This is a genomic window from Pseudomonas sp. Pseusp15 (assembly GCF_059492165.1).
Map to the genome: position 1 here is coordinate 4,991,631 of NZ_CP168523.1, position 54,932 is coordinate 5,046,562.

At 58.6% G+C, this 54,932-nt stretch carries 57 protein-coding genes, 2 tRNA genes and 2 pseudogenes (1 of these 61 only partly in view); 32 read left to right on the plus strand and 29 right to left on the minus strand.

Annotation, left to right across the window (positions count from 1 at the left end):
- Positions 1–2,430, minus strand: partial view of a glycogen/starch/alpha-glucan phosphorylase gene (locus tag ACEN8R_RS22475; RefSeq protein ID WP_018929194.1) — the 5' portion only. 21 nt of this gene lie to the left of the window's left edge; 2,430 of the gene's 2,451 nt are visible here — the first part of the coding sequence; the start codon lies at positions 2,428–2,430; its stop codon lies off the left edge, out of view.
- A gap of 259 nt (positions 2,431–2,689) precedes the next feature.
- On the opposite strand from ACEN8R_RS22475, the gene ACEN8R_RS22480 reads away from it, so the two are divergent.
- Positions 2,690–3,130, plus strand: coding sequence for a YkgJ family cysteine cluster protein (locus ACEN8R_RS22480; protein WP_026286653.1), 441 nt, complete (start codon positions 2,690–2,692; stop codon positions 3,128–3,130).
- Between the two features lie 227 nt (positions 3,131–3,357).
- On the opposite strand, the gene typA is transcribed toward ACEN8R_RS22480, so the two are convergent.
- Positions 3,358–5,178, minus strand: a complete 1,821-nt coding sequence (gene typA / locus ACEN8R_RS22485; protein WP_008028025.1) for a translational GTPase TypA — start codon at positions 5,176–5,178, stop codon at positions 3,358–3,360.
- Between the two features lie 139 nt (positions 5,179–5,317).
- The gene (gene thiI, locus ACEN8R_RS22490) at positions 5,318–6,772 is read right to left on the minus strand and encodes a tRNA uracil 4-sulfurtransferase ThiI (protein ID WP_026286654.1); all 1,455 of its coding nucleotides are present in this window, start codon (positions 6,770–6,772) and stop codon (positions 5,318–5,320) included.
- Positions 6,773–7,100: 328 nt separating this feature from the next.
- Here thiI and glnA point away from each other — a divergent pair, with 328 nt between their 5' ends.
- The 6 genes from glnA (at position 7,101) to ntrC (ending at position 13,173) form a co-directional block, all read left to right on the plus strand.
- A complete protein-coding gene (glnA, locus tag ACEN8R_RS22495; RefSeq protein ID WP_018929197.1) occupies positions 7,101–8,507 on the plus strand; it encodes a glutamate--ammonia ligase in 1,407 nt (468 codons plus the stop codon).
- 134 nt (positions 8,508–8,641) lie between these two features.
- Positions 8,642–9,190 carry a chorismate mutase gene (locus ACEN8R_RS22500; protein ID WP_495624369.1) on the plus strand — a complete coding sequence of 183 codons (549 nt, stop codon included), beginning with the start codon at positions 8,642–8,644 and terminating at the stop codon, positions 9,188–9,190.
- A 101-nt stretch (positions 9,191–9,291) separates the two neighbouring features.
- Positions 9,292–9,807: a DUF4124 domain-containing protein gene (locus tag ACEN8R_RS22505; protein ID WP_018929199.1), complete on the plus strand. Its 516-nt coding sequence runs from the start codon at positions 9,292–9,294 to the stop codon at positions 9,805–9,807.
- A complete protein-coding gene (locus ACEN8R_RS22510; protein ID WP_019020933.1) occupies positions 9,804–10,424 on the plus strand; it encodes a DUF4124 domain-containing protein in 621 nt (206 codons plus the stop codon). Before ACEN8R_RS22505 ends, ACEN8R_RS22510 begins: the two co-directional genes overlap by 4 nt.
- Before the next feature lie 230 nt (positions 10,425–10,654).
- Positions 10,655–11,740, plus strand: coding sequence for a nitrogen regulation protein NR(II) (gene glnL / locus ACEN8R_RS22515; protein ID WP_018929201.1), 1,086 nt, complete (start codon positions 10,655–10,657; stop codon positions 11,738–11,740).
- The gene (gene ntrC / locus ACEN8R_RS22520) at positions 11,737–13,173 is read left to right on the plus strand and encodes a nitrogen regulation protein NR(I) (RefSeq protein WP_018929202.1); all 1,437 of its coding nucleotides are present in this window, start codon (positions 11,737–11,739) and stop codon (positions 13,171–13,173) included. Before glnL ends, ntrC begins: the two co-directional genes overlap by 4 nt.
- A 628-nt stretch (positions 13,174–13,801) precedes the next feature.
- On the opposite strand, the gene ACEN8R_RS22525 is transcribed toward ntrC, so the two are convergent.
- Positions 13,802–14,242: a hypothetical protein gene (locus ACEN8R_RS22525; protein ID WP_018929203.1), complete on the minus strand. Its 441-nt coding sequence runs from the start codon at positions 14,240–14,242 to the stop codon at positions 13,802–13,804.
- On the opposite strand from ACEN8R_RS22525, the gene trmL reads away from it, so the two are divergent.
- On the plus strand, positions 14,241–14,696 hold the full coding sequence (trmL, locus tag ACEN8R_RS22530; protein WP_138866651.1) for a tRNA (uridine(34)/cytosine(34)/5-carboxymethylaminomethyluridine(34)-2'-O)-methyltransferase TrmL: 456 nt from the start codon (positions 14,241–14,243) through the stop codon (positions 14,694–14,696). The genes ACEN8R_RS22525 and trmL overlap by 2 nt on opposite strands.
- 86 nt (positions 14,697–14,782) lie before the next feature.
- Here the strand turns inward: trmL and secB are convergent, their stop codons facing one another.
- The 3 genes from secB to ACEN8R_RS22545 are packed head-to-tail and all read right to left on the minus strand — an operon-like array spanning position 14,783 to position 15,994.
- Positions 14,783–15,268, minus strand: a complete 486-nt coding sequence (secB, locus tag ACEN8R_RS22535; RefSeq protein WP_007939439.1) for a protein-export chaperone SecB — start codon at positions 15,266–15,268, stop codon at positions 14,783–14,785.
- A gap of 56 nt (positions 15,269–15,324) precedes the next feature.
- Positions 15,325–15,579 carry a glutaredoxin 3 gene (grxC, locus tag ACEN8R_RS22540; protein WP_018929204.1) on the minus strand — a complete coding sequence of 85 codons (255 nt, stop codon included), beginning with the start codon at positions 15,577–15,579 and terminating at the stop codon, positions 15,325–15,327.
- Position 15,580: 1 nt separating this feature from the next.
- Positions 15,581–15,994: a rhodanese-like domain-containing protein gene (locus ACEN8R_RS22545; RefSeq protein ID WP_064615884.1), complete on the minus strand. Its 414-nt coding sequence runs from the start codon at positions 15,992–15,994 to the stop codon at positions 15,581–15,583.
- Positions 15,995–16,147: 153 nt separating this feature from the next.
- On the opposite strand from ACEN8R_RS22545, the gene gpmI reads away from it, so the two are divergent.
- The 4 genes from gpmI (at position 16,148) to ACEN8R_RS22565 (ending at position 21,339) form a co-directional block, all read left to right on the plus strand.
- Positions 16,148–17,677 (plus strand): 2,3-bisphosphoglycerate-independent phosphoglycerate mutase, encoded by a 1,530-nt coding sequence (gene gpmI, locus ACEN8R_RS22550; RefSeq protein WP_258612974.1) that lies wholly within the window; start codon positions 16,148–16,150, stop codon positions 17,675–17,677.
- A 231-nt stretch (positions 17,678–17,908) separates the two neighbouring features.
- Positions 17,909–19,201, plus strand: a complete 1,293-nt coding sequence (locus ACEN8R_RS22555) for a murein hydrolase activator EnvC family protein (RefSeq protein WP_018929207.1) — start codon at positions 17,909–17,911, stop codon at positions 19,199–19,201.
- A gap of 34 nt (positions 19,202–19,235) precedes the next feature.
- Positions 19,236–20,555: a S41 family peptidase gene (locus ACEN8R_RS22560; protein ID WP_018929208.1), complete on the plus strand. Its 1,320-nt coding sequence runs from the start codon at positions 19,236–19,238 to the stop codon at positions 20,553–20,555.
- A gap of 1 nt (position 20,556) precedes the next feature.
- Positions 20,557–21,339, plus strand: coding sequence for a divergent polysaccharide deacetylase family protein (locus ACEN8R_RS22565; protein ID WP_018929209.1), 783 nt, complete (start codon positions 20,557–20,559; stop codon positions 21,337–21,339).
- Positions 21,340–21,393: 54 nt separating this feature from the next.
- Here ACEN8R_RS22565 and ACEN8R_RS22570 read toward each other — a convergent pair whose 3' ends face one another.
- Positions 21,394–22,149, minus strand: a complete 756-nt coding sequence (locus tag ACEN8R_RS22570; protein WP_018929210.1) for a substrate-binding periplasmic protein — start codon at positions 22,147–22,149, stop codon at positions 21,394–21,396.
- A 213-nt stretch (positions 22,150–22,362) separates the two neighbouring features.
- On the opposite strand from ACEN8R_RS22570, the gene ACEN8R_RS22575 reads away from it, so the two are divergent.
- Positions 22,363–23,892 (plus strand): trypsin-like serine peptidase, encoded by a 1,530-nt coding sequence (locus tag ACEN8R_RS22575; RefSeq protein WP_018929211.1) that lies wholly within the window; start codon positions 22,363–22,365, stop codon positions 23,890–23,892.
- Positions 23,893–23,928: 36 nt separating this feature from the next.
- On the opposite strand, the gene hisF is transcribed toward ACEN8R_RS22575, so the two are convergent.
- From hisF to ACEN8R_RS22605, 6 genes are all read right to left on the minus strand, one after another.
- Complete coding sequence (hisF, locus tag ACEN8R_RS22580; RefSeq protein ID WP_018929212.1) at positions 23,929–24,699, minus strand: imidazole glycerol phosphate synthase subunit HisF; 771 nt, start codon at positions 24,697–24,699, stop codon at positions 23,929–23,931.
- A gap of 9 nt (positions 24,700–24,708) precedes the next feature.
- Positions 24,709–25,446 carry a 1-(5-phosphoribosyl)-5-[(5-phosphoribosylamino)methylideneamino]imidazole-4-carboxamide isomerase gene (gene hisA / locus ACEN8R_RS22585; RefSeq protein WP_007939449.1) on the minus strand — a complete coding sequence of 246 codons (738 nt, stop codon included), beginning with the start codon at positions 25,444–25,446 and terminating at the stop codon, positions 24,709–24,711.
- Positions 25,447–25,488: 42 nt separating this feature from the next.
- On the minus strand, positions 25,489–25,746 hold the full coding sequence (locus ACEN8R_RS22590) for a DUF2164 domain-containing protein (RefSeq protein ID WP_018929213.1): 258 nt from the start codon (positions 25,744–25,746) through the stop codon (positions 25,489–25,491).
- Entirely contained in the window at positions 25,747–26,385 is a 639-nt protein-coding gene (hisH, locus tag ACEN8R_RS22595) for an imidazole glycerol phosphate synthase subunit HisH (protein ID WP_018929214.1), read from the minus strand.
- On the minus strand, positions 26,385–26,978 hold the full coding sequence (hisB, locus tag ACEN8R_RS22600; RefSeq protein WP_007939452.1) for an imidazoleglycerol-phosphate dehydratase HisB: 594 nt from the start codon (positions 26,976–26,978) through the stop codon (positions 26,385–26,387). The genes hisH and hisB overlap by 1 nt, the downstream gene beginning before the upstream one ends.
- 204 nt (positions 26,979–27,182) lie before the next feature.
- Entirely contained in the window at positions 27,183–28,844 is a 1,662-nt protein-coding gene (locus ACEN8R_RS22605) for an OFA family MFS transporter (protein WP_018929215.1), read from the minus strand.
- 264 nt (positions 28,845–29,108) lie between these two features.
- Here ACEN8R_RS22605 and ACEN8R_RS22610 point away from each other — a divergent pair, with 264 nt between their 5' ends.
- From ACEN8R_RS22610 to ACEN8R_RS22630, 5 genes are all read left to right on the plus strand, one after another.
- The gene (locus ACEN8R_RS22610; protein ID WP_018929216.1) at positions 29,109–29,513 is read left to right on the plus strand and encodes an acetyl-CoA sensor PanZ family protein; all 405 of its coding nucleotides are present in this window, start codon (positions 29,109–29,111) and stop codon (positions 29,511–29,513) included.
- A gap of 77 nt (positions 29,514–29,590) precedes the next feature.
- Positions 29,591–31,825, plus strand: coding sequence for an AsmA family protein (locus tag ACEN8R_RS22615; RefSeq protein WP_018929217.1), 2,235 nt, complete (start codon positions 29,591–29,593; stop codon positions 31,823–31,825).
- On the plus strand, positions 31,822–32,889 hold the full coding sequence (gene mutY, locus ACEN8R_RS22620) for an A/G-specific adenine glycosylase (protein WP_018929218.1): 1,068 nt from the start codon (positions 31,822–31,824) through the stop codon (positions 32,887–32,889). Before ACEN8R_RS22615 ends, mutY begins: the two co-directional genes overlap by 4 nt.
- A complete protein-coding gene (locus tag ACEN8R_RS22625) occupies positions 32,886–33,158 on the plus strand; it encodes an oxidative damage protection protein (RefSeq protein WP_018929219.1) in 273 nt (90 codons plus the stop codon). Before mutY ends, ACEN8R_RS22625 begins: the two co-directional genes overlap by 4 nt.
- Before the next feature lie 103 nt (positions 33,159–33,261).
- Positions 33,262–33,337 (plus strand) — tRNA-Phe (locus ACEN8R_RS22630).
- Positions 33,338–33,421: 84 nt separating this feature from the next.
- Here the strand turns inward: ACEN8R_RS22630 and ACEN8R_RS22635 are convergent.
- Positions 33,422–33,871 carry a hypothetical protein gene (locus ACEN8R_RS22635; protein WP_018929220.1) on the minus strand — a complete coding sequence of 150 codons (450 nt, stop codon included), beginning with the start codon at positions 33,869–33,871 and terminating at the stop codon, positions 33,422–33,424.
- Positions 33,872–34,131: 260 nt separating this feature from the next.
- On the opposite strand from ACEN8R_RS22635, the gene ACEN8R_RS22640 reads away from it, so the two are divergent.
- The 4 genes from ACEN8R_RS22640 (at position 34,132) to ACEN8R_RS22655 (ending at position 37,144) form a co-directional block, all read left to right on the plus strand.
- A complete protein-coding gene (locus ACEN8R_RS22640) occupies positions 34,132–35,187 on the plus strand; it encodes a PDDEXK nuclease domain-containing protein (RefSeq protein ID WP_018929221.1) in 1,056 nt (351 codons plus the stop codon).
- 69 nt (positions 35,188–35,256) lie between these two features.
- Positions 35,257–36,231, plus strand: coding sequence for an alpha/beta hydrolase family protein (locus ACEN8R_RS22645; protein WP_477746729.1), 975 nt, complete (start codon positions 35,257–35,259; stop codon positions 36,229–36,231).
- A gap of 37 nt (positions 36,232–36,268) precedes the next feature.
- The gene (locus tag ACEN8R_RS22650; protein ID WP_018929223.1) at positions 36,269–36,685 is read left to right on the plus strand and encodes a hypothetical protein; all 417 of its coding nucleotides are present in this window, start codon (positions 36,269–36,271) and stop codon (positions 36,683–36,685) included.
- Between the two features lie 6 nt (positions 36,686–36,691).
- Positions 36,692–37,144 carry a hypothetical protein gene (locus tag ACEN8R_RS22655; RefSeq protein ID WP_018929224.1) on the plus strand — a complete coding sequence of 151 codons (453 nt, stop codon included), beginning with the start codon at positions 36,692–36,694 and terminating at the stop codon, positions 37,142–37,144.
- A gap of 76 nt (positions 37,145–37,220) precedes the next feature.
- Here ACEN8R_RS22655 and gabP read toward each other — a convergent pair whose 3' ends face one another.
- A complete protein-coding gene (gene gabP / locus ACEN8R_RS22660; RefSeq protein WP_018929225.1) occupies positions 37,221–38,612 on the minus strand; it encodes a GABA permease in 1,392 nt (463 codons plus the stop codon).
- A 553-nt stretch (positions 38,613–39,165) separates the two neighbouring features.
- Here gabP and ACEN8R_RS22665 point away from each other — a divergent pair.
- From ACEN8R_RS22665 to ACEN8R_RS22695, 7 genes and pseudogenes are all read left to right on the plus strand, one after another.
- On the plus strand, positions 39,166–39,939 hold the full coding sequence (locus ACEN8R_RS22665) for an ABC transporter ATP-binding protein (RefSeq protein WP_018929226.1): 774 nt from the start codon (positions 39,166–39,168) through the stop codon (positions 39,937–39,939).
- 13 nt (positions 39,940–39,952) lie between these two features.
- Positions 39,953–40,699 (plus strand): ABC transporter substrate-binding protein, encoded by a 747-nt coding sequence (locus ACEN8R_RS22670; protein WP_018929227.1) that lies wholly within the window; start codon positions 39,953–39,955, stop codon positions 40,697–40,699.
- A 78-nt stretch (positions 40,700–40,777) separates the two neighbouring features.
- Positions 40,778–41,473 (plus strand): ABC transporter permease, encoded by a 696-nt coding sequence (locus ACEN8R_RS22675; RefSeq protein WP_495624370.1) that lies wholly within the window; start codon positions 40,778–40,780, stop codon positions 41,471–41,473.
- A complete protein-coding gene (locus ACEN8R_RS22680) occupies positions 41,470–42,159 on the plus strand; it encodes an ABC transporter permease (RefSeq protein ID WP_007897471.1) in 690 nt (229 codons plus the stop codon). The genes ACEN8R_RS22675 and ACEN8R_RS22680 overlap by 4 nt, the downstream gene beginning before the upstream one ends.
- The gene (locus ACEN8R_RS22685; RefSeq protein WP_495624371.1) at positions 42,140–43,369 is read left to right on the plus strand and encodes a methyltransferase; all 1,230 of its coding nucleotides are present in this window, start codon (positions 42,140–42,142) and stop codon (positions 43,367–43,369) included. The genes ACEN8R_RS22680 and ACEN8R_RS22685 overlap by 20 nt, the downstream gene beginning before the upstream one ends.
- Before the next feature lie 337 nt (positions 43,370–43,706).
- Positions 43,707–43,871: pseudogene (locus ACEN8R_RS22690) on the plus strand (FkbM family methyltransferase); the annotation flags it as partial.
- Positions 43,872–43,949: 78 nt separating this feature from the next.
- Positions 43,950–44,025: transfer RNA gene (locus tag ACEN8R_RS22695), tRNA-Thr, on the plus strand.
- A gap of 139 nt (positions 44,026–44,164) precedes the next feature.
- Here the strand turns inward: ACEN8R_RS22695 and ACEN8R_RS22700 are convergent.
- The 6 genes from ACEN8R_RS22700 to ACEN8R_RS22725 form a co-directional block, all read right to left on the minus strand.
- On the minus strand, positions 44,165–44,914 hold the full coding sequence (locus ACEN8R_RS22700) for a hydroxypyruvate isomerase family protein (protein WP_138866639.1): 750 nt from the start codon (positions 44,912–44,914) through the stop codon (positions 44,165–44,167).
- Between the two features lie 183 nt (positions 44,915–45,097).
- Positions 45,098–45,454, minus strand: a complete 357-nt coding sequence (locus ACEN8R_RS22705; protein ID WP_231380648.1) for a hypothetical protein — start codon at positions 45,452–45,454, stop codon at positions 45,098–45,100.
- Entirely contained in the window at positions 45,420–45,818 is a 399-nt protein-coding gene (locus ACEN8R_RS22710; protein WP_007939479.1) for a carboxymuconolactone decarboxylase family protein, read from the minus strand. The genes ACEN8R_RS22705 and ACEN8R_RS22710 overlap by 35 nt, the downstream gene beginning before the upstream one ends.
- Before the next feature lie 314 nt (positions 45,819–46,132).
- On the minus strand, positions 46,133–46,843 hold the full coding sequence (locus ACEN8R_RS22715) for an SDR family NAD(P)-dependent oxidoreductase (protein WP_064615873.1): 711 nt from the start codon (positions 46,841–46,843) through the stop codon (positions 46,133–46,135).
- 43 nt (positions 46,844–46,886) lie between these two features.
- Positions 46,887–47,543, minus strand: a complete 657-nt coding sequence (locus tag ACEN8R_RS22720) for a DsbA family oxidoreductase (protein ID WP_018929279.1) — start codon at positions 47,541–47,543, stop codon at positions 46,887–46,889.
- A complete protein-coding gene (locus ACEN8R_RS22725; protein WP_007939483.1) occupies positions 47,540–47,761 on the minus strand; it encodes a tautomerase family protein in 222 nt (73 codons plus the stop codon). Before ACEN8R_RS22725 ends, ACEN8R_RS22720 begins: the two co-directional genes overlap by 4 nt.
- A gap of 195 nt (positions 47,762–47,956) precedes the next feature.
- Between ACEN8R_RS22725 and ACEN8R_RS22730 the strand changes: the two are divergent.
- From ACEN8R_RS22730 to ACEN8R_RS22740, 3 genes and pseudogenes are all read left to right on the plus strand, one after another.
- Positions 47,957–48,208, plus strand: a pseudogene (locus ACEN8R_RS22730) (ATP-binding protein); the annotation flags it as partial.
- A gap of 279 nt (positions 48,209–48,487) precedes the next feature.
- Positions 48,488–48,670: a hypothetical protein gene (locus tag ACEN8R_RS22735; protein ID WP_155944817.1), complete on the plus strand. Its 183-nt coding sequence runs from the start codon at positions 48,488–48,490 to the stop codon at positions 48,668–48,670.
- Between the two features lie 191 nt (positions 48,671–48,861).
- The gene (locus ACEN8R_RS22740; protein ID WP_026286658.1) at positions 48,862–49,788 is read left to right on the plus strand and encodes a LysR family transcriptional regulator; all 927 of its coding nucleotides are present in this window, start codon (positions 48,862–48,864) and stop codon (positions 49,786–49,788) included.
- Here the strand turns inward: ACEN8R_RS22740 and ACEN8R_RS22745 are convergent.
- The 7 genes from ACEN8R_RS22745 to ACEN8R_RS22775 form a co-directional block, all read right to left on the minus strand.
- Positions 49,705–50,022, minus strand: a complete 318-nt coding sequence (locus tag ACEN8R_RS22745; protein ID WP_026300722.1) for an AzlD domain-containing protein — start codon at positions 50,020–50,022, stop codon at positions 49,705–49,707. The two genes, ACEN8R_RS22740 and ACEN8R_RS22745, sit on opposite strands and share 84 nt — an antisense overlap.
- Entirely contained in the window at positions 50,001–50,717 is a 717-nt protein-coding gene (locus ACEN8R_RS22750; protein ID WP_018929283.1) for an AzlC family ABC transporter permease, read from the minus strand. Before ACEN8R_RS22750 ends, ACEN8R_RS22745 begins: the two co-directional genes overlap by 22 nt.
- The gene (locus ACEN8R_RS22755; protein WP_173861173.1) at positions 50,714–51,127 is read right to left on the minus strand and encodes a GNAT family N-acetyltransferase; all 414 of its coding nucleotides are present in this window, start codon (positions 51,125–51,127) and stop codon (positions 50,714–50,716) included. Before ACEN8R_RS22755 ends, ACEN8R_RS22750 begins: the two co-directional genes overlap by 4 nt.
- Positions 51,128–51,173: 46 nt before the next feature.
- Positions 51,174–51,920 (minus strand): 2OG-Fe dioxygenase family protein, encoded by a 747-nt coding sequence (locus ACEN8R_RS22760; RefSeq protein ID WP_018929285.1) that lies wholly within the window; start codon positions 51,918–51,920, stop codon positions 51,174–51,176.
- Positions 51,921–52,151: 231 nt separating this feature from the next.
- Positions 52,152–53,438 (minus strand): OprD family porin, encoded by a 1,287-nt coding sequence (locus ACEN8R_RS22765; RefSeq protein ID WP_018929286.1) that lies wholly within the window; start codon positions 53,436–53,438, stop codon positions 52,152–52,154.
- Between the two features lie 237 nt (positions 53,439–53,675).
- A complete protein-coding gene (locus ACEN8R_RS22770; RefSeq protein WP_258612960.1) occupies positions 53,676–54,071 on the minus strand; it encodes a nuclear transport factor 2 family protein in 396 nt (131 codons plus the stop codon).
- A 17-nt stretch (positions 54,072–54,088) separates the two neighbouring features.
- A complete protein-coding gene (locus ACEN8R_RS22775; RefSeq protein WP_258612959.1) occupies positions 54,089–54,760 on the minus strand; it encodes a DsbA family protein in 672 nt (223 codons plus the stop codon).
- Positions 54,761–54,932 lie beyond the last annotated feature (172 nt).

Here is a 54,932-nt window from a genome sequence, read left to right on the forward strand (position 1 = left end):
ATCCGTTGCGTACTCGCGAATGGTCCGGTCGGACGAGAACCAGCCCATCCGCGCGGTGTTCAATACCGCCGAGCGCCACCACTCTTTCGAGTCGTGCCAGTGAGCTTCGACCCGCATCTGCGCGTTCCAGTAAGAGTCGAAATCGGCGCAGACCAGGAAGCGGTCGTAGTCCACCAGCGAATCGATCAGCGCGGTATAACGGGACGGATCGTCTGGTGAGAACACCCCGCTGCGAATCGCTTGCAGCACGTCGTTGAGCCGATGGGAGGCGGCGATGTCCGGCGCGGCGTTGAATTCATGGTTACGCTTGCGCGCTTCCACTTGCTGGGCGCTGAGACCAAAAATAAACATGTGCTCGGCACCGATGCGCTCGCACATTTCCACGTTGGCCCCGTCCAGGGTACCGATGGTCAGCGCGCCGTTGAGGCCGAATTTCATGTTACTGGTGCCCGAGGCTTCGAAGCCGGCAGTGGATATCTGCTCCGACAGGTCCGCCGCCGGAATGATGCTCTCGGCCAGGCTGACGTTGTAGTTGGGCAGGAACACCACTTTGAGCAAGCCGCGCACCGTCGGGTCGTTGTTGACCACCCGCGCAATGTCGTTGGTCAGCTTGATGATCAGCTTGGCCTGGTGATAACTGGCCGCCGCCTTGCCGGCGAAGATTTTCACCCGCGGTACCCAGTCGGTTTCCGGCTCGGCACGAATCGCCTGATACAGCGCAACGGTGTGCATCAGGTTAAGCAACTGACGCTTGTATTCGTGGATCCGCTTGACCTGCACATCGAACATCGCCGCCGGATTGACCGCGATCCCCAGCCGCTCATGAATCAGGTACGCCAGGGCTTTCTTGCTGTGCAGCCGCTGTTCGGCGAACTGCTTGCGAAATGCAGTCTTCTCGGCAAACGGCTCCAGCGCGAGCAAGTGCTCCTCGGGGTTGTCCAGCAGGCTCGGGCCGAGGGCGTCGACCAGCATGGAGGTGAGTTCGGGGTTGGCCTGATAGAGCCAGCGGCGGAAGGTAATGCCATTGGTCTTGTTGTTGATCCGGTCCGGGTAAAGCTTGTGCAGCTCGGAGAACACCGTGCTGCGCATCAGCTGCGTGTGCAGGCCGGACACGCCATTGACGCTGTGGGAACCCAGGAATGCCAGGTTACCCATGCGCACGCGGCGACCGTTGTCTTCCTCGATCAGCGAAATCGCACGCAGCACGTCGAAATCGTGAACACCTTTGGCTCGCAACGAGTCGATGTGCTGGGCGTTGATCAAGTAAATGATCTGCATGTGCCGGGGCAGCATCCGCTCCATCAGACTGACCGGCCAGGTTTCCAGCGCTTCCGGCAACAGCGTGTGGTTGGTGTACGACAGCGTGTCGACCGTGATCTGCCACGCCGCATCCCACGCCACGTCATAGACGTCGACCAACTGACGCATCAGTTCGGCCACGGCGATCGAGGGGTGAGTGTCGTTGAGTTGAATGGCGGCGTGATCGCCCAGGGTCAGCACCGAGGTGTGCATGTTGCGATGGCGACGCAACAAGTCCTGCAAGGACGCGGAAACGAAGAAATATTCCTGGCGCAGGCGCAACTCCTGGCCGGCCTCGTTGCTGTCCGCCGGGTAAAGCACGCGGGAGATACTTTCTGCCCAGGCCACTTCCGCGACCGCGCCCAAGTGGTCGCCCGCGTTGAAGCGCTCCAGATGCAATTCTTCCATGGCCCGGGCGCGCCACAGCCGCAGGGTGTTGACGCTTGCACCACGCCAACCGACCACCGGGGTGTCGTAGGCGATGGCCCGCACGGTTTCCGACGGGGACCAGACTTGCCTGGACTTGCCGGCTTCATCGGTCACGGTTTCGACACTGCCGCCGAAACCGATCGGGTAGGCCACCTCTGGTCGTTCGAACTCCCACGGGTTGCCGAAGTCCAGCCAGTGTTCGGTCTGCTCCTGCTGCCAGCCGTCGACGATGGCCTGGCGGAACAAACCGTGTTCGTAACGAATGCCATAGCCATGGCCGGCGATGCCGAGGGTCGACATGCTTTCCATGAAGCATGCCGCCAGACGTCCGAGGCCACCGTTGCCCAGTGCCGCATCGGGCTCCAGCAGACGGATGCGTTCGATGTCGACCCCCAGTTCGGTCATGGCCTCGCGGGCTACATCGAGCAAGCCGAGGTTGCTCAGGCTGTCGTAGAGCAAGCGACCGATAAGAAATTCAAGGGAAAGGTAATAAACGCGTTTCTGGCCTTTGCGGTAGATCTGCCGGGTGTGGTCCATCCAGTGCTCGACCATGTGATCACGCGCCGCCAGGGCAATGGCTTCGAACCAGTCATGGTCGAAGGCGTGATCCGGGTCTTTACCCACCGCGTAAGTGAGCTTGGTCAAGACGGCGTCGCGGAATGCGGCCACCTCTGCTTCGCGAACAAGTGGTTCTTGAGTCATCGATAAGACCTCGAGCGAGCGTGAAGTTGTCTGAGCCTAGTCGGTCTGACAGACCGTAGAGACTCTGGTTCGGCAGTTTTTCCTGTTAGTACGAGATAGATCGACATTACGTTGTCGTGGGCCAGAAACAATGCAGGGGCCGTGCCGGACACAGGACTATTTTGCGACAAGCAAAAAAAATCTGGCGAAAGGTTGTTCAAAAATCCACCAGTCCCGGTATGATCGCGCGCCCTGATGCACACGCTGGTAACAACCGATGATGAAGCCCAACCTGATCGCCGCCGCGGAAATCGATCGCCTCGATACCTGGGCCAAGTACTCTGCCCCAATGTGCGGCTCGTGCATGTCCAGTTGCTGCACGCTGCCGGTCGAGGTCAAGATCAAGGATCTGATCCGTATCGGCATCGTCGACGAATTCGAACTGGGCGATCCACCCAAGAACATCGCCAAGCGCTTGCAGAAGGAAGGGATTGTCGAGCGCTACAACCAGAAGTCCGAGATCTTCACCCTCCAGCGCATGAGCAACAACGATTGCCTGTACTTGGATCGTAAAAGCCGTTTGTGCACTATTTATGATAAGCGCCCGGACACCTGCCGCAACCACCCGAAGATCGGACCGCGGCCAGGGTATTGCGCGTACAAGCCTAAAGAAGTGGTGCGCGAGACCAGCAGCTCCAGCCGCACCCTCGAAAAGTTTTAAAGCCGCCTCGATCCCCGTAGCAGCTGTCGAGCCCCAGCGAGGCTGCGTTCGGCAGCGCAGCAGTCGCAGGCCTGAAAACACGATTTATATGATGCACCGCAGCGTTTGATTTCACGACTGCTGCGCAGTCGAACGCAGCCTCGCAGGCTCGGCAGCTGCTACAGCCAGACAAACAAAAACGCCCCCGGCCTTTCGACCGGGGGCGTTTTCATTCAGCCTGAGTTAACTCAGTTCTTGGCTTTCTTGGCAGCGCGGGTACGCTCGCCTTCGTCCAGGATCTTCTTACGCAGGCGGATCGACTTAGGTGTCACTTCGCACAGCTCGTCATCCTGGATGAATTCCAGGGCCTGTTCCAGAGTGAAGCGAACAGGTGGAACCAGGGCGATGGTTTCGTCTTTACCCGAAGCACGCATGTTGTCGAGCTTCTTGCCTTTGGTTGGGTTGACGCCCATGTCGTTGTCACGGCTGTTCAGACCAACGATCTGACCGTTGTAGATCTCTTGACCGTGTTCAACGAACAGCTTGCCACGCGCCTGCAGGGTTTCCAGGGAGTAGGTCAGCGCCTTGCCGGTTTCTACCGATACCAGAACACCGTTCTGACGACCGGACATGTCGCCGGACTTCATGGTGTCGTAGCGATCGAAGATCGAGGTCAGGATGCCTGCACCGTTGGTCAGGGTCAGGAACTGGTTACGGAAACCGATCAGACCGCGAGCAGGGATGTTGTACTCCAGACGAACACGGCCTTTGCCATCCGGCACCATGTTGGTCAGGTCGCCTTTACGCAGGCCCATCTCTTCCATGACCTTGCCCTGGGATTCTTCAGGGGTGTCGATGGTTACGTTTTCGAACGGTTCCTGCTTCACGCCGTCAACTTGACGGATGATCACTTCCGGACGACCAACGCCCATTTCGAAGCCTTCGCGACGCATGGTTTCGATCAGTACCGAGAGGTGCAACTCACCACGGCCGGAAACCTTGAACTTGTCAGCCGAGTCGCCTTCTTCAACGCGCAGTGCAACGTTGTACAGCAGCTCTTTGTCCAGACGTTCCTTGATGTTACGGGAAGTCACGAACTTGCCTTCTTTACCGCAGAAAGGCGAGTCGTTTACCTGGAAGGTCATGGAAACGGTTGGCTCGTCAACGGTCAGAGGCTTCATCGCCTCGACGTTGTCCGGCTGGCACAGGGTGTCGGAGATGAACAGCGAGTCCATACCGCTCACGCACACGATGTCACCGGCAAACGCTTCTTCAACGTCGATACGGTGCAGGCCGTGGTGCCCCATCAGCTTCAGGATACGACCGTTACGCTTCTTGCCGTCGGCGCCAATGGCCACGACTGGAGTGTTCGGCTTGACGCTACCACGAGCGATACGGCCAACACCGATAACACCCAGGAAGCTGTTGTAGTCCAGTGCCGAGATTTGCATCTGGAACGGGCCTTCACGGTCAACTTTAGGAGCCGGTACGTTGTCGACGATCGACTGGTACAACGGGGTCATGTCTTCAGCCATGTCGGTGTGGTCCAGACCGGCGATGCCGTTCAGGGCCGAGGCGTAGACGACTTTGAAGTCCAGCTGTTCTTCGGTAGCACCCAGGTTGTCGAACAGGTCGAAGATCTGGTCCAGAACCCAGTCCGGACGCGCGCCTGGACGGTCAACCTTGTTGATGCACACGATTGGACGCAGGCCGGCTTCGAACGCCTTCTTGGTCACGAAACGGGTTTGCGGCATAGGGCCGTCTTGAGCGTCAACCAGCAGCAGAACGGAGTCGACCATCGACATTACGCGTTCAACTTCGCCGCCGAAGTCGGCGTGGCCCGGGGTGTCCACGATGTTGATGTGGTAGCCGTTCCAGTTGATGGCGGTGTTTTTCGCCAGAATGGTAATACCGCGCTCTTTCTCCTGGTCGTTGGAGTCCATCACGCGCTCGTCGTTGAGCTCGTTGCGCTCCAGGGTGCCGGATTGACGCAAGAGTTTGTCTACCAGGGTGGTTTTACCATGGTCAACGTGGGCAATGATGGCGATGTTGCGTAGATTTTCGATCACTTGTGTATCTCGATCAGAGGATTCGGTGTGCTGACAAGTCTTGGCAGCGATTAACAGTAGCGTCCGTACAAGCCGTTACAACTTGACGGTGGCATCGGGGGGCCGGTGACGCAGGCCACAGGCAAACAGCCCCGGGCACTTAGCTCGGTCGATAAACGCGCACATTGGCATGCCCCTCACTGAGCAAATGGTGGGCATGCAGGCGACTCATCACGCCTTTGTCGCAATACAGCAGGTACTGGCGAGTAGGGTCCAGTTCCTTGAAACGAGCGTTCAGTGCATAAAACGGCATCGTCTGTACCTCGATACCAGGAAGCTCCAGCGGGTCGTCTTCGGCGGCATCCGGGTGACGGATATCGATGATGATCTGGCCCGCCAGCGCTTCGCTGACTTCTTCAATCTGCAAGTCCTGGCCCAATTCGTCGATCACCCGATCGATCGGCACCAGTTTGGCGTTCTCGAGCGCGCGCTCAAGGACTGCCATGTCGAATTCTTTCTCTTCGTGCTCCACGCGGTAGCGCTTGGCCGCCGTCTTCGGATTGACCGAGATGACCCCGCAGTACTCCGGCATGTGCCGGGCGAAATCGGCGGTGCCGATCTCGTTGGCCGTGTCGATGATGTCCTGCTTGTGACTGGCGATCAGTGGACGCAAGACCAGCTTGTCGGTCACGCAGTCGATCACGGACAGGTTCGGCAACGTCTGGCTCGACACCTGGGAGATCGCCTCACCCGTGACCAGCGCTTCGATGTGCAGTCGATCGGCAATTCGGGAAGCAGCGCGCAACATCATACGCTTCAAAACTACACCCATATGACTGTTATCGACTTTCCCGAGAATTTCTCCCAGAACTTCCTCGAACGGCACACTGACAAATAACACGCGTTGGGAGCTGCCGTACTTCTTCCAGATGAAGTGCGCGACTTCCATGACGCCCAATTCGTGGGCGCGTCCGCCCAGGTTGAAGAAGCAGAAGTGGCTCATCAGCCCGCGGCGCATGATCTGGTAGGCCGCAACGGTGGAATCGAAGCCGCCGGACATCAGTACAAGCGTCTGTTCCAGGGCCCCGAGCGGATAACCGCCGATGCCGTTGTGCTGGCTGTGGATCACGAACAACCGTTGGTCGCGAACTTCGATACGGACTTCGATTTCGGGCTTTTTCAGGTCGATCCCGGCGGCACCACACTGACGGCGCAACTGGCTGCCGACATATTTCTCGATGTCTATCGAACTGAATGGGTGCTTGCCGGCGCGCTTGCAGCGCACCGAGAAAATCTTCCCGGCCAGCGCATCGCCGTAGTGCTGCTTGCACTTCTCGACGATGTCGTCGAAGTCGCCCAGCGGGTACTCGTCGATCTGCAAAAAGTGCGCGATGCCCGGCGTGCAAGTCAGGCGCTCGCCCATCTCTTTCAGGACCTTGGGGTCGCTGACGCGGGTTTCCAGCTCGAGATTGTCCCACACACCGTTCACCACCACGGCCGGGTCCAGGTCGCGGAGCACGGTACGGATGTTTTTGGCCAACTGGCGGATGAAACGCATCCGTACCGGGCGGCTCTTGATGGTGATCTCGGGGAAGACTTTTACGATTAGTTTCATGAAAACAGCGCGCGCAGGGCCAGCCGAAAAAGGGGGGCGCGGATTATAGCGGAAATTGCTCAAGGTTTAACCAGTTAATGTGCAGAAGGTTTTGCATGCACCAAAACAGGTCATTTACGGAAATCGACGCTACATTACAGGGCGATATTTTGCGCTTTATGGTGCGCCGCCCCCTTGCAAGCGTGATATTGGGGCAAAAAACCCATGATGAGGCACTGGCATGCAATTTGCTCCCTTGTGAGGCAGGTTGCCATGGCAGAGTATTCGCGCCGGCATCACCCACATTTAAGGGCATCCATTACTAGCCCTAAGCCACCCGGAGGACACTATGTCGAAGTCGGTTCAACTCATCAAAGATCATGACGTCAAGTGGATTGATCTGCGCTTCACGGACACCAAAGGCACTCAGCACCACGTGACCATGCCGGCTCGCGATGCGCTGGATGAAGCTTTCTTCGAAGAAGGCAAAATGTTCGACGGTTCCTCCATCGCTGGCTGGAAAGGCATCGAAGCTTCCGACATGATCCTGATGCCGGACGACACCACTGCCGTTCTCGACCCGTTCACCGAAGAGCCGACCCTGATCCTGGTTTGCGACGTGATCGAGCCTTCGACCATGCAAGGCTACGACCGTGACCCACGGGCGATCGCCAAGCGTGCCGAGGAATACCTGAAGTCGACCGGTATCGGCGACACCGTATTTGTGGGTCCAGAGCCTGAGTTCTTCATCTTCGACGAAGTGAAGTTCAAGTCCGACATCTCTGGCTCGATGTTCAAAATCTACTCCGAACAAGGTTCGTGGATGTCCGACCAGGACGTGGAAGGCGGCAACAAAGGCCACCGTCCAGGCGTCAAAGGCGGCTACTTCCCGGTTCCGCCGTTCGACCACGACCACGAAATCCGTACCTCCATGTGCAACGCCATGGAAGAAATGGGCCTGACCATCGAAGTTCACCACCACGAAGTGGCGACTGCCGGTCAGAACGAAATCGGCGTGAAGTTCAACACCCTGGTTGCCAAGGCTGACGAAGTTCAGACCCTGAAATACTGCGTACACAACGTAGCTGACGCATACGGCCGCACCGCGACCTTCATGCCTAAGCCGCTGTACGGCGACAACGGTTCGGGTATGCACGTTCACCTGTCCATCGCCAAAGATGGCAAGAACACCTTCGCTGGCGAAGGCTATGCCGGCCTGTCCGACACCGCTCTGTACTTCATCGGCGGTATCATCAAGCACGGTAAGGCTCTGAACGGCTTCACCAACCCGTCGACCAACTCCTACAAGCGTCTGGTCCCAGGTTTCGAAGCTCCAGTGATGCTGGCCTACTCGGCTCGCAACCGTTCCGCTTCGATCCGTATTCCTTACGTGTCCAGCCCTCGCGCTCGCCGTATCGAAGCCCGTTTCCCGGATCCAGCAGCCAACCCGTACCTGGGCTTCGCTGCACTGTTGATGGCTGGCCTGGACGGCATCCAGAACAAGATCCACCCTGGCGACGCAGCTGACAAAAACCTGTACGACCTGCCGCCTGAAGAGGCGAAAGAGATCCCACAAGTTTGCGGCAGCCTGAAAGAAGCCCTGGAAGAGCTGGACAAAGGTCGTGCGTTCCTGACCAAAGGCGGCGTTTTCAGCGACGACTTCATCGACGCTTACATCGCTCTGAAAAGCGAAGAAGAAATCAAGGTTCGTACCTTCGTACACCCACTGGAATATGAGCTGTACTACAGCTGCTGATCCGGTAGCGCTGCACTACGCAGCGTGACAAAAGAGAGGCCTCCTTCGGGAGGCCTTTTTTGTGGGCGAACGTCTGTCATCGAATGCCCGGTTGCGTGCATCATGGCCTTCACCCGATAAAGTCGAGATCCTCCATGCACCTACGCTCATCCCTTGCCTTGCTCACTGCCCTGCTGGCCAACAGCGCTTTCGCCAGCCCGGCACCTGCCGCCCTCGCCCCACTGCTTGGCACCATCGAGGAGCGCCTGGCGATTGCCGATCAAGTCGCGTTGAGCAAATGGGACAGCGGTAAACCCGTCGAGGACCGTCAGCGCGAGCGTGAGGTGATTGCCGGCGCCGTTGCCCTGGCACCTGCTTATAAATTGAGCAACGAAGCCGTCGAACAGTTCTTCTCGGCGCAGATCGAGGCCAACAAACTGGTGCAATACGCGCATTTGTCTGACTGGCATGCGCAAGGCAAGGCACCCAACGATCCTCGCCCCGACCTCGTCGGGCAGATCCGCCCGCAACTTGATCAGTTACAAAAACGCCTGCTGCAACAACTGGCCGATTTCAGCCCTTATCGCAACGACCCGCAGTGCCCGTCCTGGCTGGCCAAGGCCAATAAAACCGGCACCCAAGTATCTCTGCGCGAGCTCGCCAAGGTACGCGCCAGCGCTGAGTTGTGCAGCGCCAGCCGCTGAGCCGGCCTGCCGACATGCGCTGATGTGCTCTATGCTCAGCGCTTAGTCGCCACGAACGGAACAGGGCCGGACACTTGCCCAACGGCCAATGGAAGCCTGCAATGCGCTCATTGTTGTTATGCCTGCTCGTACTGATCGCCCTGCCCGCCGCTGCGCAGATCTATAAGTACACCGACGCCAATGGCAACACCGCCTACAGCAATCAGCCGCCCGACGGCGTCAAAGCCCGGCCGGTCGAATTGCCACCGCTCAACAGCGTCGAGCGTCAGTCGCCCAGCGAACCCGTAGCACCGCCGCAAGCCAGTAGCCGTGACCAACCGCACAGCGCCTATCAGGTGCTGGAGCTGAGCGGCCTGCCCACCGAAGAAGCCTTGCGCGCCAACAACGGCACGTTCACCGTCAGCGTATTGATCAATCCACGCCTGCAAGGCACTCATCGATTGAGGCTGTTACTGGACGGTCAACCCTACGGCCAGCCGAGCAACGTGCCGACTCTGCAACTGGTGAACATCGACCGTGGCGAACATAACCTTGCGGTTCAGGTGATCGACGGGCAAAACGTCGTGCAACAGAGCCCCACCGTGACGCTCACCGTGCAACGGGTGCATAAACCTTGAGGGCCTGGCTGTTGATCGCGTGCCTGGTCAGCCTGCCGGCGATGGCCGAGGTCTTCACATATATCGACGCTCAGGGTAATCGGGTCTTCACCGATCAGCCGGGCGCCCGCAACGCCAAACGTGTGCCGTTGGCGACAAGCAATCGAATGTCAGCCAACCCGAGTGGCGCAGCGCCCATGACCGCTGCGAAAACAAACCCGGCCAAACCACTGTTTCATTACGACATGCTTCGGGTGCTGGTGCCGGAACCGGATGCCACGATCCGTAGCAGTGCCGGTGAGTTGATCGTCAGCGTTACCAGCGAACCCGGCCTGCAACAGGGTCATCGTTACCGTTTGCTGCTGGACGGCCAGCCCACCGCCGAGCCCGGCCCCAGCCCGGTGTTCGCCCTGAGCAATATCGACCGCGGCAGTCACAACCTGTCGGTGGAAATCCTCGACGAACAGGGCCGCACCGTCGAACGCACGGCCAATCAACCGTTCCATATGCTGCGCATTTCCCTGGCGCAGAAACGCCAAGTCAAACCCTGCACCCTCACCGACTACGGCCAACGGCCGGAATGCCCCCTTAAAGACAAGCCTGAAGAAGAAAAAAGCGCCTTCTTGCCCTTCTTCTAACCTCGTTCAGGTTTGCGCACTATATTGGTGCAAACATCTGCACCATACCCACATCTCAGCCCATTTTGGTTCGAAAGTACTCGAAAAAACTGGCAGAACGCCATGCAAACGAGCGTAAAACGCCCGTTTCAGGCTCTAAACGCTTCTTTTCGGAGCCTTGGTTTGGTTTTTGCATTTTCCTCATACCGGCGCGTTATTCATGCGCATGCCCTGCTCCAAAAGAGGTCCTGATGACCATTAGCGACGCACTACACCGCTTGCTACTCGACAACCTGACCACCGCCACCATCCTGCTCGACGCCGAACTGCGCCTCGAGTACATGAACCCGGCGGCGGAAATGCTCCTGGCCATCAGCGGCCAGCGTAGCCATGGGCAGTTCATCAGTGAGTTGTTCACCGAGTCCACCGAAGCGCTGAACTCCCTGCGCCAGGCAGTCGAGCAGGCACACCCGTTCACCAAGCGCGAAGCGATGCTCACCGCCCTCACCGGCCAGACCTTGACCGTCGACTACGCCGTGACGCCAATCCTGAGCAATGGCGACACGATGCTGCTGCTGGAGGTTCATCCTCGCGACCGCCTCCTGCGGATCACCAAGGAAGAGGCGCAACTGTCGAAGCAGGAAACCAGCAAAATGCTGGTGCGTGGCCTCGCCCACGAGATCAAGAACCCTCTCGGCGGCATTCGTGGCGCGGCTCAGTTGCTCGCCCGTGAGTTGCCGGAAGAAAGCCTGCGCGATTACACCAACGTCATCATTGAAGAGGCCGATCGCCTGCGCAATCTGGTGGATCGCATGCTCGGCTCCAACAAGCTACCGTCGCTGGCCATGTGCAACGTCCACGAAGTGCTGGAGCGTGTGTGTCAGTTGGTGGAGGCCGAAAGTCAGGGCTGCATCACTTTGGTGCGCGACTACGACCCAAGCATTCCGGATGTCTTGATTGATCGCGAACAGATGATTCAAGCCGTGCTGAACATCGTGCGCAACGCGATGCAGGCCATCAGCAGCCAGAACGAGCTGCGCCTTGGCCGCATCAGCTTGCGTACCCGCGCCATGCGCCAGTTCACCATCGGCCACGTGCGCCATCGCCTGGTGACCAAGATCGAGATCATCGACAACGGCCCGGGGATCCCCGCCGAGCTGCAGGAAACCATCTTCTTCCCCATGGTCAGCGGCCGCCCGGACGGTACCGGGCTGGGCCTGGCCATTACCCAGAACATCATCAGCCAGCACCAGGGCTTGATCGAATGTGACAGCCATCCAGGCCACACCACGTTCTCGATCTTTCTGCCACTGGAACAAGGAGCCACATCGACATGAGCCGTAGTGAAACCGTGTGGATCGTCGATGACGACCGTTCTATCCGTTGGGTCCTGGAAAAAGCCTTGCAACAGGAAGGCATGACCACGCAAAGCTTCGACAGCGCCGATGGCGTGATGAGCCGCCTGGCGCGCCAGCAGCCGGACGTGATCATCTCCGACATTCGCATGCCGGGTGCCAGCGGCCTGGACCTTCTGGCGCGGATTCGCGAACAACACCCACGGCTGCCAGTCATCATCATGACTGCCCACTCCGACTTGGACAGCGCTGTCGCGTCCTATCAGGGCGGCGCGTTCGAATACTTGCCCAAGCCGTTCGACGTCGACGAAGCCGTTTCCCTGGTCAAGCGCGCCAATCAACACGCACAGGAACAGCAAGGCCTGGAAGTCGTCCCGACGCTGACCCGCACCCCGGAAATCATCGGCGAGGCGCCGGCGATGCAGGAAGTGTTTCGCGCCATCGGGCGCTTGAGTCACTCCAACATCACCGTGCTGATCAACGGCGAATCCGGCACCGGTAAAGAGCTGGTGGCCCACGCCCTGCACCGTCACAGCCCACGGGCGGCCTCGCCGTTCATTGCGCTGAACATGGCGGCGATCCCCAAGGATCTGATGGAGTCCGAACTGTTCGGCCACGAAAAAGGCGCGTTCACCGGCGCAGCCAACCTGCGTCGCGGGCGCTTCGAACAGGCCGACGGCGGCACGCTGTTCCTCGATGAAATCGGCGACATGCCGGCTGACACCCAGACTCGTTTGCTGCGGGTACTGGCGGACGGCGAGTTTTACCGCGTCGGCGGTCATGTGCCGGTGAAGGTCGATGTACGCATCATCGCCGCGACTCACCAGAATCTGGAAACCCTGGTGCATGCCGGAAAATTCCGTGAGGACTTGTTCCACCGCCTCAACGTAATCCGCATCCACATTCCACGGCTGTCGGACCGTCGCGAAGACATCCCGACCCTGGCCAAGCACTTCCTCAGCCGCGCCGCGCAAGAACTGGCGGTGGAACCGAAACTGCTGAAAAGCGAAACCGAGGAATACCTGAAAAACCTGCCATGGCCAGGCAACGTGCGTCAGCTGGAGAACACCTGCCGCTGGATCACCGTAATGGCTTCAGGTCGCGAAGTGCACATCAGCGACCTGCCGCCGGAGCTGCTGAGCCTGCCGCAGGATTCAGCACCGGTAACCAATTGGGAGCAGGCGCTGCGCCAGTGGGCCGACCAGGCTTTGGCACGAGGCCAATCGAGCCTGCTCGACAGCGCCGTACCGGCCTTCGAGCGGATCATGATCGAAACCGCCCTCAAACACACCGCCGGCCGCCGCCGCGACGCCGCCGTGCTGCTGGGCTGGGGGCGTAATACCTTGACGCGCAAGATCAAGGAATTGGGGATGAAGGTAGACGGTGGGGATGATGATGAGGGGGATGAGGGTTAACTAGCCGCCAGCTCCTCACTGAGTTCCGGATCCAATCGCGGGCAATCCCGCTCCCACAGGAATTTCGATGGTTTCACTATCGCGTGAACACCATTGAACCTTGTGGGAGCGGGATTGCCCGCGATGCTTTTGGGGCCACCGTGCACCGCGGCAATGCACCGTGAACCGCAATTGCGCACAGCACCCCGTCCCCAATCCCGCGCTCATCTGCAGGAAAAACCATACCGCAAAAACACAAAAGCCCCGGAATACGGGGCTTTCAGCGCTACTCAGCGATTTTTCATTCCAGCATATTAAAAACTGGCACGCCCCCTGCAATAGTCCAATCAGTGGTTCGATTCACTACCCAGTTTCGGGGACCTTGGTACAGGCAGGCCGGGGATTCCCCTCTTTATACCGGGCTCATACCGCAACAGCGACGAGCCCACCCGTTTTGGGGTCCTTGGTACAGGCAGGCCGGGGATTCCCTCTTTACACCGGGCTCACGATACAAAGCGCGAGCCCTCCCGTTTCGGGAACCTTGGTACAGGCAGGCCGGGGATTCCCTCTTTACACCGGGCTCACGATGCAATGCGCGAGCCCTCCCGTTTTGGGAACCTTGGTACAGGCAGGCCGGGGATTCCCTCTTTTATTGCTCTCGGAGATGGATCTCCAGCCGCCAGCGGTCATCGACCTTGCTACCGGCCCAGTCGCCCTGCAGGGGCCGGGCCGCCACCACCGTCAGCAACAATCCCCCATCACTCAATCGCGTTCGCCAGTTCACATCCTTGCCGTTGAGCTTAAGCTGACCTTTCTGTGCACGGCCTTCAGCCTCGAACAACAGCGCGACACTGCCGTCGACCAACTCGCCGTGGGTTTTGGGCTCGTTGTTGAACCAAACCACCAGTCCATCATTGGTCACCTCGACCTGCTGCAAAACGCTGGGGTCGGGCGCAGTCAGACGACCGATCATCAGGCCCACCATCACCCCGACAATCGCCAGTGACCCCATCACCCGCAGGAATAGTTTCGAACGGGGATCGGCTTGCGGCGTAGAATGCTGCTCATCTTTACCTTCGGAGCCGTGCATGTTTCACGTCATCCTTTTCCAACCAGAAATTCCGCCGAATACCGGCAACGTTATCAGGCTGTGCGCCAACAGTGGCTGCCACCTGCATTTGATCGAACCGCTGGGCTTCGAGATGGACGACAAGCGCCTGCGCCGGGCGGGCCTCGATTACCATGAGTATGCCACCCTGCAACGCCACGCAGACCTCGCCAGCTGTCTGGAAAGCCTCGGCCACCCTCGGCTGTTCGCCTTTACCACCAAAGGTTCGCGACCGTTCCATGATGCCAGCTTCGCCGAGGGCGATGCCTTCCTGTTCGGCCCGGAAAGCCGTGGCTTGCCAGCCGAAGTGCTCGAAGCCCTGCCCGGCGAACAACGCCTGCGCCTGCCCATGCGCGAAGGCTGTCGCAGCCTGAACCTGTCCAACACCGTGGCCATCGCGGTGTACGAAGCCTGGCGTCAGCTCGGGTTCAAGTAACCTCACGATCCGACGACAGGTTTCGTTTGCTCCATGAAAAAAGCGCCTTTGAAGGCGCTTTTTTCATGGAGCAAACGAAGCTTCTTTTACTGGACAGTCGGAGTTTCGCCAGCCGCCTGCATGCGTTGCAGCTCTTGTGCGTACAGCGCGTCGAAGTTCACCGGGGCCAGCATCAGGGCCGGGAACGAACCGCGGGTCACCAGGCTGTCCAGGGTTTCGCGAGCGTACGGGAACAGGATGTTCGGGCAGAACGCGCCCAGGGTGTGGCTCATCGAAGCCGCGTCCAGGTTCTTGATCAGGAAGATCCCGGCTTGTTGCACTTCAGCGATGAACGCCACTTCTTCACCGTTTTTCACGGTGACCGACAGGGTCAGCACGACTTCGTGGAAGTCGCCTTCCAGCGCCTTCTGACGGGTGTTCAGATCCAGACCGACGCTCGGCTCCCACTGCTGGCGGAAGATTGCCGGGCTTTTCGGGGCTTCGAAGGACAAGTCACGTACGTAGATGCGCTGCAAGGAGAATTGCGGTGCGTTTTCTTCTTCGCTAGCTGCAGTGTTCTGTTGGTCAGTCATCTCAGATCCTTTCTGATCTCGGGTCTTATAGGGTTAGCTATTTCTAAGTAACGCAGTCAGGCCTTGAGCATGGCGTCGAGCTTGCCGGCGCGCTCCAGGGCAAACAAATCATCACAGCCGCCAACGTGGGTGTTGCCGATCCAGATCTGCGGCACGGACGTTCGTCCGGCCTTCTGAGCCATCGCGGCACGCACCTGCGGCTTGCCATCGACCTTGATCTCTTCGAAGGCCACGCCTTTGTTCTCGAGCAGGTACTTGGCTCGCGAGCAATAAGGGCAGTAATCGCTGGAATAGACGACGACGTTGTTCATATCACTTCACCAGCGGCAGATTATCGGCTTTCCAGCTGGAAATACCGCCAGACAGCTTGGCAGCGGTGAAACCGGCTTTCACAAGTTCACGGGCATGAGTACCGGCGGTCTGGCCCATGGCGTCGACCAGGATAATGGTCTTGGCCTTGTGCTTTTCCAGTTCGCCGACACGAGTGGCCAGTTTGTCCTGAGGAATATTCAACGCGCCAACGATGTGACCGGCGGCGAAATCCTTGGTCGGACGAATGTCGACCACCACGCCTGCGTCCTTGTTGACCAGCCCGGTCAGTTCACCGGTGCTCAGGCTGCGGCCACCGCCTTGCATCTGATAGGCCAATAGCAGGGCCGCCAGTACAACGAAGATACCCACGAGAATGTAGTGGTTGGTGGCGAATTGAATCAGGTGATCAACCATCGAAGGAGGTTCCAGGGCGTTAAAATGTCGGCCAGTATACACAGCCACTATGGTGGGCCAAACCCCGTCCGGCGGTGACGTGGCCGGAACTTCGCTTTAAACTGCCACTCCCTTTTCCATCGCCCTCTTTTAATTCAGCCACGAGTGGAATCCATGACTACCACGCCTAAACCTTTGGTCCTGATTATTCTCGACGGCTTCGGTCACAGTGAGAGCCCTGAATCCAACGCCATCTATGCGGCGAAGAAGCCCGTACTGGACCGTCTGTGGGCCACCGTGCCGAACGGCCTGATCTCGGGCAGCGGCATGGACGTCGGCTTGCCGGACGGCCAGATGGGCAACTCCGAAGTCGGCCACATGAACCTCGGCGCCGGCCGGGTGGTGTATCAGGACTTCACTCGCGTGACCAAAGCGATCCGCGACGGCGAGTTCTTCGAGAACCCGACCATCTGCGCCGCGGTGGATAAAGCCGTCGCTGCCGGCAAAGCCGTGCACTTCATGGGTCTGCTGTCCGATGGCGGCGTTCACAGCCACCAGGACCACCTGATCGCCATGGCTGAGCTGGCCTTCAAGCGCGGCGCCGAAAAAATCTACCTGCACGCCTTCCTCGACGGCCGCGACACGCCGCCGAAAAGCGCCCAGTCGTCGATCGAATTGCTGGATGCAACCTTCGAAGCCCTCGGCAAAGGCCGGATCGCCAGCATCATTGGCCGTTATTACGCCATGGACCGTGACAACCGTTGGGATCGCGTGTCCCAGGCCTACAACCTGATCGTCGATGGCGCCAGCGAATTCAATGCCGCCACCGCCCAGGAAGGCCTGCAAGCCGCGTACGAACGTGGCGAGAGCGACGAATTCGTCAAAGCCACCAGCATCGGTGAGCCGGTGAAGGTCGAAGATGGCGACGCCGTGGTCTTCATGAACTTCCGCGCCGACCGTGCCCGCGAACTGACCCGCGTGTTCGTCGAAGACGATTTCAAGGAATTCGAACGTGCTCGCCAGCCAAAACTGGCCGGTTTCGTCATGCTGACCCAATACGCCGCCAGCATCCCCGCGCCGTCGGCTTTCGCTGCAGGTAGCCTGGAAAACGTACTGGGCGATTACCTGGCGAAAAACGGCAAGACACAGCTGCGCATCGCCGAAACCGAGAAGTATGCCCACGTGACCTTCTTCTTCTCCGGCGGCCGCGAAGAACCGTTCCCGGGCGAAGAACGCATCCTGATCCCGTCGCCGAAAGTCGCCACCTATGACTTGCAGCCCGAGATGAGTGCCCCGGAAGTCACCGACCGCATCGTCGATGCCATTGAAAACCAGCGTTACGACGTGATCGTGGTCAACTATGCCAACGGCGACATGGTCGGCCACAGCGGTGTATTCGAGGCGGCGGTGAAAGCTGTGGAATGCCTGGACACCTGCGTCGGCCGTATCGTCACGGCACTGGAAAAAGTCGGCGGCGAAGCCCTGATTACCGCCGACCATGGCAATGTCGAGCAAATGTCCGACGCCTCCACCGGCCAGGCCCACACCGCCCACACCACCGAGCCGGTGCCGTTCATCTATGTCGGCAAGCGTGACTTGAAGGTTCGCGAAGGCGGCGTGCTGGCCGACGTGGCGCCGACCATGCTGAAGTTGCTGGGGCTTGAGAAGCCTGTGGAAATGACCGGGACTTCGATTCTGGTGTAATCCGCTTCTTCAAAAACACCGCCAAACCCTGTGGGAGCGGGCTTGCCCGCGATAGCGATCTGACAGCCAACCGCTATGTTGAATGTCAGGACGTCATCGCGGGCAAGCCCGCTCCCACATTGGTTTTCAGTGTTTTTCACTCCAGTTATCACACAGTCCCAATTGGGCGTTTTTTTTGCAGCGTGGGGCGGGCATACTAGGCCGTCCCTTTCCCTGGTGTCGCCCGCCTCTATGCTTCGCGTCCTGATAGCCCTCGCTCTGACATGCCTGCTCCAACCGGCCTTTGCCGACGAGCGCACGCAAACCCAACAACAGTTGGACGCCACGCGTCAGGACATTGCCGAACTGAAAAAGCTGCTGGGCAAGCTGCAGGAAGAAAAATCCGGGGTGCAGAAAGACCTCAAAGGCACCGAAACCGAGATGGGCAAGCTCGAGAAGCAGGTCGATGCGCTGCAAAAAGAGCTGAAGAAAAGCGAATCCGAGCTCCAGCGACTCGATGCCGAGAAAAAAAAACTCCAGAGCGCGCGCATTGACCAGCAACGACTGATCGCCATCCAGGCCCGCGCGGCCTATCAGAATGGCCGCCAGGAGTACCTGAAACTGCTGCTCAACCAGCAGAACCCGGAAAAATTCGCCCGCACCCTCACCTATTACGACTACCTGAGCCAGGCCCGCCTGGAGCAGCTGAAGAATTTCAACGAAACCCTGCGCCAACTGGCCAATGTCGAAAAAGACATCTCGATGCAGCAAGCGCAATTGCTGGTGCAGAAAAGCAGCCTCGACAGCCAGCGCGACGAACTCGACAAGGTCCGCAAGGAGCGCCAGCAAGTCCTGGCCAAGCTCAACGACGACGTGAAAGCTCGAGACCAGAAACTGGCCGCCCGCGAGCAGGATCAGGCAGACCTGTCTAAAGTCCTTAAAACCATTGAAGAAACCTTGGCCCGCCAGGCCCGTGAGGCAGAAGAAGCGCGGCAAAAAGCGCTGATCGCCCAGCAGGAAGCCGAAAAAAAGCGGTTACGTGAGGCTCAGGCAGCAGCAGACGCCACCGATGCCCCACGCAAACCCGTCAAATCGACGCCCGGCGCCCTGGTTTCAAGTTCAGGCGAGACCTTTGGCGGCCCCTTTGCTTCCACCCGCGGCAAACTTCCATGGCCGGTTGATGGTCGACTGCTGGCGCGCTTCGGTGAAACCCGTGGCGACGATGCCCGAACCAAATGGGACGGCGTGATGATCAGCGCCTCCGCCGGCAGCCAGGTGCATGCCGTGCACGGCGGTCGCGTGGTGTTTGCCGACTGGCTGCGTGGGGCCGGGCTGCTGGTGATTCTCGACCACGGCAATGGTTTTTTGAGTCTTTACGGTCACAACCAGACGCTGCTCAAGTCTGCGGGTGACGTGGTAAAAGCCGGTGAATCCATCTCCACTGTCGGTAACAGTGGCGGGCAGGACACACCAGCACTGTATTTCGCTATTCGTCAGCAGGGTCACCCGAGTGACCCGGCGCAATGGTGCCGCGCGCAAGGATAGGCGTTGAGTCACCTACATTAGGAGTTCGTTCGACATGCTGCATTTGTCCCGCCTTACCTCGCTGGCCCTGACGATCGCCTTGGTGATCGGCGCGCCTCTGGCGTTTGCCGCTCAACCGGCCCCGGCGGTCGCGCCTGCCGGCACTGCTGCGACCACCAAGGCGCCATTGCCGCTGGACGAGTTGCGCACCTTTGCCGAAGTCATGGACCGGATCAAGGCAGCCTATGTAGAACCGGTTGACGACAAGACCCTGCTGGAAAACGCCATCAAAGGCATGCTCAGCAACCTCGACCCGCACTCCGCCTACCTGGGCCCGGAAGACTTCACTGAATTGCAGGAAAGCACCAGCGGCGAATTCGGCGGCCTGGGCATCGAAGTCGGCGCGGAAGACGGTTTCATCAAAGTGGTTTCGCCTATCGATGACACCCCGGCCTCCAAGGCTGGCATCCAGGCCGGCGACTTCATCGTCAAGATCAACGGCCAGCCGACTCGCGGCCAAAGCATGACCGAAGCCGTGGACAAGATGCGCGGCAAGATCGGCCAGAAGATCACCCTGACCCTGGTCCGCGACGGCGGCACTCCGTTCGACGTGACCCTCGTCCGCGCCACCATCCAGGTGAAAAGCGTCAAGAGCCAGCTGCTGGAATCCGGCTACGGCTACATCCGCATCACCCAGTTCCAGGTCAAGACCGGCGAAGAGGTCTCCAAGGCCTTGGCCAAGCTGCGCAAGGACAACGGCAAGAAGCTCAGCGGCATCGTCCTCGACCTGCGTAACAACCCGGGCGGCGTGCTGCAATCGGCGGTGGAAGTGGTCGACCACTTCATCACCAAGGGCCTGATCGTCTACACCAAGGGCCGCATCGCCAACTCTGAACTGCGCTTCTCCGCCACCGGCAAGGACGAAAGCGAAGCCGTGCCAATGGTCGTGCTGATCAACGGCGGCAGCGCCTCGGCCTCGGAAATTGTCGCCGGCGCCCTGCAGGATCAGAAACGTGCGGTGGTCATGGGCACCACCAGTTTCGGCAAAGGCTCGGTCCAGACCGTGTTGCCGCTGAACAACGATCGCGCACTGAAAATCACCACGGCGCTGTATTACACGCCGAACGGCCGCTCGATTCAGGCTCAGGGCATCGTCCCGGACATCGAAGTGCGCAAGGCCAAGATCACCAACGAGCAGGACGGCGATTACTTCAAGGAAGCCGATCTGCAAGGTCACTTGGGCAATGGCAACGGCGGCGCCGACAAACCGAGCGGTTCGGGCGGCAAAGCCAAGGCCATGCCGCAGGATGACGATTACCAGTTGGCCCAGGCCCTGAGCCTGCTCAAAGGGCTGAGCATCACCCGCGGCCACTGAGATGCGCCTGCGGTTACTACTCGGTCTGCTGTGCAGTCTGGCGGGAGTTGCTCACGCAGCACCTGCCACGACAGCGACCACACCTCACAAGGCTTATCTGAGCCTGATCATCGATGACCTGGGGCAGAACCTGCCCCGGGATCGCCGCGTGCTGGCCCTGCCCGGCCCGGTCACCACGGCAATCATGCCCGATACACCCCACGCCACCGAATTCGCCCGCGAAGCCCATCGCGCCGGCAAGACTGTCATTCTGCATATGCCCATGGACCCGGCCACCGGACCATTCGCCTGGCATCCCGAGTTGCCCATCGAAGAACTTGAAAAGCGCCTGAACGCCGCATTCAACATGGTGCCCTATACCGCCGGCATCAATAACCACATGGGTAGCCGCATGACCGCTCAGCAACCGGCCATGGCCTGGCTGATGGCGGACTTGCAGCGTCGGCACAAATTCTTCGTCGACAGCCGCACCAGTGCGCAAACCGTGGCCGCCGCCGAGGCGCAGAAGATTGGCTTGGCAAGTGTTTCGCGGGACGTGTTTCTGGATGACGAGCCCACCGAAACGGCGATCTTCACGCAGCTACAGACGGCGATCAGCCTGGCGCGCAAGCAGGGTTCGGCGGTGATGATCGGGCATCCGTATCCGCAGACTCTGGCGGTGCTGGAGCGTGAGTTGCCCAAGCTCAAGGCACAGGGAATTGACTGGATCGACATCAAATTGATGATCAGCGTGCGCGGCAATCGTGCGACGGCTGCTCATGGCAAGGATGGCGTCTACCGCTGACTTGCCGCACCTCCCACAGTGTTTTGCGTAAGCTACGAGGTTCGGTGTTGGGATTTAGAGATACCGCGCCATGATGTCGTCCACCACACCTTCCTTGCGCAACTGATCCAGCGCGGCTTGCAGCTTGGCGACAGTCTCATCCGGCACGTCCTTGTTCAGCGCCAGGTACAGCTCGGCGCTGTTGAAGCGCAGTACGGTCTTGAGCCCGGTTACCCCGTCCAGCCGCGCCAGGTAACGTCCCGCCGGATCACCCGTAGCCCACAGATCGATCTGACCGTTAGCCAGCTTCTTCGCATTGTCCTGGTCGCGCAGCACCACAATCGGCTTCAGCCCTTGCTTGGCCAAAGTCTCGGCAATCGCATCGCCTTTGTAGGCACCAATTGTGTACTTACGCGCCTCATCCAGCGATTCCAGGGTGATCTTGCTATCAGCCTTGGCCAGCATGATCCAGTCGTCCGGGCCTATAGGGCCGACCCACTTGAAGAGATTCTCGCGGTCCGGCAGCCGCGCCATTACGAACACGCCATAACCGGGCTTTTCCAGAGCGAGTTTGTAGATTCGCTCCCAAGGGAAACGCAGCGTCAGGCTGTAGGGGATGTCAGCGCGCTTGAACATCTCGCGGACAATGTCCACGGCGATGCCATTGATGTTCTCGTCCTGGGCGAAGTTCTTGCCGTTCTTCGCCATGTTGTACGGGGGGAAGTTTTCCGTCAGCAATACCAGGCCGGTGTCGGGACCTTCTTCGGCGCGAGCCCCGTTGATGAGCAACAGAGAAGCGCTGGCGAGGACAAGAAGAAGACGTTTAAGCATGTCGGGCTACCGAAATCCATGGCGTGCCCAAGAGTGCCTTGAGCCCGCCATGCTGTCTACTGGCCTTTTGATAACGGCCTTATCTGCATCATTAAAATAATGGGTATCACAGTCACTGTGGTAGATAGTTACCACCCTCCATCCAGCCTCACCTGATTAATTGCAAATACCCGGCCACAGGCCGTTTCTTCAATTAATCAGAGGCACCCTTCAATGAATTCGATCCCCATACTTCTTGCCAGTGCATTGTGCTCACTGTGTACACTCAGTTTTGCGAACAACAGCGATTATGGCGAAGGCCTGCAGAACCTGACCCCTTCCAAAATCCTTGAAAATACCGACGGCTCCCGCGACCACTGGCAAGGTATCGGGCGCCTGGCGATCAATCACGGGAGCTGTACCGCGGCCCTTCTGGATACACGCGATGAAATAGAGTTGCCGGAAACGCCCGCTTACGTACTTACTGCGGGACACTGCATTGAATTGACCAATGGCAACATCGTGACCGACAGCCCGATCAGCGGCACCATCACATTCAATTATTTCACCGACACCTCCAAGTTCAAGGCCTATCCGCTGAAGACAACGATATGGCGGAGCATGCAAGGCGTTGATATGGCCATAGTTGAATTGGATGTCAGCCTTCAAAAGCTCATTGCGGATGGCATACAACCGTTGAAACTGGCGAGTGAGACACCAACGAATGGCACCGATGTCTTGATCGTGGGGGCGCCAACAGGTTTCGACCAAATCACATTGCGCATGGCGGCTTGTACTTTGCAGCCCACCCAGGACCTTGTTGAAGGTCCATGGGTGTGGCGGAACACCTTTATGACTCGCTGCAAGGACATTCGAGGCGGCAGCTCCGGAAGCCCCGTGCTGGATCGCTATTCAAACGAGATCGTAGGGGTAGTGGGAACAGGAAATTTCGAGGTTGATGTTGTCCCATGCCGCGATCATGCGCCCTGCACGCGCGTTGGAAATGACTATGTGGCGGTACACGAAAATGTGTATGGCAACCCCACGGCGCTTCTCAACGGGTGTTTCTCACAAGGCCGTATCGCTCCAAATCCGCCATCGTCCTGCCAACTCTACCCGGCTTTTACCGTTGACGATGGCGCAGCCGAGCTGGACAGATACAAGAGAGTTAAACAGCTCAATAATGGTTCCATAATCATCCCGACCTGGAACTATCGATTTTCGATCAGTACTCCCTTCTACCGTCATAAAACCGTTTCCTCCGCAATGAAATGCGAGGAAACCGAAAATTACAGCGATCCAATAAGCTCAACAGATGCACAAATCAATTCTGAGATAGGTACGAAACCTGGATTCTATTTTCTATGCATTTTAGGTCTGGAATCAGCTGAACAGCACGCCTCAAGAGGCCTCTTGAAAAACGCGTTGTCTTTACCCGTAGAGATATTGGATAACACACCAACCGCGCAGGCCAACTTGTCCTTTGAAAGCAACGTGTTTGTAACACTGGCGAAAGCAGAAGAGCCGTATCGGACCTACTCCATCAAGTTTGGTCCTGTAGAAACAACGGACTGTCATCAACCCGAAAAATACATTGAAGACATGACAATGGACTTCTTTATTCCGAGCGAGAAACTTCCGGGAAAGCTTTGCGTCATTGCCTACGACAAATCGGGACAGGCGTCCGAACCGAGGATCGACTTACTGAGCCCGGTAACTGGAACTCATAAGGCTGCGTCATCCAACGCTCAAGTTGCCCCATAACATCGGCCCGGAGCGTTTTCTCCGGGCCGCGGGCCTTCATCGCATCACGATTCCGCGATGGGCCATGTAGGCCTTGGCTTCCTGAACGGTGTATTCGCCGAAGTGGAAAATACTCGCCGCCAATACCGCACTGGCGTGGCCTTCGAGAATACCGTCGGCCAAATGCTGCAGGTTGCCGACGCCACCTGAGGCGATCACCGGAATCCCCAGCGCATCGCTGATAGCTCGGGTGACGCCCAGGTCGAAACCGTTTTTCATGCCGTCCTGGTCCATGCTGGTCAGCAGGATTTCGCCGGCACCGAGGCCTTCCATTTTCTTCGCCCACTCAACGGCGTCGAGGCCGGTTGGCTTGCGACCACCGTGGGTGAAGATTTCCCAGCGCGGGGGTTCGCCCGGGCCGGAAACTTTCTTGGCGTCGATCGCGACGACAATGCACTGCGAGCCGAAATGCTGCGCCGCTTCGCCGACGAATTCCGGGTTGAACACGGCAGCGGTATTGATCGAGACCTTGTCCGCACCGGCGTTCAGCAGATTGCGAATGTCCTGCACGGTACGCACGCCGCCGCCCACGGTCAGCGGGATGAACACCTGGCTGGCCATGCGCTCGACGGTGTGCAGCGTGGTGTCGCGGCCGTCGACGCTGGCAGTGATGTCGAGAAAGGTAATCTCGTCAGCACCCTGCTCGTCGTAGCGACGGGCGATTTCCACCGGGTCGCCGGCGTCGCGAATGTTCTCGAACTTGACGCCCTTGACCACCCGGCCGTTATCCACGTCCAGGCAAGGGATGATGCGTTTGGCCAGCGCCATGGTGAGTCCTCAGCCTTTGTACGAATCGCAGAAAGCTTGCGCTTCAGCGACATCGAGGGTGCCTTCGTAGATCGCCCGGCCGGTGATGGCGCCGATGATGCCTGGTGCCTTGGCGTCGAGCAGCGACTTGATGTCACCCAGATTGTGGATACCGCCGGATGCAATGACCGGGATCTTCGTCGCCGCAGCCAGAGCAGCGGTGTAAGAGACGTTGCAGCCCTGCATCATGCCGTCTTTGGCGATGTCGGTATAAACGATCGCGGACACGCCGTCGGCTTCGAATTGCCTGGCCAGGTCGATGACCTGCACGGTGCTGATTTCAGCCCAGCCGTCGGTGGCGACAAAACCGTCTTTGGCATCGAGGCCGACAATCACCTTGCCCGGGAACGCGCGGCAGGCTTCGGCGACGAAGGCCGGATCTTTCACGGCCTTGGTGCCGATGATCACGTAGCTCACACCCGCTTTCACGTAGTGTTCGATGGTTTCCAGGGAACGGATACCGCCGCCGATCTGAATCGGCAGGTTCGGGTAGCGCTTGGCGATGGCGGTGACCACTTCGCCGTTGACCGGCTGGCCTTCGAACGCACCGTTCAGGTCGACCAGATGCAGACGACGGCAACCGCCCTCCACCCACTTGGCAGCCATGCTCACCGGGTCATCGGAGAACACTGTGGAATCTTCCATGCGGCCCTGGCGCAGACGAACACAGGCACCGTCTTTGAGATCGATAGCGGGAATAATCAGCATCTGGCAAACCTTCAAATTCGAGTGTTCAGCTTCGCTCGGAAATCAGTTTTTCTCGAGCGCCCACAGGTCGCTTTCGATGCTTTCGAACCTCTCTTTGAGGTGCGTCTGCACATCGAAAATCGCCCTGTTGTAATAGTGCGGAGCAATTTCGCGGGTAAACAGCTCAAGGATTTCAGCCGCTTCGAACGAACCCAGGTCCAGTTCGAAGCGGTCCTCCATGAAGCGCTTGATCTTGTGATTGGCCTCGCTCTCCTGCTCGGGAGTGAGGGTCAGGATCGGCGGCTTCTTCTTGGCAGCCATTTACCAGCGGCCATCCCACGCGGCGAAGTTTTGCAGCAATTGCAGGCCATGGGTGTGGCTCTTCTCCGGGTGGAACTGCACGGCGAAACGCGAGCCATCGGCCAGCGCGGCGGCGAAATCGACCCCGTAATGACCGCTACCGACCACCTGCCGCGCATTGCCGGCAGCGATGTAGTAGCTGTGCACGAAGTAGAAGCGCGCCAGGTCCGGAATGTTGTGCCACAGCGGGTGAATCACCGTCTGCTTCACTTCGTTCCAGCCCATGTGCGGCACTTTCAAATGTTCGCCGTCTTCATGCAGATCCTTGCCGAAGAACTTCACCTGGCCTGGAAACAGACCGATGCAGTCGACGCCATCGTTCTCTTCGCTGCTGTCGAGCAAGGCTTGCATGCCCACGCAAATGCCAAGGAACGGACGGTCCTGGCTGACTTCACGCACCAGCGAATCGAAGCCCAGGCGACGGATCTCCGCCATGCAATCGCGAATCGCGCCAACACCGGGGAATACCACCCGGTCGGCTTCGCGAATCACGTCGGCATCGCTGGTGATCAAGACCTTGCCGGCACCCACGTGCTCGAGGGCCTTGGCCACCGAGTGCAGGTTGCCCATGCCGTAATCGATAACCGCGACCGTCTGCATTACAGAACGCCTTTGGTCGAAGGCATTTGCCCGGCCATGCGGTCATCCAGCTCTACGGCCATGCGCAGCGCGCGGCCGAAAGCCTTGAACACGGTCTCGATCTGGTGGTGGGTGTTGTGCCCACGCAGATTGTCGATGTGCAGGGTGACGTTGGCGTGGTTGACGAAGCCCTGGAAAAACTCCTGGAACAGGTCAACGTCGAAGCCGCCGACGGTAGCGCGGGTATACGGAACATGCATCTGCAGGCCAGGACGGCCGGAGAAGTCGATCACCACACGCGACAACGCTTCATCGAGCGGCACGTAGGCGTGGCCGTAGCGACGGATGCCTTTCTTGTCGCCGATGGCTTTGGTGAAGGCCTGACCCAGGGTGATACCGACGTCTTCCACTGTGTGGTGGTCGTCGATATGCAGGTCGCCCTTGCTGACAATATCCAGGTCGATCAGCCCATGACGGGCGATCTGGTCCAGCATGTGCTCAAGAAAAGGCACGCCGATATCAAATCGGGCCTTTCCGGTGCCATCCAGGTTGATCGAGGCTTTGATCTGGGTTTCCAGAGTGTCGCGCTCGACAGACGCCATACGTTCGGCCATCACCAGCTCCGCAAAAAATCATTGGGGCGAAAAAGGCAGCCATTATAGGGTCGCGGGCGCTAAACAGAAACACGGGAGGTGATATCACTGACGGAGTGAACCCCGTGCTGTCGGGGATAGACATGTCCGTACAAGCATCTCAGGACCACTGATCGCTCACACGCAAAGCGTGTGAGCGATCAGCTACAGGGGTGATGCGTCTACTTAGTGGAAGAGGACAGCCGTTTTCTGCAGCGTCACCCAAACACCCCACGCCAACGGAATCCCTACCACCAGCCACGCAGCCACCGCCAATGGTTTGGTGCCCGCATCCGCTTTCCACTCCAGCACAGTGCTGGCGTCAGCACCCTTGTCGTGGCCCAGCGCCTGTTCGGCGGCCAGTTCGGCATCGGTCATGAAGTACTTGTCCGCCACCGGACGCACCAGCAGGTTGCAGATGAAACCCAGCACCAGCAGGCCCGCAAGGATGTACAAGGTGATGTCGTACGCTGCGGCACGTTCAACACCGATGCTCAGCTGATATTCACGCAGGTAGTTCACCAACACCGGCCCCAACACACCCGCCGCCGCCCAGGCTGTCAGCAGACGACCGTGGATCGCGCCGACCATTTGCGTACCGAACAAGTCCGCGAGATAGGCAGGAACAGTCGCAAAACCACCGCCGTACATCGACAGGATGATGCAGAACGCCGCCACGAACAGCGCAACGCTGCCCAAGTGACCGAGGTTCGGGATCAGCGCGTACAGGGCGAAACCCAGGGCGAAGAACACAAAATAGGTGTTTTTGCGACCCAGGTAGTCCGAGAACGAAGCCCAGAAAAACCGGCCACCGATGTTGAACAGGCTCAGCAGACCGGTGAAACCGGCAGCAATGGCGGCGATCGAGGCCAGTTGCGAAGCGTCCAGTTGACCGAACGTCAGGTCGTTGCCAAGCAATTTACCGGCGAACACTTCCTGCAACAGCGGCGAAGCCATGCCGAGGATGCCGATACCCGCCGACACGTTCAGGCACAGCACCAGCCATACCAGACGGAATTGCGGGGTTTTCCACGCCACATTCACGTGGACGTGCCGGTGAGTGATCATCGCGTTCGAAGCTTTTTTCGCCGGAGCCGTCCAGCCTTCAGGCTTCCAGCCGGTTGGCGGAACGCGGTAGGACAGTGCGCCACCGATCATGAACACGAAGTAGATCGCGGCCATCACCAGGAAGCTCTGCCATACACCGACGCTGGTTGGCGAAGCAAAGTGGCCCATCAGGGCCGCAGCCAGTGGAGCGCCGACCATCGCGCCGCCACCGAACCCCATGATTGCCATGCCGGTCGCCATGCCGCGTTTGTCCGGGAACCACTTGATCAGGGTCGAGACCGGCGAGATGTAGCCCAGCCCCAGGCCGATACCGCCAATAACCCCGGAACCGATCCACATCAGCCAGATCTGGTGGGTATAGACCCCCAGCGCCGAAATCAGCAGACCGCCACACCAGCACAGTGCCGATACAACGCCCGCCTTGCGAGGACCTGCGTGTTCGAGCCAACCGCCCCAGATCGCTGCCGAGCAACCCAGGAAGATGAAGAACAGGGTGTAGATCCAGCCGAGCATCGAGATCGGCCAGTCGCATTGCGACGAAAAGACCTGAGCGATGAAGCTCATGTCCGGCGCGCAAGCCACGGCTTTGGTGACGCCCAGGGCCTTGGACAGTGGCAGCCAGAACACCGAAAAGCCGTAGGCCATGCCGATGCAGAGGTGGATAGCCAGAGCGGCCGGTGGTACAAGCCAACGGTTAAAACCGGGCTTGGCGATGATGCGTTCCTTGGACAGGAACGCGGGCCGGTCGGCAAAGCCGTCCGCCGTGATGCTCGTAGTCATGGTGTTTCCCCCAATTATTAGTAGGGTTCGCCAGCCGCTCCTCACCCCCAGCCTTTATGCACGCAGACATGACTGTTTTTAGGTGAAGCTTCATTTTGGTGCGACATCACGTCGCAGAAGGACGGACGAACGGGCAGAGGTTACCATTTGCACGTGACAGAAAAACCAAACTGATATCACGTTTTGTATGTCATCCGATCTCGTACCACTGGATGAACATTGTTTTCACGGGGAATGGCTCCGTTTAACTTCACAGGAATTTCCATGCCGATCATTGTCGAGCTGCTGAACCAGGTCACTTATCAGGATCAGCAAGATCTGCAGAAGATCTACCGCGATGCCCCGAGCTGGCTGTTTGCGCCGTTTACAGGGGATGCTGAGCTGATCGAAAGCTGCTTGCGGGACGGCTCGCTGGTCGCCGGACGCTTCAACGATCGGTTGCTGGGCGCAGCACGTCTGCAACGGCACCATGACACCTGGCATTTGTCCCATTTATGCGTACGAAAAATCACCCGCCGCCGTGGTGTTGCCGAGCGCCTGGTAAGCGAAGCGCAGAAAATGGCGGTGCAATCGGGCGCGACATTGCACCTGCTGGCGCCCGCCGGGCACCTAGAAGCCCAGGCGCTGGCGGCTAAGCTGAAAGTGCCGCTGGATGTGCTCCCGACATGATCGCTGACCGGGCGGCCACTTCGGGGCGCTATACTCCCCGGCTAAATTTCGAATTCGACTAATACAAGGACTCGCCCATGAAAGCGTTCGGCAAAATCCTGGGTCTGGTACTTCTCGGGCTGTTGCTGATCATTGTGGCGCTGGGCTTTGCCCTGACCCACTTCTTCGATCCCAACGACTACAAAGACGAGATTCGCCAGATTGCCCGCGACAAGGCCCACATCGAGCTGACGCTCAATGGCGATATCGGCTGGAGCCTGTTCCCCTGGCTGGGCCTGGAATTACACGAAGCCAGTGTGGCGACCCTGGCCAAGCCCACCGAGCCGTTTGCCGACCTGCAGATGCTCGGTCTGTCGGTCCGCGTGATTCCGCTGCTGCGCCGCGAAGTGCAGATGAGCGATGTGCGCGTCGAAGGCCTGAACCTGCGCCTGAACCGTGACAAGGACGGCCATGGCAACTGGGAAGACATCGGCAAGGTGCCGGCACCTGCGGCTGCGACGACCTCGACCACAACGCCCGCCACCACCGGCGAACCCGCACCAACGACCACCGCCCAGGCCGAAAAACCGGCTCAGCCGGTCCGCCTGGACATCGACAGCCTGACCGTCAACAACGCCCGCGTTGAGTACAGCGACGAAAAAACCGGCAAGCAGTTCAGCGCCGAAAGCATCCAGCTGAGTACTGGCCCGGTCCATGACTCGACCAACATCCCGGTCAAACTCACGGCGTTCCTGGGCACCAACCAACCAGTTCTGCGGGTGCGGACCGAGCTGGCTGGCGAGCTGCGCTTCGAGCGAGCGCTGCAACGCTACAAGTTCGAAGACATGAAACTCTCCGGCGAAGTCGCTGGCGATCCGCTGCAAGGCAAGACCATGACCTTCGCCGCTCAAGGTCAGTTGCTGCTGGACAAAGCCGCCAACGTCGCCGAATGGACTGGCATCAAGATCTCCGCCAACCAGTTGCGTGCCTTGGGTGAACTGAAAGCCAACGACCTCGACAAGACCCCGCAAATCAGCGGCGGCCTGTCGATTGCCCAATTCGACCTGGCGAAATTCGTCGACAGCATCGGCCAGAAACTCCCGGCGATGGCCGAAGGTAGCCTGAGCAAAGTTGAACTGGTCAGCCAGGTTGCCGGCACGCCGACCAGCCTGTCGCTCGATAACATCAACCTGAAACTTGACGACAGCAACTTCAGCGGCCGCATCGCCATCGAAGACTTCGCCAAGCAATCGCTGCGGGCAACCCTCAAGGCTGACACCTTCAACGTCGACCGTTACCTGCCGCCGAAATCCGCCGAAGCCAACAGCGCAACTCAGGTACGCAAGGCCGAAGTGGCCAGCACCGAGGCCGATGCCCTGGCCGGCCCTGGCAGCACACCGCTGCCGCCATCACCGACCAAAGGCCCGTGGAGCAGCGACCGCTTGTTCCCGGTGGAGCGCCTGAGCAAACTCGACGTGGACGCCGACCTGACCTTCGGCCAACTGACCCTCGACAAACTGCCGATCCAGAACGCGGTGCTCAAGGCCAATGGCCAGGGCGGCCTGCTGACCCTGGAGAACCTGCGCGGCGATCTGTACGACGGTAACTTCGAAGCCAAGGGCACCCTGGATGTGCGCCAGCAAGTGCCAGCGCTGAACATACAGACGCGCATCAACAACGTGCCGGTGGAGAAAATCCTCGAGGGCCAGGGGAAAAATCCACCGGTCAAAGGCCAGGTCACGCTCAACAGCACCCTGACCGGCAGTGGCAATAGCGAGAGCGCGCTGATCGACAGTCTCAACGGCAACGCCAGCTTCGTCATCAACAACGGCATGCTGCTCAATGCCAACCTTGAGCAACAACTGTGCAAAGGCATCGCCACCCTGAATCGCAAAACCCTCAGTGGCGAACCACGGGGCAAGGACACGCCCTTCGAGGAGCTCAAGGGCAACCTGACTTTGCGCAACGGCGTGGCCAATAACCCGGACCTGAAAGTGCGCGTCCCAGGCATGACCGTGAACGGTAACGGCGACATCGACCTGCGGGTGCTGGGCATGGATTACCGCCTGGGCATCATCGTCGAAGGCGACAAGAGCGACATGCCGGACCCGGCTTGTCAGGTCGGCGAGAAATTCGTCGGCATCGAATGGCCGCTGCGCTGCCGTGGCCCGCTGGAGCTGGGCGCCAAGGCTTGCCGCCTCGACAGCGAACGCATGAGCCAGGTCGCCAGCAAACTGGCCGGCGAGCACATCAGCGAAAAAATCGACGAGAAGCTTGGCGATAAAGTCAGCCCGGAACTGAAAAACGCGCTCAAGGGGCTGTTCAAGCGATGAGAGCCGAGCAGTTTTCAACGGCCGTGCTGGATTGGTACGACCGCCATGGCCGCCACGATTTGCCTTGGCAACAGGGCATCACCCCTTATCGGGTGTGGGTCTCGGAAATCATGTTGCAGCAGACCCAGGTCAGCACGGTGCTGAACTACTTCGACCGGTTCATGGCCTCGCTGCCAACCGTCGAAGCCTTGGCCGCAGCACCGGAAGACGAGGTACTGCACCTGTGGACCGGCCTCGGTTACTACACTCGCGCGCGCAACCTGCAAAAGACCGCGAAGATTGTGGTCGCCGAATATGGCGGCGAGTTTCCCCGTGATGTGGAAAAACTCACCGAGCTGCCGGGTATCGGCCTGTCCACCGCCGGGGCGATTGCCAGCCTGAGCATGGGTATCCGCGCGCCGATCCTCGACGGCAACGTCAAACGGGTGCTGGCGCGCTTTACTGCGCAAGAGGGTTATCCGGGCGAGCCGAAGGTCGCCAAACAGCTGTGGGCGAACGCTGAGCGCTTCACGCCGCATGATCGGGTCAACGCCTACACCCAGGCGATGATGGATCTGGGCGCCACGCTCTGCACCCGCAGCAAGCCGAGCTGCCTGCTCTGCCCACTGAAAAAGGGCTGCGAAGCACACACGCTCGGCCTGGAAACCCGCTACCCGATCCCCAAGCCACGCAAAGCGGTGCCACAGAAGCGCACGCTGATGCCGATGCTCGCCAACGGCGACGGCGCGATTCTGCTTTACCGACGCCCTTCCACGGGCCTGTGGGGCGGTCTCTGGAGCCTGCCGGAACTCGATGACCTCGACGACCTGCAACATCTGGCTTCGCAGCACTCGCTGGAACTGGGCAGCCAGCAGGCACTGCCGAGCCTGGTGCACACCTTCAGTCACTTTCAATTATCCATCGAACCCTGGCTGGTGCAGGTCCAGGAGGCCGGCCATCACGTGGCCGAGGCCGACTGGCTCTGGTATAACCTCGCCACCCCGCCGCGCCTGGGCCTTGCCGCCCCGGTCAAAACCTTGCTCGAGCGCGCGGCCGCCGTATTGAACGCAGGAGAGTCGTCATGACCCGCACCATCATGTGCCGCAAGTACAAAGAAGAACTGCCCGCCCTGGAGCGCGCTCCATTCCCGGGTGCAAAAGGTCAGGACATTTTTGACCACGTCTCGGCCAAGGCCTGGGCCGACTGGCAGAAACACCAGACCCTGCTGATCAACGAAAAACGCCTGAACATGATGAACGCCGAAGACCGCAAATACCTTCAGGGTGAGATGGACAAATACTTTTCCGGCGAGGAATACGCCAAGGCTGAAGGCTACGTTCCACCTGCTCAATAATTGATCAAAATTCGGGGTCGGCACGTAAGCGACGGTAATAATTAAATATTTTTTGAAAACTTGCTTGACGACCTCCTGAAAAACCCGTTTAATGCGCCCCGTTGCCCAGATAGCTCAGTCGGTAGAGCAGGGGATTGAAAATCCCCGTGTCGGCGGTTCGATTCCGTCTCTGGGCACCAAATACCGAAAACCCTGAATCGCAAGATTCAGGGTTTTTTTATGCCTGCGATTTAATCGGACATCACGCAAGCCACCTCTCCTGACTAGTTTTGACCGCCCCAGTGGAAAACCAGATTGCGAGCGGCACCACTGCCCACATCCGCCGTATCACGCCGCACCTCACCTTTATGCGTGGCGATAACGGTGTACTTGCCGGCAGGCAGCTGAACGTAAACCAACGGTCCAGCCTCACTCAGTGTCAGCACGGTCTGCCCTGCGGCTTTCTGAATAACCAGATCCACATCGGGAACGTATTCGTCCTGAGGCCCGGTGGAGAATGTCATGTGCAGGTTGTAGCCCTTGGTTTGCTGAATGGCTTTAGCCTCGTCCTCTCCAACCCCCCCGGACAGGTAGGTAATCCCGTTTTGTTGTTGCTGCTGGACTTGCACGGCCGAGCTGTCAATTGGCTCAAGGCTGGCGGCGTTAAGCGCGATTGGCAACAGCAGTACGCCGACAGCGGCGATGGGCAGCATGAATGAATGGACGTACTTCATGATGGCGACTCCCGGGTTACGTAGAACCCACTCGTTACTCCTTTTAGATTTATCGCCGAATACTCAAGTTTTAGATCGATTCGGAATTGGGTTCACTGCGAATCGGACTACACGATTTGCTCCTCAAGTACGAGCTGTAGTCGGTGGTGTCCTGCAAGACGAATCCGGTAATTCCTTCCGACTTATCAGCAGCGCCCGGCATCCTCGACTATCGCTCTCCTGCCATCCTCTTGCGTCTGTTTCCAGCTGCGGAAGATGTCATGAGCCACCTCGAACCCGATAACACTCAAGATCCAAAAATGGCTTCACTGCTCGGCAGTCTGGGCGAGCTGATCCGTGAAGCGCGCCAAAAGGTGCTGCGAGCGGTCGATACCGTTCAGGTGCAAACCTGTTGGCAGATCGGCCGGCATATCGTGGAGTTCGAGCAGGAAGGGGCTCGGCGGGCGACTTATGGCAAGCAGCTGCTGTCGACACTGGCCAAAGTCCTGACTTCCGAGTTTGGAAAAGGTTTTGATGAACGCAACCTGCGATACATGCGGGATTTTTATCAGACCTTTCCAATCTGGAACGCAGTGCGTTCCGAATTGAGCTGGACCCACTACCGCAGGCTGCTGCGAGTCGACAACGACAACGCTCGCCACTGGTACATGAACGAATCAGCACTCCAGAACTGGTCAAGTCGCGCCCTTGAGCGCCAGATCAACACCCTCTACTACGAACGCCTGCTGGCGAGCCGCGACCGGGTTGCCGTCAAGCAGGAAGCCGCCATCAACATCCAGCAAATGAACGCCAGCCCTCGGGATTTCATCCGGGATCCGGTGCTGCTCGAGTTTCTCGGCCTGCCCAATGCAGGCCGGGTTCAGGAAAGCGATCTTGAGCAAGCACTGATCGATCAACTCCAGGGTTTTCTGCTCGAACTGGGCAAAGGCTTCGCCTTCATCGCTCGCCAGCAACGTATCAGTACCGACAGCAGAGACTTCTACATCGACCTGGTGTTCTACAACTACCTGCTCAAGTGCTTCGTCATCTTCGACCTCAAGCGCGGCGTACTGACTCACCAGGATGTCGGCCAGATGGACATGTATGTACGCATGTACGACGACCTCAAGCGCGGACCGGAGGATGGCCCCACCGTCGGCCTCATTCTCTGCGCGCAAAAAGATGAATCGGTGGTGCGCTATTCAGTGCTGCAAGGCAACGAACAACTGTTCGCAAGTACCTACAGACTGGTGCTGCCGAGTGAGGAGGAACTTCGCACAGAACTGGATCGGGAATGGGCGGTGCTTGAGGAGCGGTTACTCAAGCGCCCCCGATAAGCGCGGGCAGATTGTTCATAAACGGCATGACGACTATGGTGAGTAACTCGCCGCAAAGGTTCAAAGCCGATGAACTTACAGGACATACCCTCACTGGCCCCGACGCAACTCGAGTTGCCGTTGCCCACCCGCACACCCGGCGAATCCTTCAGGGAGCCCGCCGCCGATGGCTTCCTCCTTGGCGGCTTCACCTGGCGACACCCCCATCAAGACCCAACTCGCCCGGTGGTTATCGTCAACGCTGCCACCTCTGTCCGTTGCCGACACTATTCGCGCTTCGCCGATTACCTGTTCGCCAACGGCTTTGACGTGATCACTTATGACTACCGAGGCATCGGCGAGTCGCGTCCCGCATCGTTGAAAGGGCTCGAGGCCTCATGGTCCGACTGGGGCGCGCTGGATTTCGAGGCGATGCTGCAAAGAGCGCAACGCGAATTTGCGGGACAACCCATCAATGTCGTCGGCCACAGCTTCGGCGGCTGTGCTGCGGGGCTGGGGGCCTCCGGGCATTTGATCCGACGCTTGGTGACAGTGGGCGCGCAGTTCGCTTACTGGCGCGACTACGCCCCCGCTCATCGCTGGCGGATGTTCGCCAAGTGGCACGTGGTGATGCCGTTGATGACGATGCTTTGCGGCTACTTCCCCGGCAAACGCCTGGGTTGGCTCGAAGACACCCCCGCCGGCGTGGTTCGCGACTGGAGCACGCCCAGCAACCGATATGAGAAACGCCCCAGCGGTCGCCTCATCCACGCCAGAACCGGTCGACTGCCCTTCGCCAACGTCAGCGCACAAACCCTGGCCATCAGCCTCAGCGACGATCCCTACGGCACGATTCCAGCCATAGAACGCCTGCTTGGCTACTTCACCGGCAGTACAAATACCCACCTGAGAATCACACCTGAGGACATCGGCGAAGAAGAAGTCGGACATTTCGCCTTTTTTCGCAGCGCATACCAAGCCACACTATGGCCCATTGCATTGTCCTGGCTGCAGACCGGCGAGCTGGCCCCCGATACACCCGGGCGGCGAGTGCCACGCAACTGATTGATGCACCCTCTCAACGAAATACGGAACGACGCCCATGGCCTCCACCAACAAGCAGAACAAACGCGCCTCCCGCGCCAAAGCCAAGGCCAAGCAGAACCGCACCCAGCGGGCCGCCGCGCCGGTCGAGCTGGACCCGAACGACGATCGCATCGACTTCGAATCGGTGGACCTGACCGAACTGTTCAAAAAAATGATCGACGCCGAAAAGTCCAATCAGCAGGCCATGTGCACAGCCTTCCTTGAAGACCCGTTGCTGGAGTTGGTGTACGAACAGGAAGGCGAAGAAGGCGCGATGGACTTCATCCTCGCGGCGCTGATCGAATACCGCCAATGGTCCACCGAGACCGACGAAGCAGGCGCCCTGGCGTGGATCGAATCCCCAGCCTTCCAGGCTGATTACGTGGCGGCGTCCGACGCCATCGCGGCCCAAACCCAACAGAAAACCCACTGAGTTCCCATGGCATCCCTGAATAAGCAACAGAAACGCGCCAAACGCGCAAAGGCCAAAGCCAAACAGATCCGCATGGTCGGCAGAAAGCCTGCCGATCTGAACGATGACCTGGGTGAGATCGGCGAGCCGATCCCGGAATACACCCTGGCGATGTTCAGCAAAATGCGTGACGCCGAAGCCTCCAGCCGCAACGACATGCTGCTGACCCTGCTGTCGAACCTCGCCGGGATCATCAGCGACCATCCAGAACTGCTGGACATGGAAAACGCCGACAACGAAGCCATGGCCGCCACGCACCTGGCCGCCGACATGCTGATCGACTACCGCATGTGGGCCGATGGCATGGACCGCGATACCGCCCAGGCCTGGCTGACCGATCCGCAATTCATCACTGACTTTGGCGATGCGCTGGACAATTATCGTCAGTCGCTGGATGCGCAGGAAGAAAAGGGCGAGTAGACACGCCTCCTCTTCAGAACTGAAAACGGCCGCGTGTCATCACTGACAGCGGCCGTTTTGCGTTACGCGGTACGGATCAGCTCAGCACCACAGCGCCCAGTTTCTGCAGCTTGCGACGACGCGCCACAAACAAACCGGCAGCCACCACCAACACGCTCAGCAAGCCAGTCGCGAGGATCTCCACGCGATGCGCTTCCTGGAACAGCATGATGGTCAGGGCGGCGATGATGAATACGATCACCGCGTAGGTCAGACCCGGGAACAGCCACATGCTGAAGGCGATTTTTTCACCACGAGCCATGCGCTGTTTGCGCATACGCAGTTGCGAAAATGCGATCACCAGGTACACCAGCAACGCGATGGCGCCAGAGCTGGCCAGCAGGAATTCGAACACGGCAGCCGGGGCCACGTAGTTGGCGAAGACTGCAAGGAATGCCGCAGCGGTCGACAGCATCACGGCCCAGTAAGGTGTGCCGCTGCTATTGGTGCGCTGGGAAACGGCCGGCGCGTCGCCGCGTTTGCCCAGCGAGAACATCATCCGCGAAGCGGTGTAGAGCGCGGAGTTCAGGCAGCTGGTGACCGCGACCAGAACCACGATATCAACGATCAGCTTGGCATTCGGGATCCCCATGCGCTCCAGCACGGTCTGGTAGGAACCGACGCTGGCCAGAATCGGGTCGTTCCACGGCACCAAGGCCACAACGATGAAAATGGAGACGAGGTAGAACAAGCCAATCCGCCAGATGACCGAGTTGGTGGCCTTGGAGATCTGCTGGCCAGGGTTCTTCGATTCCGCGGCCGCAATGGTCACGATCTCGGTGCCCATGAAGGAAAACATGGTGGTCAGAATGGCGCCGAGCACCGCGCCCATGCCGTTTGGCAGGAAGCCTTGAGTGTCAAACAGGTGCGACACACCGCTGACCTGGCTGGTGGGCAGGAGGCCGAAGATCGCCAGAATGCCCAGACCGATAAAGCCGATGATCGCCACGACTTTGACCAGGGCGAACCAGAACTCGAACTCGCCATAGTTCTTCACGCTGAACAGGTTGGTCACCGTCAGCAGTAACGTGATGACCAAGGTGAAGGCCCAGATCGCCACGTTCGGGAACCAGGCATGCAGAATGGTCGCCGCAGCGTTAGCTTCCAGCGGGATGACCAAAACCCAGAACCACCAGTAGAGCCAGCCGATGGTGAAACCGGCCCAGTGACCGATCGCACGATCGGCATACGTCGAGAAGGAGCCTGTATCTGGCGATGCAACGGCCATCTCGCCGAGCATGCGCATGACCAGAACCACCAGCGCACCGGCGGCAGCGTAGGCCAACAACACGGCCGGGCCTGCAGCGGCGATGGCGTGGCCGGAGCCGACGAACAGGCCGGCACCGATAACCCCGGCGATCGACAGCATGGTCACATGACGCGGTTTGAGCCCCTGTTCGAGGCCATTGGAGCTTTGCGTACTGCTCATTGAAACTACCTTTGCCTGGAAATCGATTCAGTCCACCCTGCCTGAAAATCCCTTCTCGTAAAAAGAATCCAACAGAGTGTTCCTTATTCTGCACGCAATAATTGCGCCAAAATGTTTCACGCCCCCGGTATACGCGGCCTGTGCGCCGATGGAGCGCTTATCGCAAGTCATTGAGATTAATGGCATTTAGCCAGAGCGTTACCTTGCCACCCACTTCAGGAACGAATCCATGCACCGGAAACACACCCAAAAAGGCAGGCGCGCACAATAAAAGTGCAGATCAGGAACGTTTGGCCGGTTAGCGCTTCCAACACCCCGCCAAAGCTGGCAACATCGCGCCTTTTTTTACGGGACAGCCGGACCACATCGGGTTCAAACGGCTGTTCGGTTGATAGCAGCGCGACAGTCTGCTGTACCGATGCGACAACCTGCCACACGCCATCCGTTTACCGTCCCGAGCGCTGTTGGCTGCCATTCGAACGCTATGCTAGCTTGGCCGCCTCGCCAGGAAGGCGACCAACAGCAGGAGCGCAACACACTATGAGGAACGCACATGGCTGAGGCCACGCCCGCGCTTGAAATCCGCAACTTGCACAAACGCTACGGACAGCTTGAGGTGCTCAAAGGCATCTCGCTGACCGCCCGCGACGGCGACGTGATCTCGATCCTGGGCTCCTCCGGTTCCGGCAAGTCCACGTTCCTGCGTTGCATCAACTTGCTGGAAAACCCGCACCAGGGCCAGATCCTGGTGGCCGGCGAAGAACTCAAGCTCAAGTCCGCCAAGAACGGCGAACTGGTCGCTGCCGACGGCAAACAGATCAATCGCCTGCGCAGCGAGATCGGTTTTGTATTTCAAAACTTTAATCTCTGGCCGCACATGACCGTGCTCGACAACATCATCGAGGCCCCGCGCCGCGTACTCGGTCAGAGCAAGGCCGAGGCCATCGAAGTCGCCGAAGCCCTGCTGGCCAAGGTCGGCATCGCTGACAAGCGCCACGCCTACCCCGCACAACTCTCCGGCGGCCAGCAGCAACGTGCAGCCATCGCCCGCACTTTGGCGATGCAACCCAAGGTGATCCTGTTCGACGAACCCACCTCCGCCCTTGACCCGGAAATGGTCCAGGAAGTACTTAATGTCATCCGCGCGCTGGCCGAAGAAGGCCGCACCATGCTGCTCGTGACCCATGAAATGGGCTTCGCCCGTCAGGTTTCCAGCGAAGTGGTGTTCCTCCACCAAGGCTTGGTAGAAGAACAAGGATCGCCGCAGCAGGTATTCGAAAACCCGCTTTCGGCGCGCTGCAAACAATTCATGTCCAGCAACCGCTAACGGAGCTACCCGCATGCAGAACTACAAAAAGATCTTCCTGGCTGCGGCCGTCACCCTGGCCTTCAGCGCCGGTGCCGCCGCCGAGACCTTGAAGATGGGCATCGAAGCGGCCTACCCGCCGTTCAACAATAAAGATGCCAGTGGCAATGTCGTCGGCTTCGACAAAGACATCGGCGACGCCTTGTGCGCCAAGATGAAAGTCGAGTGCACCGTGGTCACCTCCGATTGGGACGGCATCATCCCGGCCCTGAACGCCAAGAAATTCGACTTCCTGATCTCCTCGATGTCGATCACCGATGAGCGCAAGCAAGCGGTGGACTTCACCGCACCGTACTACTCCAACAAACTGCAGTTCATTGCCAAAAAAGACGTCGACTTCAAGACCGACAAGGCTTCGCTGCAAGGCAAGGTGATCGGCGCCCAACGCGCGACCCTGGCCGGCACCTGGCTGGAAGACAACATGGAAGGCGTCGAAGTCAAACTCTACGACACCCAGGAAAACGCCTACCTGGACCTGACTTCCGGTCGTCTGGACGGCATCCTGGCCGACAAGTACGTCAACTATGAATGGCTGAAAAGCGACGCCGGCCGTCCTTACGAATTCAAGGGTGACCCGGTTGAAGAAAGCGACAAGATCGGTATCGCCGTTCGCAAGAACGACCCGATCCGCGAGAAGCTGAACGCTGCGCTGAAAGAAATCGTCGCTGACGGCACCTACAAGAAGATCAACGACAAGTACTTCCCGTTCAGCATCTATTGATTCTGACCTGCCTGACCGGCGCCGTTCGCTGACGGCGCCAGTCCTTGGCATTGCCTGCCGCGATTTGAAAAGAAATCCATGATTATCGACCTCTACGGATTCGGCCCGGCGCTCGCCGCTGGCGCACTGATGACTGTGAAACTGGCACTCTCGGCCTTGTGCCTGGGGCTGGTGCTCGGTCTGCTCGGCGCCTTGGCCAAGACTTCCCCGTACAAGCCGCTGCAATGGCTTGGCGGCACTTATTCAACGCTGGTTCGCGGCATCCCGGAATTGCTTTGGGTGCTGTTGATCTACTTCGGCACAGTCAACCTGATGCGTGCGCTGGGTGAGTTCTTCGGCAACCCCGAGCTCGAACTCAACGCCTTTGCCGCCGGCGTGATTGCGCTGGGGCTGTGTTTCGGCGCCTATGCCACGGAAGTGTTTCGCGGGGCGATTCTGGCGATTCCCAAAGGTCACCGTGAAGCTGGTGTGGCCCTGGGTCTGTCGAAATTCCGCATCTTCACCAAGTTGATCATGCCGCAGATGTGGCGCATCGCCCTGCCGGGCCTGGGCAATCTGTTCATGATTCTGATGAAAGACACTGCGCTGGTATCGGTCATCGGCCTTGAAGAAATCATGCGTCACGCGCAAATCGGCGTGACCGTATCCAAGCAACCGTTCACCTTCTATATGGTGGCTGCCTTCATGTACCTGAGCCTGACCATTCTGGCCATGACCGGCATGCACTTAATGGAACGACGCGCCGCTCGCGGCTTTGCGAGGAGCACCCAATGAATTGGGAAGTCATCATCAAGTGGCTGCCAAAACTGGCGCAGGGCGCGACGCTGACCCTGGAACTGGTGGCCATCGCCGTGATTGCCGGGTTGCTGCTGGCAATTCCGCTGGGCATCGCTCGCTCATCGCGACTCTGGTATGTGCGGGCATTCCCCTACGGCTACATCTTCTTTTTCCGTGGCACGCCGTTGCTGGTTCAGCTGTTCCTGGTCTACTACGGCCTGGCGCAGTTCGATGCGGTGCGTAACAGCTCGATGTGGCCGTACCTGCGCGATCCGTTCTGGTGCGCCACCGCGACCATGACCTTGCACACCGCGGCCTACATCGCCGAGATCCTGCGTGGCGCGATCCAGGCGATTCCACCGGGCGAGATCGAAGCGGCGCGGGCGCTGGGCATGTCCCGGGCCAAGGCGTTGTTCTACATCATGCTGCCACGCGCTGCGCGTATCGGCCTGCCGGCGTACAGCAACGAAGTGATCCTGATGCTCAAGGCCAGTGCCCTGGCCAGTACCGTGACCCTGCTGGAACTGACCGGCATGGCCCGCACCATCATTGCTCGCACCTACCTGCCGGTGGAGATCTTCTTCGCCGCAGGCATGTTCTATCTGCTGATGGCTTACGTGCTGGTGCGCGGCTTCAAGCTGCTGGAGCGCTGGTTGCGCGTCGATGCCTGCCAAGGGCGTTGATGCCTGCGTGCTGACGGGCGAGACCCTGCTCGCCCGCTTCGCTGCGCTGGATGCTTTTCTGATCGAGCATCAGGCGCTGTGGAAGCCCCGACCGTTTACCCATCTGCAACTACCCTGGGAAGCGTCCTACCCGGAACTGGCGTTGTGGCTACGCGGACGGTCGCTGGAAGATGCGGAAAACAGTCATAACCAGCCTGGCGGGCTCGATGCGCCGGAGCCGTTTGCTTCATTGGCGGCGATGTCTCTTGAGCTGAGTGCGGTGGGCGAATTGCCGGCTCGTGCACTCGAAGCGGCGGGCCATCGGTTGAATGTGGATGTGCCGGGGCGCAAGTGGCAGCAGATTGAAGCGTTCGCCGGCTGCTTGCAGTTTGCCCGTGCACCGACGCATTGGCTGGACTGGTGTTCGGGCAAGGGCCATTTGGGGCGACGCCTGCTGCAAACCGGTCAACAACTGACCTGCCTGGAATACGACCCGGCGTTGGTCGCCAGCGGCGAGGCACTCAGCCAGCGCCATCAAATGCATGCGCTGCATGTAGAACAGGATGTACTCGCGCCTGGCGCAGCACCCTTATTGAATGCCGATCACACACCCGTAGCGCTGCACGCCTGCGGGGATCTGCATGTGCGACTGATCCAGCTCGCCAGTGCCGCCGGTTGCAAACAACTGGCCATCGCACCGTGCTGCTACAACCGGATCAGTCTGAACACCTATCGGCCACTTTCCTGTGCGGCCGAGCGCTCCAACCTACACCTTTCCCTCGATGATCTTGCGCTGCCGATGAGCGAAACCGTCACCGCCGGCGCTCGCGTCCGACGCCAGCGCGACACCTCCATGGCCCGGCGCCTGGGGTTCGACCTGCTGCAACGGCAACTTCGCGGTGTCGACGAATACCTGCCCACCCCTTCCCTGCCCAGCGCCTGGCTGGACAAACCCTTCTCCGATTACTGCCGCGATCTGGCCGCACTCAAAGACTTATCCACAGTCGGCACGCCAGATTGGACCGAACTGGAAGCCGCCGGTTGGCAGCGACTGGCCGAAGTGCGCAACCTGGAGCTGCTGCGAGGCCTTTTCCGACGGCCTCTGGAGCTGTGGCTGGTACTCGATCGGGCACTTTTCCTCATTGAGCAGGGTTATGTCGTTCGTCTCGGCACCTTCTGCGAATCCCCACTCACACCGCGCAATTTCCTGCTTCTGGCAGAGCGCCCTTAAACAGTCGCAACCTGTGGATAACTCTGTTGATGGAATTATCGTGGATCCAATATCCACGCTGTTTTACGCCTAAAACACTACTGGTCATTTTTTGTTCACAAAAATAAAAAACCCGTAAAACAGGCATTTGCGGACAAATGAGAACGAGTCCACAAAAGCGCAATGATCAAGCAGATTCCGCCAGCCCGTTGTGCATAAGCATTAAATCAAAACGACATAACCGCCGAATTCCGGACATCACGGGCGGAAAATTGCGCCTGGCAATGCCCCTTGCTATACACGCATACGAGGGTGCCGACAGTGCGGCCATGAACAAGAAAAATCTTCGACCGTGACGTTCTGCAGAGGCCATCAATTCAGCCACCCCGTCACCAACACCGAAAACCACCTCCCCGCCGCCCTGCAACGCGCTGAACACGCCGAAGCGCAACTGCGGGCGATGCAAAACAGCCGAGCCTGGCGCCCCCTGCAGAAACTCAAGAAAGTACTGCATCGCGCCTGACCGAAAGCCTGCGCAAAAATAGTCTGAATTCAGGGGTTTACAGAACCAACCCAATCGCTATAATCGTCGCCCTGACACGCCGGTATAGCTCAGATGGTAGAGCAACTGACTTGTAATCAGTAGGTCCCGGGTTCGATTCCTGGTGCCGGCACCATACAAAACGAAGCCCTCGTAGAAATACGAGGGCTTTGTTGTTTCTGGCATCTAGAGAGGCGGCCCTTGTAGATACCGTCTTAACCCTCCCCTGCGCCAAATCTACCTGCACACCGCCCCATCACAATTTCACTTCAGCGCTAAGCACTTAACTGCCTGATCCAGTCAAGGCTCGCCACGGTAGAACCGGAAGGCCGGTATTCACACCCGATCCATCCTGTGTAGCCACGCTGCTCCAGCGCTGCGAACAAGGCTGCAAAGTCGATGCTCCCCGTTCCCGGCTCGTGACGACCCGGGCAGTCGGCAATTTGCACATGAACTGTTCTGTCGTAAAACCGAGCCAGAACATCTGCTGCGTCTCCAGTCAGAAGCTGGGCATGGTAAAGATCGAGGATCAGCCCGACACTCGGGAAGGTTTCCAGCACTTGTTGCGCCTTGCTGAAGTCAGCCATGTAATAGCCCGGCATCTCCTGCGCACAAATTACTTCGATAAGAGGCCGCAAACCCTGATCCTCGAAGTACTTGACGGCATACTCCAGGTTGCTCCCGAAGACACGCCCTGCGTCATCCTGCGTCGTAACACCAGACATAATATGGACATCCGAACATGCCAGCGCCTTTGCATAGCTGGCGGCCCGGAGCAATCCGTTGCGAAACTCTTCCTCCTTGCCCTGCAAGGCAGCGATGCCTTTGGTAACGCCAGCCGGTGCAGCGAATTGAATCAATGGCAGACTGTATTGAGCCAGATGGTCGGCCAAGAGACTCGCGTCGAACTCATAGGGTGATGGGAACTCCACCGCCCGAAAACCAGCTGCGGCGGCTGCTTCGATGCGTTGCAGAAAAGGCAATTCATTGAATTGGAAGCCGAGATGAGCATTGAACTTGAGCATTGGGTAAATATCCATCCTGGGAAGAAACGAAATCATCAGCCTGAAGCATCCTTCGTAGCTCCAGCACAGCACTATAGGTTGACGTTGTCAGCAAGCTCAAATCGTGCGGGACTTTTTTGCTCAAAACCATGGGATAAACGATGGTTTCAATTTGGGAACATAAAGTTGCCCCTTTTCCACTTCTCAGAGGTCATTGTCCCCAGATACCGCCCCTGGCTGGGGCTCTTTGCCAATAAAAGGGGCGGTTTCCACTTCCAGCATCAGCAACACCATTTCCGTTAACTCGGCGTCGGACTTCTGTCCCGCATAGAGGTCATGGAGTGCTTTGGCAAAGGGGATGCGCAGGTCCTGGTTTTCTTCGCGGGCGGTATCGCTGGATTGCATGAGTTCGCTGATGGCTCGCAGCACAGCCGCTTGCCACCGAGCGGTGGTCCTGGGACCACCGCTGGTGATTGCAATCAACTTATCCTTCGTCAGCTGGCGAAGGGCAGGTTCTCGCAACGGCTTATGCGGCTTTGGGTTGCGAGTGATCTTTGACATACCGGACGATACTCAGCGTTTCCTGCCGGAACTGCTCGTAGTCGATCTGCTGGGCGTTAATAAAGGTGCTGCCCATCATGGTCAGCGAGCCCATAAAGCTGGCTTCGGAAATTTCCTCGTCGCTCGCGCCAAACAAGCGCGCGGCTTCGGTATGGAACAGGGCGCAATACTTGCAACGAGTCGCCCCGGACACCGCCAGACCTATCAACTCCTTGTACTTATTAGGAATCTTGGTATCTGCCAGCCAAAAATCCCGGGCCACGCCCCAGAATCCGATCGCTCCGCCTTCCGGCATCTGCTTGATCCACTCCGGTACCAGACCCAGGGTCTGTTCAATTTCCTGATAGGTATCACGAATGGCCATTTGACACCTCCTTACCTCTGTAGAGACATCTTCTATAGAGATATAACTAGTTTAGTTCCCTGGCGGCCATGCCAGAGCCGGCTGCAGCACGACTTCAGCAAATGAACTCTTAACCATCGTAGAAACAACAGGATGGATTTAGACTTTTCGGGCGCAATGACGTACCGCTCAGTACCTGGAGTTATCAGACTTGGCGGGTTGGCTAAGAGACGATCTTCGGATGATGCACGTGCTGGTAAAGCGTGCACCATACAAAACAAAGCCCTCGCAAAAACGCGAGGGCTTTGTTGTTTCTGATGTTTAGAAAACAGGTCTTAGTGACCCGCACTCTGCCCGCCATCAACATGCAGGATTTCCCCGGTGACAAAGTTGGCGCTGTCCAGATACACAACAGCCTGAGCAATATCGCTGATCTCGCCCATGTGCCCAACCGGATGCAAACTCCCCAGCGCTTCATGGGTTTCCTCTCCGTGCATCGGCGTTTTGATGATGCCGGGGCTAACCGCATTCACTCGAATCCCGCGCTTGGCGTACTCGATGGCCAGGGATTTGGTCGCCGCGTTCAAGCCACCTTTGGTCAACGACGCCAGTACCGATGGCACACCGTCAATGGCGTGGTCCACCAGGCTGGTGGTGATGTTGACGACGTGGCCTTTGCCCTGCTTCTCCATCTCGGTGATCGCAAGTTGGGTGATGTAGAAGAAACCATTCAGGTTCACCGACAGCACCGCGGCATAGTCTTCAGGGGTGTAAGCAGTGAACGGCTTGGCGACGAAGATCCCGGCGTTGTTGACCAGGGTGTCGATGCGGCCAAAACGTGCGATCGCTTCACGAATGACTTGCTGAGCGACCGCCGGGTCGCCGATGTCGCCCGCCACGGTAAGGATGTCCGGGTCGGTGGACGGTTTGATCGAACGCGAGGTGGCGACAACCTTGTAATCGAGATCACGGAAAGCCTTGACCATGCCTGCGCCGAGACCTTGGGAGGCGCCAGTAATAACGATGACTTTTTTCGAATTGCTCATGGTGAACCTCTACTCATAAATAATGGTTTGAAAAAGTGATTAATCAGGCTTCAACGGGCGCCTGCGCCATTTGTCTCAACATCTGTTCGTAGTACTCGACCGATTGCGAACCGGACACCAGGTGACGACCGTTCAGCACCATGGCCGGTACCGAATTAATGCCGCGCTCGCGGTAAAACACTTCAAGCTCACGCACTTCCTGGGCAAACGCTCCGGACACCAACACCTCACGCGCACTCGCCGCATCCAATCCCACTTGCGCCGCCAGCCGAACCAGCGTCTCGCGATCGTTCGGGTTCTGGCCGTCGGTGAAATAAGCACGCAGCAGGGCTTTCTTGAGTGCGACCTGACGCCCTTCCTGCAACGCCCACAACAGCAATCGGTGAGCATCGAAGGTGTTATGGAAGTGGGTGCGCTTCTCCAGATCGAACTTGAACCCGATGGCCTCACCCCGAGCGATCTGCATCGCTTTGCCAGCGGCGACGTCCTCGGCGCTGCGCCCGTACTTGCGCATCAAGTGTGCAACCGCGTTCTCGCCTTCGGCCGGCATGTCGGGGTTCAGTTCGAAAGGCTTGAAAGTCAGCTCGACCGAGACCTCACCCGCCACGTTTTCGATCGCTTGCTCCAACGCCGTCGCACCCAAGGCACACCACGGGCACACCACATCGGAAACGAAATCGATGGTGACGGAGGTGGTCATGACTGCCCCTCCGCCTCAGCCAGTTGCTTGCGGTACTGGGTGGTGGTGATACCGGCATAGCCCCAGTTATCGGTGTCGACTTCCTCGATCACGATGTGGGTCAGGTCCGGGCGTTTGTTGAGGACGCGTTCCAGGGTTTCAGTGATTTCGGCGATCACCTGAGCTTTCTGCTCCGAGGTAACACCATCGCGGGTAATGCGTACGCTGACAAAAGGCATGATGAGTCTCCAGTGACCTGCCCTTCGGGATGAGGGGTAGGTGGGTGGAGCTCAATGTAAGAGGTTGGTTTGGGGGGATAAAGGTGGGGGCGGGAACATCATTAGTGACGTGGTGTAATGAGTCCGCACTCAGGCCAGATCTTAACCTTTATGCTAAATTATGGCTGGCCAATAATTATGGCGTATCCATAAAAAGAGGTGGTCGACCAAGCGAAAACAGATTTGGTGCTGATCATCGACGAAGTGCAGCACGCGATTCCCTCCGACGACGGCAATCAACTGCTCCTGGCACTCAAAGCCGCTCGTGATGCAATAAACCCACACCCTAATACACCTGGCTACTTTCTGTTCATCGGAACGGGATCGCACAGGGCGCAAGTCAGCGAAATGACTGCAAAGCGGAACCAAGCATTTTCCGGTGCAACGTCGGCGGCTTATCCGGTGTTGGGCATGGGATTTATGCGATTACGGATCAGTTTTTTCACGAGAGTTGGTTGGAAGAACGAGCGTTGATTGACGCCAGTTAGAATCCAGATGAAGCATGTAGCTCAATGCCGACTGGCCATTGAACGGTGCGGCGGTGTTGGGCTTTTCCGCAGCCTGAAAAGACGCCGACATACGGTCCGACACACACGTTGACACCCCCACTATAGGGGCAGAGAATTAAATCGAGAGCGCGAAACCGACTGCCTCCAAGTGGCAATAGTCGGCGGAGGGACCTCGTTGATGACTTGGAAATCGACGCCTGGTGAGACCTCTTCTCCCCTGCTTGAGGGAGCACAATATCAAGCACCTTTTCATGAAAGCAGCCTGATCAGGCTGCTTTTTTTTGCCTTGGGAAAAGGTTTCGTTGATAAAACAAGCAGCCAAAAAACGCCCACACCTCCCCCATCCGGGCCACTTTCTTGACCCCGATCATCTCCCCTCCAACAAAAATCTCGATCCTGTGCAAGCCTCCAGCCATCGGACGCAGAATCATTTCGCTACTAAACTCGGGACAAGCATGCTCTGGTGCAGGATCATAGCCAGCACGCGACCCACGCCCACCGGGCGGCAAGGTACACAACAATAGCCAGCCCACTTTAGAGGGCATTACCCAAATGGATAGCAGAACCTTACGCAACCTCATGCGCATCGTGCAGACCGGCTCGTTGTCGGCGGCGGCAGAGCATTCCTTTTTGACCGTGCAGGCATTGGCCGCGCAGTTGAACAAGGTCGAAGAGCAGTTCGGTTTTCGGTTGTTTCGTCGCTCCAACAAGGGGCTGACCCTGACCACACAGGGCACGGAGCTCACGCCCTACATGGACAAAGTGTTGGTCGCCACGCGGCAGCTGGAAGAGAAAGTCGCCGCGCTCAAGGTGCCCGGGCAGCGCACGCTCAAGGTTGCGCTTAACACCACGCTCTCGGCCGACTTCAACCGGCGAATGATCGGACGCCTCATCGAGGTGTTTGCTGATTATCAGCTGGAATTCAGCTACGCCGAGTCGATGGAAAACCTCAGCAAGTTGAAGAATGAGGACTTCGACCTGGCCGTGCTGATCGGGCCGCAACAGCCGGGGTTGCCCAGCATTGCCCTGCCCGATGTGCAAGTGCAGGTGGTCGGTGCTCATTGCGGTCAGGAAAACGACCCGCTGGTGCTGCTTGGCAATAAATTTCAGGTTCGGCCGGCCGATGACTGTCCGTATTCCCACAGCTTCTTGCGCTTTCTCGACGCAGGCCTTGGCAACTACGAGTCAGGCAAGCGGATGATCTATTCCTGCAGTGAAACCCTGACCCTATCGTTGATCACGCAAATGGACGGACTGGGCATGGTTTCCCGTGAGGCGGCCCTGCGTAACGGCCTGACCATTTTCCCGGGGTTCGAGGACTCCCTCGAAGTGCGGCTGGCGATCAATAATCCCGAGTTGTCGGGTCAGGCCTTGAATGAAGTGGTCGATCTGCCGTTACATGAACGAGCCGAGCGCAATGTACGCAACCGTTCCCACCGCAACGGAGAGAAAGAGATTTTTGCTGAAATACGCACATAACAACGTCGGAATGGCTGCATAAAATTCCGGGCGATCGAGCTGCACATGCTGATCCTTGATCAACAGGGGTGTGAGGCTGATGGCAGCCACGATCGCCACCGGCAGGTATTCCAGCGCCCGGGCGACCAGAGGTGGCCAATGATCGGTGCTCACCTGCAGCGGCAACGCGCGTGGCAGGAATGTCACGGCCATCATCAGCGCGACGACCAGGATCAGGAACGTTTGGTCAGGCATACACCCACTCCGCAGCCCACGAATGTGGCGATGAATACGTTGAAGGGTGAGTTGCCAATCAGGCTCAGTGCACCCATGCAAGCGACCGCGGCCAGTGCGGCGATCAGTTTGTTGCGGGTGTTGCAGAGCGATACCAGCACGTAGAGCATCATCGCGGTCAGTGCATAGTCGAGCTGATATTTGATCAGGTGCGCCGCGTACTGCGCGCAGATCGCCCCCAGCAAACCGCCGAGTACCCACGAGGTGTGGCAATACAGATTGAAGCCGATCAGGTAACGCACATTGACCGGCGAGCCCTTGCCCAGTTTGACGCTGTGGAAGGCGAACGATTCATCGGTCAGCCCACCGGCATAACACCAGCGCTCCAGACGACTGAGCCCCAGCGCTTGCAGGGCCTTGGCCATGTAGACCGACATCAGCATGTGCCGCGCATTGATCAGAAACGTGGTGAGGATAATGGTGGTCAGCGACGCACCGCTGGAGATCAACGCCAGGGCGGCGAACTGTGAGGCACCGGCGTAGACGAACAGGCACATCGCGACCGGCAGCCACACGGGCATCCCGGCATTGACGGCCATCAGACCGAACACAAACGACACCGTGAAGTAGCCCGCAACCACCGGGCTGGCTTCAGCAAACGTGCGCGAGGGCTGGGGCTCGACCATCAGCGGCTGGCTGCTGGACGTCTCATTCATAGGTCCCTCTCAAAGGTAGTTTCGCCGCGCGGCTCACAAAAGCCCTGGGCACTCCAAAAGCGTTTGCCGGCAAGGTTAGCATCGTCGACGAACAGGAACATCCGCAGCACACCCACCCGTTTCATGTCCGCCGAGGCCGCTTCCACCAGACGCTGACCGACGCCCTGGCTGCGATACAACGTGCTCACCGCCAGGTGATTGATGGTGCCACGGCTACCAAGCATGCCGCCCAACACCGCGCCGACCACTTCGCCACCGACATCGAGTGCGAGGAACGCGGTGGTGGTTTTCTGCTCCAGCACACCGCGCAGGCATTTGGCGTCCTGCCATTCACAGAACGACACTTCTTCGAATTGCCGAAAGAAGCGCTCCAGGCGTTGGGCATCCTTGGCCGTCGCGCGTCGCAGCATCACCGGTGCAGAACACTCGGTGATGTTCATCATGGGGTCGAACTGTTCAGCGAACAATGTCGAAAGCGGTCCCGGGCCGCGAGAAGGAAATGGCCAGAATCTGCCGATAGGCCATTTCGTGAGCATGGGTGTTGCGCGCCGGTGTCACGTAGTGACGCATCTCGCGATCGAGGAAGTAGGTGGTGTCGAGGATTTCCAGATAGGTCGTTGCCGCCAGCTGTTCCTCTTGGGCCGAATACAAACGGCTCTCCGCCCCGTCCACATTGTTGCGACCCCAGAAATGCACACCGCTGAACGGATAACCGTCGCAGTGAATACCTTCCGGGGTGATTTCCAGTTGCTTGCCCGGCTTGATCTCGATGCGGATCTGATGAATCTGGCATTGCCAGATTGCGTCGTGCAGTTCCGGCGGCAATACGTGTTTGTACACCTCGAAATCCGTATCGATCAGGCTGCGCATCACCGGCGAATTAATGACCTCATTAGAGAAGTCCTGGAAGTGCCGCTCCAGTCCACCGACGTAGCTGTTGTTGGCCTTCGATTGCACGTAGGCGCGGTGTTCCAATTGCTTCAAGTCACGGGTGACCGGGTTGTATTCAAAATCGCTGTAGCGACGAAAACGCATGCCCGCATCGGCTTGGCCGTAATAACTGTCCGGCTCCATGTTTTCCCAACTTTTGGTCAGTCTGACGAAGTCGGAAAAATGACCGAAGAGGTTGAAGTCGGCTCCCTGGACGTTGACATACTTGTCGCGCCGTAGCGATTCGCCAACTTCTCTGTTCAACACGATCATTACTAGGTCTCCGCTGCATTAAGCGGCCTAATCTAGTAGGTGCCGGATTGACGGCCCATGAGAAAGAATTTCAGGCATATCAAGCGTTGCTTGAAACGCAGGATAAAGTTGCTCCAATTCGACTTTTTACGATCGAAAACAGCCTTTTTCGGTGTTTTCATATGGTTATGAGGCAAAAAAAACCCCGAACCAGTCAGGGTTTTTATCGAGTCTGAACAACTCAGCCGATCATCAGAAGATGTTGATCGGGTAATCCACGAATACGCGCAGTTCGTTGCCGCTGACGTTGTACTCGCTGGATTTCTGCGACACACGCAGGATCGAGCTGCGTACCTTCACGCTCAGGTCTTTGGCCGGGCCACTCTGCACGACGTACTTGAACTGGTTGAAGATCTCGCGCTCGGTGCCGCCTTCGCTGGTGGAAGTGGTGATGTTGTCGCCGCGCACGTAGGCCACGTTGTAGCTCAGGCCCGGAACGCCGAAGGCGCCGAAGTCCAGACCGTAACCCAGCTGCCAGCTGCGTTCGTCTTCGGCGTTGAAGTCGGACCAGTAGGAGTTCGCCAGGTAAATGGTGTTGCCGCCGTCGCCGACGCGGTTCTGGCCGCGCTGATAGCCACCGTAGGCATAACCCAGGTTGCTGTCGCCGGTGCTGCGCTGGTGGGCGAGGGTGAACGAGTGCGGGCCGGTGGCAAAGGTCGCTGCCAGGCTCCAGATTTTGTTGTCGTCGCCGGTGACACCGTTTTCCCGGACGTAGGAGTTGTCCAGCTTGGTGCGATAGCCGTTGAAGTCCAGGGTCAGGGACTGATCCTTGGCAATCGGGAACACGTAATTGGCGTTCACGTATTGCTTCTTCAGTACGTCTTCGACGTCGGAAGCGTACAGCGCTGCCTTGAACTGTTCAGTGAACTGGTAGCTACCGCCCAATACGTTGATCGACTTCAAGCCACCGCTGTCACGGCCTTCAGCGCTTTTGCGCGATTCGGCGGTGAAGCGACCGGCGTTCAGCTCCAGGCCTTTGATCTCTTTGGAGGTGATCAAGGTGCCGGTATAGCTTTCCGGCAGCAGGCGGGAGTTGTCGTAGTTAAGCACCGGCAGGGCCGGCATCTGGTCACCGTAGGTCAGGACAGTGCTGGAGATACGGAATTTGACCGCGCCACCGAACTTGGACAGGTCATCCGCCGCGTTGCCGCTGTCGCCCTGCTTGAAGAAATCGATACCACCGGCGCCGCTGCGGCCTTTGCCGCCGTCCAGACGCAGTGCGTACAGACCGAAGGCATCCACACCCACACCGACGGTGCCTTGGGTGAAACCGGACGAGTAAGTACCGATGGCCGCTTGGCCCCATTCGGCTTTGTCCGGGTTGCCGTCTTTATAGTCACGATTGATGTAGGCGTTGCGCAGCAGCACTTTGAGGCTGCTGTCTTCAACAAAACCCTTGGATTCGGCCTGGTCGTTAGCCATGGCCTGTGTGGCGCTCAACATCCCCAGTGCGATCAGGCTGATTCGCTTGTTCAACATGTTATTTTCCTTATTACGGGTTGATACGCTCTGTGCCGAACAGCTGAAACGGCGCTATCGCGCTCTTTTTTCACCGCAAAAACAAAAAGGCCCGCCCACGAAAATTCGCGGCGGGCCTTTTATTGTTTTGTCAGTCGTGGCGGTTAGCCACAGGCGTTGGGGCGCATCCTATCTGCGCCCTTAATGATGTGTCAATTTCGTGAATCTTCTGTAAATAGGCGAAAATCGTCTAAGAAATCACTTGTCAGCAATAGCCAATTGCACGATATGGCTGTCGACGAATTGTTCGAAATGGGTGACTTTTCCGTCGGCCAGAGTCCACAAGTGCGCGACTCGGGCATTCATCGCACGACCGGTAGCTTTATAGACGCCGCTGTAATTGCCGTAGGCAAATACCTTGTCGCCCTGAGCGACGTAGTTCTCGACCTTGAACCGAAAATCTTCCCACTCAGTGGCCAGGCGCTTGAAGACATTTTCGACGATCGCGTCGAAACCGACGTAGGTCCCGGCATACGGAAAACCTGCGGCTTCGGTCCAGCGAGCGTCATCGGCCAGCGCCGCGGCGGTGTTGCGCGCATTCTCCTGGGAGTTGACGCCTTCGTAGGTGCTTTTGATCAGGCTCAGGTTATCCATGGTGACTCCAGGTGAGTTCAATGGGCGCAGCCGTCGAGGCCACAGGTTTGAAACGCGGATGAAGACTCTGTTGCCGAAAGCGACTGGCTCAACCATTGGGCGAAGGCCTGCGGCTTGCCGAGCCAAGGGCCGATATCGACCAGGGTGAACTGGCCATCCTGTTCCAGCGCGAAGGTCGGGAAGCCCTGACCGCCGACACGGGCCAAGAGTGCGCGGCTGTCCTTGATATGGCGACCGATATCAGCTGCACTAAATGCCTGCTGGAAAGCCTCGGGCTCAAGACCTGTCTGTGCGGCAAGTTCAAGCAAAACAGCCTCGTCAGCGATGCGTCGACCTTCCACGTAATGAGCCGTCTGCAAACGCCCCAGCAACTCCAGTCCGCGCCCGGCGATCTGCTCGGCTGCCAGCACGGCGGCAATCGGCGGCGTGGAGTCGAACACCGCCGTCTCATCACGCAGCAATCCCTCAAAATATGCTTCGCCAAACGGCTGGCCGGTGTACTCGGCGATGCGCCGGTCGTGGGGCATGACGTAATTGCGTAGTTGTGGCGAAACGGTTTGGCGATTGGCACCGCTCATCATGCCGCCCCCGTGGCCGATCACCGGCAACACGGTTTGGGCAGCTTGCACCAAGGGTTTGGCGCCGTAGCACCAACCGCACAATGGGTCGTAAATGTAGTGAAGGGTCATGGGAAGACTCCGGCAATAAAGTAGGAAAACTCAATGCCGGCAGACTAATACTCAGATCGTTTTGGAAAAACGCCGGAATCGATTTCAGTCTGTTTCAAGAATCGGTCGAATGCCCCTTAACGGGCACCCACCGATCTTGCAGGCACCCACTTTTGCGACGGGCATAAAAAAG

Excerpts from the sequence above, each read along its gene's own strand:
- ACEN8R_RS22525 (WP_018929203.1), bottom strand. The coding sequence starts at position 14,242 with ATGCACGGCTCCGAAGGTAAAGATGAGCAGCATTCTACGCCGCAAGCC.
- thiI (WP_026286654.1), bottom strand. The coding sequence starts at position 6,772 with ATGAAACTAATCGTAAAAGTCTTCCCCGAGATCACCATCAAGAGCCGC.
- ACEN8R_RS22555 (WP_018929207.1), top strand. The coding sequence starts at position 17,909 with ATGCTTCGCGTCCTGATAGCCCTCGCTCTGACATGCCTGCTCCAACCG.
- ACEN8R_RS22720 (WP_018929279.1), bottom strand. The coding sequence starts at position 47,543 with ATGACCACCTCCGTCACCATCGATTTCGTTTCCGATGTGGTGTGCCCG.
- ACEN8R_RS22715 (WP_064615873.1), bottom strand. The coding sequence starts at position 46,843 with ATGAGCAATTCGAAAAAAGTCATCGTTATTACTGGCGCCTCCCAAGGT.
- ACEN8R_RS22500 (WP_495624369.1), top strand. The coding sequence starts at position 8,642 with ATGCACCTACGCTCATCCCTTGCCTTGCTCACTGCCCTGCTGGCCAAC.
- ACEN8R_RS22505 (WP_018929199.1), top strand. The coding sequence starts at position 9,292 with ATGCGCTCATTGTTGTTATGCCTGCTCGTACTGATCGCCCTGCCCGCC.
- ACEN8R_RS22560 (WP_018929208.1), top strand. The coding sequence starts at position 19,236 with ATGCTGCATTTGTCCCGCCTTACCTCGCTGGCCCTGACGATCGCCTTG.
- ACEN8R_RS22545 (WP_064615884.1), bottom strand. The coding sequence starts at position 15,994 with ATGGTTGATCACCTGATTCAATTCGCCACCAACCACTACATTCTCGTG.
- ACEN8R_RS22725 (WP_007939483.1), bottom strand. The coding sequence starts at position 47,761 with ATGCCTTTTGTCAGCGTACGCATTACCCGCGATGGTGTTACCTCGGAG.
- ACEN8R_RS22605 (WP_018929215.1), bottom strand. The coding sequence starts at position 28,844 with ATGACTACGAGCATCACGGCGGACGGCTTTGCCGACCGGCCCGCGTTC.
- ACEN8R_RS22575 (WP_018929211.1), top strand. The coding sequence starts at position 22,363 with ATGAATTCGATCCCCATACTTCTTGCCAGTGCATTGTGCTCACTGTGT.
- ACEN8R_RS22705 (WP_231380648.1), bottom strand. The coding sequence starts at position 45,454 with ATGTCAAAGATCACTCGCAACCCAAAGCCGCATAAGCCGTTGCGAGAA.
- ACEN8R_RS22685 (WP_495624371.1), top strand. The coding sequence starts at position 42,140 with ATGCCTGCCAAGGGCGTTGATGCCTGCGTGCTGACGGGCGAGACCCTG.
- ACEN8R_RS22740 (WP_026286658.1), top strand. The coding sequence starts at position 48,862 with ATGGATAGCAGAACCTTACGCAACCTCATGCGCATCGTGCAGACCGGC.
- ACEN8R_RS22640 (WP_018929221.1), top strand. The coding sequence starts at position 34,132 with ATGAGCCACCTCGAACCCGATAACACTCAAGATCCAAAAATGGCTTCA.
- hisA (WP_007939449.1), bottom strand. The coding sequence starts at position 25,446 with ATGCTGATTATTCCCGCTATCGATCTCAAAGACGGTGCCTGTGTTCGT.
- ACEN8R_RS22670 (WP_018929227.1), top strand. The coding sequence starts at position 39,953 with ATGCAGAACTACAAAAAGATCTTCCTGGCTGCGGCCGTCACCCTGGCC.
- gabP (WP_018929225.1), bottom strand. The coding sequence starts at position 38,612 with ATGAGCAGTACGCAAAGCTCCAATGGCCTCGAACAGGGGCTCAAACCG.
- ACEN8R_RS22480 (WP_026286653.1), top strand. The coding sequence starts at position 2,690 with ATGAAGCCCAACCTGATCGCCGCCGCGGAAATCGATCGCCTCGATACC.
- ACEN8R_RS22700 (WP_138866639.1), bottom strand. The coding sequence starts at position 44,914 with ATGCTCAAGTTCAATGCTCATCTCGGCTTCCAATTCAATGAATTGCCT.
- ACEN8R_RS22610 (WP_018929216.1), top strand. The coding sequence starts at position 29,109 with ATGCCGATCATTGTCGAGCTGCTGAACCAGGTCACTTATCAGGATCAG.
- glnA (WP_018929197.1), top strand. The coding sequence starts at position 7,101 with ATGTCGAAGTCGGTTCAACTCATCAAAGATCATGACGTCAAGTGGATT.
- ACEN8R_RS22765 (WP_018929286.1), bottom strand. The coding sequence starts at position 53,438 with ATGTTGAACAAGCGAATCAGCCTGATCGCACTGGGGATGTTGAGCGCC.
- ACEN8R_RS22570 (WP_018929210.1), bottom strand. The coding sequence starts at position 22,149 with ATGCTTAAACGTCTTCTTCTTGTCCTCGCCAGCGCTTCTCTGTTGCTC.
- ACEN8R_RS22710 (WP_007939479.1), bottom strand. The coding sequence starts at position 45,818 with ATGGCCATTCGTGATACCTATCAGGAAATTGAACAGACCCTGGGTCTG.
- ACEN8R_RS22650 (WP_018929223.1), top strand. The coding sequence starts at position 36,269 with ATGGCCTCCACCAACAAGCAGAACAAACGCGCCTCCCGCGCCAAAGCC.
- ntrC (WP_018929202.1), top strand. The coding sequence starts at position 11,737 with ATGAGCCGTAGTGAAACCGTGTGGATCGTCGATGACGACCGTTCTATC.
- glnL (WP_018929201.1), top strand. The coding sequence starts at position 10,655 with ATGACCATTAGCGACGCACTACACCGCTTGCTACTCGACAACCTGACC.
- ACEN8R_RS22615 (WP_018929217.1), top strand. The coding sequence starts at position 29,591 with ATGAAAGCGTTCGGCAAAATCCTGGGTCTGGTACTTCTCGGGCTGTTG.
- ACEN8R_RS22645 (WP_477746729.1), top strand. The coding sequence starts at position 35,257 with ATGAACTTACAGGACATACCCTCACTGGCCCCGACGCAACTCGAGTTG.
- ACEN8R_RS22680 (WP_007897471.1), top strand. The coding sequence starts at position 41,470 with ATGAATTGGGAAGTCATCATCAAGTGGCTGCCAAAACTGGCGCAGGGC.
- hisH (WP_018929214.1), bottom strand. The coding sequence starts at position 26,385 with ATGCAGACGGTCGCGGTTATCGATTACGGCATGGGCAACCTGCACTCG.
- gpmI (WP_258612974.1), top strand. The coding sequence starts at position 16,148 with ATGACTACCACGCCTAAACCTTTGGTCCTGATTATTCTCGACGGCTTC.
- ACEN8R_RS22735 (WP_155944817.1), top strand. The coding sequence starts at position 48,488 with ATGACTTGGAAATCGACGCCTGGTGAGACCTCTTCTCCCCTGCTTGAG.
- ACEN8R_RS22770 (WP_258612960.1), bottom strand. The coding sequence starts at position 54,071 with ATGGATAACCTGAGCCTGATCAAAAGCACCTACGAAGGCGTCAACTCC.
- ACEN8R_RS22750 (WP_018929283.1), bottom strand. The coding sequence starts at position 50,717 with ATGAATGAGACGTCCAGCAGCCAGCCGCTGATGGTCGAGCCCCAGCCC.
- ACEN8R_RS22655 (WP_018929224.1), top strand. The coding sequence starts at position 36,692 with ATGGCATCCCTGAATAAGCAACAGAAACGCGCCAAACGCGCAAAGGCC.
- ACEN8R_RS22635 (WP_018929220.1), bottom strand. The coding sequence starts at position 33,871 with ATGAAGTACGTCCATTCATTCATGCTGCCCATCGCCGCTGTCGGCGTA.
- ACEN8R_RS22665 (WP_018929226.1), top strand. The coding sequence starts at position 39,166 with ATGGCTGAGGCCACGCCCGCGCTTGAAATCCGCAACTTGCACAAACGC.
- secB (WP_007939439.1), bottom strand. The coding sequence starts at position 15,268 with ATGACTGACCAACAGAACACTGCAGCTAGCGAAGAAGAAAACGCACCG.
- ACEN8R_RS22675 (WP_495624370.1), top strand. The coding sequence starts at position 40,778 with ATGATTATCGACCTCTACGGATTCGGCCCGGCGCTCGCCGCTGGCGCA.
- ACEN8R_RS22565 (WP_018929209.1), top strand. The coding sequence starts at position 20,557 with ATGCGCCTGCGGTTACTACTCGGTCTGCTGTGCAGTCTGGCGGGAGTT.
- ACEN8R_RS22775 (WP_258612959.1), bottom strand. The coding sequence starts at position 54,760 with ATGACCCTTCACTACATTTACGACCCATTGTGCGGTTGGTGCTACGGC.
- ACEN8R_RS22760 (WP_018929285.1), bottom strand. The coding sequence starts at position 51,920 with ATGATCGTGTTGAACAGAGAAGTTGGCGAATCGCTACGGCGCGACAAG.
- grxC (WP_018929204.1), bottom strand. The coding sequence starts at position 15,579 with ATGAACAACGTCGTCGTCTATTCCAGCGATTACTGCCCTTATTGCTCG.
- mutY (WP_018929218.1), top strand. The coding sequence starts at position 31,822 with ATGAGAGCCGAGCAGTTTTCAACGGCCGTGCTGGATTGGTACGACCGC.
- hisB (WP_007939452.1), bottom strand. The coding sequence starts at position 26,978 with ATGGCCGAACGTATGGCGTCTGTCGAGCGCGACACTCTGGAAACCCAG.
- hisF (WP_018929212.1), bottom strand. The coding sequence starts at position 24,699 with ATGGCGCTGGCCAAACGCATCATCCCTTGCCTGGACGTGGATAACGGC.
- ACEN8R_RS22745 (WP_026300722.1), bottom strand. The coding sequence starts at position 50,022 with ATGCCTGACCAAACGTTCCTGATCCTGGTCGTCGCGCTGATGATGGCC.
- ACEN8R_RS22590 (WP_018929213.1), bottom strand. The coding sequence starts at position 25,746 with ATGGCTGCCAAGAAGAAGCCGCCGATCCTGACCCTCACTCCCGAGCAG.
- ACEN8R_RS22755 (WP_173861173.1), bottom strand. The coding sequence starts at position 51,127 with ATGCTGCGACGCGCGACGGCCAAGGATGCCCAACGCCTGGAGCGCTTC.
- trmL (WP_138866651.1), top strand. The coding sequence starts at position 14,241 with ATGTTTCACGTCATCCTTTTCCAACCAGAAATTCCGCCGAATACCGGC.
- ACEN8R_RS22625 (WP_018929219.1), top strand. The coding sequence starts at position 32,886 with ATGACCCGCACCATCATGTGCCGCAAGTACAAAGAAGAACTGCCCGCC.